This is a genomic window from Herbaspirillum sp. VT-16-41, assembly GCF_001994935.1.
Lineage (GTDB): Bacteria > Pseudomonadota > Gammaproteobacteria > Burkholderiales > Burkholderiaceae_D > Herbaspirillum > Herbaspirillum frisingense.
In genome coordinates, this window is record NZ_MUXB01000099.1 from 57,672 (window position 1) to 114,314 (window position 56,643).

The 56,643-nt window shown below is 63.0% G+C and carries 51 protein-coding genes, 1 tRNA gene and 2 pseudogenes (2 of these 54 running past the window's edge); 32 read left to right on the forward strand and 22 right to left on the reverse strand.

Annotated features, from left to right (window positions below):
* Positions 1-93: the beginning of an AMP nucleosidase gene (locus BTM36_RS08715; protein ID WP_077235958.1), read on the reverse strand. The gene continues 1,410 nt to the left of window position 1, outside the view; the window shows 93 of its 1,503 coding nt (coding positions 1-93); the start codon lies at positions 91-93; its stop codon lies off the left edge, out of view.
* Between the two features lie 586 nt (positions 94-679).
* On the opposite strand from BTM36_RS08715, the gene BTM36_RS08720 reads away from it, so the two are divergent.
* The 4 genes from BTM36_RS08720 to BTM36_RS08735 all read left to right on the forward strand — a co-directional run bounded on the left by BTM36_RS08720 (position 680) and on the right by BTM36_RS08735 (position 4,233).
* On the forward strand, positions 680-1,747 hold the full coding sequence (locus BTM36_RS08720; RefSeq protein ID WP_077235959.1) for a type II asparaginase: 1,068 nt from the start codon (positions 680-682) through the stop codon (positions 1,745-1,747).
* A gap of 140 nt (positions 1,748-1,887) precedes the next feature.
* A complete protein-coding gene (locus BTM36_RS08725; RefSeq protein ID WP_077235960.1) occupies positions 1,888-3,540 on the forward strand; it encodes a glucan biosynthesis protein in 1,653 nt (550 codons plus the stop codon).
* A 70-nt stretch (positions 3,541-3,610) separates the two neighbouring features.
* Positions 3,611-3,687, forward strand: a tRNA-Arg gene (locus tag BTM36_RS08730).
* 234 nt (positions 3,688-3,921) lie between these two features.
* Positions 3,922-4,233, forward strand: a complete 312-nt coding sequence (locus BTM36_RS08735; protein ID WP_077235961.1) for a hypothetical protein — start codon at positions 3,922-3,924, stop codon at positions 4,231-4,233.
* 84 nt (positions 4,234-4,317) lie between these two features.
* Here BTM36_RS08735 and BTM36_RS08740 read toward each other — a convergent pair whose 3' ends face one another.
* Positions 4,318-7,425, reverse strand: coding sequence for a multidrug efflux RND transporter permease subunit (locus BTM36_RS08740; RefSeq protein WP_077235962.1), 3,108 nt, complete (start codon positions 7,423-7,425; stop codon positions 4,318-4,320).
* A gap of 167 nt (positions 7,426-7,592) precedes the next feature.
* Here BTM36_RS08740 and BTM36_RS08745 point away from each other — a divergent pair, with 167 nt between their 5' ends.
* From BTM36_RS08745 to BTM36_RS08755, 3 genes are all read left to right on the forward strand, one after another.
* Positions 7,593-8,348: a response regulator gene (locus BTM36_RS08745; RefSeq protein ID WP_077235963.1), complete on the forward strand. Its 756-nt coding sequence runs from the start codon at positions 7,593-7,595 to the stop codon at positions 8,346-8,348.
* An 18-nt stretch (positions 8,349-8,366) separates the two neighbouring features.
* Positions 8,367-9,455, forward strand: a complete 1,089-nt coding sequence (locus tag BTM36_RS08750; RefSeq protein WP_077235964.1) for an ATP-binding protein — start codon at positions 8,367-8,369, stop codon at positions 9,453-9,455.
* Between the two features lie 79 nt (positions 9,456-9,534).
* Positions 9,535-10,686 (forward strand): branched-chain amino acid ABC transporter substrate-binding protein, encoded by a 1,152-nt coding sequence (locus BTM36_RS08755; RefSeq protein WP_254426965.1) that lies wholly within the window; start codon positions 9,535-9,537, stop codon positions 10,684-10,686.
* Between the two features lie 449 nt (positions 10,687-11,135).
* Here the strand turns inward: BTM36_RS08755 and ssb are convergent, their stop codons facing one another.
* From ssb to BTM36_RS28310, 3 genes are all read right to left on the reverse strand, one after another.
* Positions 11,136-11,666 carry a single-stranded DNA-binding protein gene (gene ssb / locus BTM36_RS08760; protein WP_077235966.1) on the reverse strand — a complete coding sequence of 177 codons (531 nt, stop codon included), beginning with the start codon at positions 11,664-11,666 and terminating at the stop codon, positions 11,136-11,138.
* A gap of 18 nt (positions 11,667-11,684) precedes the next feature.
* The gene (locus BTM36_RS08765) at positions 11,685-12,881 is read right to left on the reverse strand and encodes an MFS transporter (protein ID WP_168189765.1); all 1,197 of its coding nucleotides are present in this window, start codon (positions 12,879-12,881) and stop codon (positions 11,685-11,687) included.
* Positions 12,882-13,296: 415 nt separating this feature from the next.
* Complete coding sequence (locus BTM36_RS28310; protein ID WP_168189766.1) at positions 13,297-13,452, reverse strand: hypothetical protein; 156 nt, start codon at positions 13,450-13,452, stop codon at positions 13,297-13,299.
* Positions 13,453-13,519: 67 nt separating this feature from the next.
* On the opposite strand from BTM36_RS28310, the gene BTM36_RS08770 reads away from it, so the two are divergent.
* The 3 genes from BTM36_RS08770 to BTM36_RS08780 all read left to right on the forward strand — a co-directional run bounded on the left by BTM36_RS08770 (position 13,520) and on the right by BTM36_RS08780 (position 19,309).
* Entirely contained in the window at positions 13,520-15,205 is a 1,686-nt protein-coding gene (locus BTM36_RS08770; RefSeq protein ID WP_254426966.1) for a glycosyltransferase family 39 protein, read from the forward strand.
* Between the two features lie 310 nt (positions 15,206-15,515).
* On the forward strand, positions 15,516-18,374 hold the full coding sequence (uvrA, locus tag BTM36_RS08775; protein WP_077235969.1) for an excinuclease ABC subunit UvrA: 2,859 nt from the start codon (positions 15,516-15,518) through the stop codon (positions 18,372-18,374).
* 167 nt (positions 18,375-18,541) lie between these two features.
* Positions 18,542-19,309 carry a phytanoyl-CoA dioxygenase family protein gene (locus tag BTM36_RS08780; protein ID WP_077235970.1) on the forward strand — a complete coding sequence of 256 codons (768 nt, stop codon included), beginning with the start codon at positions 18,542-18,544 and terminating at the stop codon, positions 19,307-19,309.
* Here the strand turns inward: BTM36_RS08780 and BTM36_RS08785 are convergent.
* Entirely contained in the window at positions 19,237-20,868 is a 1,632-nt protein-coding gene (locus BTM36_RS08785) for a methyl-accepting chemotaxis protein (protein WP_077235971.1), read from the reverse strand. The genes BTM36_RS08780 and BTM36_RS08785 overlap by 73 nt on opposite strands.
* A gap of 162 nt (positions 20,869-21,030) precedes the next feature.
* Positions 21,031-23,022 carry a cation:proton antiporter gene (locus tag BTM36_RS08790; RefSeq protein WP_006461691.1) on the reverse strand — a complete coding sequence of 664 codons (1,992 nt, stop codon included), beginning with the start codon at positions 23,020-23,022 and terminating at the stop codon, positions 21,031-21,033.
* 347 nt (positions 23,023-23,369) lie between these two features.
* Between BTM36_RS08790 and BTM36_RS08795 the strand changes: the two genes are divergently transcribed.
* The 7 genes from BTM36_RS08795 to raiA all read left to right on the forward strand — a co-directional run bounded on the left by BTM36_RS08795 (position 23,370) and on the right by raiA (position 29,054).
* Positions 23,370-24,398, forward strand: a complete 1,029-nt coding sequence (locus BTM36_RS08795) for an SIS domain-containing protein (RefSeq protein ID WP_077235972.1) — start codon at positions 23,370-23,372, stop codon at positions 24,396-24,398.
* On the forward strand, positions 24,398-24,952 hold the full coding sequence (locus tag BTM36_RS08800; protein WP_006461689.1) for an HAD family hydrolase: 555 nt from the start codon (positions 24,398-24,400) through the stop codon (positions 24,950-24,952). The genes BTM36_RS08795 and BTM36_RS08800 overlap by 1 nt, the downstream gene beginning before the upstream one ends.
* Positions 24,949-25,557 carry an LPS export ABC transporter periplasmic protein LptC gene (lptC, locus tag BTM36_RS08805; RefSeq protein WP_006461688.1) on the forward strand — a complete coding sequence of 203 codons (609 nt, stop codon included), beginning with the start codon at positions 24,949-24,951 and terminating at the stop codon, positions 25,555-25,557. The genes BTM36_RS08800 and lptC overlap by 4 nt, the downstream gene beginning before the upstream one ends.
* 51 nt (positions 25,558-25,608) lie before the next feature.
* Complete coding sequence (gene lptA, locus BTM36_RS08810) at positions 25,609-26,232, forward strand: lipopolysaccharide transport periplasmic protein LptA (RefSeq protein ID WP_077235973.1); 624 nt, start codon at positions 25,609-25,611, stop codon at positions 26,230-26,232.
* A 2-nt stretch (positions 26,233-26,234) separates the two neighbouring features.
* The gene (lptB, locus tag BTM36_RS08815; protein ID WP_006461686.1) at positions 26,235-26,975 is read left to right on the forward strand and encodes an LPS export ABC transporter ATP-binding protein; all 741 of its coding nucleotides are present in this window, start codon (positions 26,235-26,237) and stop codon (positions 26,973-26,975) included.
* 67 nt (positions 26,976-27,042) lie between these two features.
* Positions 27,043-28,533 carry an RNA polymerase factor sigma-54 gene (locus BTM36_RS08820; RefSeq protein WP_006461685.1) on the forward strand — a complete coding sequence of 497 codons (1,491 nt, stop codon included), beginning with the start codon at positions 27,043-27,045 and terminating at the stop codon, positions 28,531-28,533.
* A 158-nt stretch (positions 28,534-28,691) separates the two neighbouring features.
* Complete coding sequence (raiA, locus tag BTM36_RS08825) at positions 28,692-29,054, forward strand: ribosome-associated translation inhibitor RaiA (protein WP_077235974.1); 363 nt, start codon at positions 28,692-28,694, stop codon at positions 29,052-29,054.
* 98 nt (positions 29,055-29,152) lie between these two features.
* On the opposite strand, the gene BTM36_RS28315 is transcribed toward raiA, so the two are convergent.
* Positions 29,153-29,320: a hypothetical protein gene (locus BTM36_RS28315; RefSeq protein WP_168189767.1), complete on the reverse strand. Its 168-nt coding sequence runs from the start codon at positions 29,318-29,320 to the stop codon at positions 29,153-29,155.
* Positions 29,321-29,427: 107 nt separating this feature from the next.
* Here BTM36_RS28315 and grxD point away from each other — a divergent pair, with 107 nt between their 5' ends.
* The 3 genes from grxD to BTM36_RS08840 are packed head-to-tail and all read left to right on the forward strand — an operon-like array spanning position 29,428 to position 30,790.
* A complete protein-coding gene (gene grxD / locus BTM36_RS08830) occupies positions 29,428-29,739 on the forward strand; it encodes a Grx4 family monothiol glutaredoxin (protein ID WP_006461683.1) in 312 nt (103 codons plus the stop codon).
* 35 nt (positions 29,740-29,774) lie between these two features.
* A complete protein-coding gene (locus BTM36_RS08835) occupies positions 29,775-30,377 on the forward strand; it encodes a UbiX family flavin prenyltransferase (RefSeq protein ID WP_077235975.1) in 603 nt (200 codons plus the stop codon).
* 14 nt (positions 30,378-30,391) lie between these two features.
* Positions 30,392-30,790, forward strand: a complete 399-nt coding sequence (locus tag BTM36_RS08840; protein ID WP_077235976.1) for a type II toxin-antitoxin system HigA family antitoxin — start codon at positions 30,392-30,394, stop codon at positions 30,788-30,790.
* An 86-nt stretch (positions 30,791-30,876) separates the two neighbouring features.
* Here BTM36_RS08840 and BTM36_RS08845 read toward each other — a convergent pair whose 3' ends face one another.
* Together BTM36_RS08845 and mdeB are read right to left on the reverse strand one after the other, a co-directional pair.
* On the reverse strand, positions 30,877-31,635 hold the full coding sequence (locus BTM36_RS08845; RefSeq protein WP_077235977.1) for an SDR family oxidoreductase: 759 nt from the start codon (positions 31,633-31,635) through the stop codon (positions 30,877-30,879).
* 165 nt (positions 31,636-31,800) lie between these two features.
* Positions 31,801-34,482, reverse strand: a complete 2,682-nt coding sequence (gene mdeB / locus BTM36_RS08850; protein ID WP_077235978.1) for an alpha-ketoglutarate dehydrogenase — start codon at positions 34,480-34,482, stop codon at positions 31,801-31,803.
* Between the two features lie 313 nt (positions 34,483-34,795).
* Between mdeB and BTM36_RS08855 the strand changes: the two genes are divergently transcribed.
* Entirely contained in the window at positions 34,796-35,275 is a 480-nt protein-coding gene (locus BTM36_RS08855; protein WP_006461679.1) for an Lrp/AsnC family transcriptional regulator, read from the forward strand.
* 85 nt (positions 35,276-35,360) lie between these two features.
* Here the strand turns inward: BTM36_RS08855 and BTM36_RS08860 are convergent, their stop codons facing one another.
* Positions 35,361-35,885 carry a response regulator gene (locus tag BTM36_RS08860; protein ID WP_006461678.1) on the reverse strand — a complete coding sequence of 175 codons (525 nt, stop codon included), beginning with the start codon at positions 35,883-35,885 and terminating at the stop codon, positions 35,361-35,363.
* Between the two features lie 206 nt (positions 35,886-36,091).
* Between BTM36_RS08860 and BTM36_RS08865 the strand changes: the two genes are divergently transcribed.
* Positions 36,092-36,523, forward strand: a complete 432-nt coding sequence (locus BTM36_RS08865; protein WP_077235979.1) for a hypothetical protein — start codon at positions 36,092-36,094, stop codon at positions 36,521-36,523.
* Between the two features lie 67 nt (positions 36,524-36,590).
* Here the strand turns inward: BTM36_RS08865 and BTM36_RS08870 are convergent, their stop codons facing one another.
* Complete coding sequence (locus tag BTM36_RS08870; protein WP_077235980.1) at positions 36,591-37,457, reverse strand: GyrI-like domain-containing protein; 867 nt, start codon at positions 37,455-37,457, stop codon at positions 36,591-36,593.
* A 161-nt stretch (positions 37,458-37,618) separates the two neighbouring features.
* On the opposite strand from BTM36_RS08870, the gene BTM36_RS08875 reads away from it, so the two are divergent.
* Positions 37,619-38,539 carry a CPBP family intramembrane glutamic endopeptidase gene (locus tag BTM36_RS08875; protein ID WP_077235981.1) on the forward strand — a complete coding sequence of 307 codons (921 nt, stop codon included), beginning with the start codon at positions 37,619-37,621 and terminating at the stop codon, positions 38,537-38,539.
* Between the two features lie 15 nt (positions 38,540-38,554).
* Here the strand turns inward: BTM36_RS08875 and BTM36_RS08880 are convergent, their stop codons facing one another.
* Positions 38,555-39,121 (reverse strand): pyridoxamine 5'-phosphate oxidase family protein, encoded by a 567-nt coding sequence (locus BTM36_RS08880; protein ID WP_077235982.1) that lies wholly within the window; start codon positions 39,119-39,121, stop codon positions 38,555-38,557.
* A gap of 214 nt (positions 39,122-39,335) precedes the next feature.
* On the opposite strand from BTM36_RS08880, the gene BTM36_RS08885 reads away from it, so the two are divergent.
* Positions 39,336-39,659 carry a hypothetical protein gene (locus tag BTM36_RS08885; RefSeq protein ID WP_077235983.1) on the forward strand — a complete coding sequence of 108 codons (324 nt, stop codon included), beginning with the start codon at positions 39,336-39,338 and terminating at the stop codon, positions 39,657-39,659.
* Positions 39,660-39,708: 49 nt separating this feature from the next.
* Here BTM36_RS08885 and BTM36_RS08890 read toward each other — a convergent pair whose 3' ends face one another.
* A complete protein-coding gene (locus BTM36_RS08890) occupies positions 39,709-40,875 on the reverse strand; it encodes a 4-hydroxybenzoate 3-monooxygenase (protein WP_077235984.1) in 1,167 nt (388 codons plus the stop codon).
* A gap of 157 nt (positions 40,876-41,032) precedes the next feature.
* On the opposite strand from BTM36_RS08890, the gene BTM36_RS08895 reads away from it, so the two are divergent.
* Positions 41,033-41,944, forward strand: a complete 912-nt coding sequence (locus BTM36_RS08895; RefSeq protein WP_077235985.1) for a helix-turn-helix domain-containing protein — start codon at positions 41,033-41,035, stop codon at positions 41,942-41,944.
* Between the two features lie 27 nt (positions 41,945-41,971).
* Here BTM36_RS08895 and BTM36_RS08900 read toward each other — a convergent pair whose 3' ends face one another.
* A complete protein-coding gene (locus BTM36_RS08900; protein ID WP_077235986.1) occupies positions 41,972-42,772 on the reverse strand; it encodes an IclR family transcriptional regulator C-terminal domain-containing protein in 801 nt (266 codons plus the stop codon).
* A gap of 249 nt (positions 42,773-43,021) precedes the next feature.
* Between BTM36_RS08900 and pcaH the strand changes: the two genes are divergently transcribed.
* The 4 genes from pcaH to BTM36_RS08920 all read left to right on the forward strand — a co-directional run bounded on the left by pcaH (position 43,022) and on the right by BTM36_RS08920 (position 47,047).
* Complete coding sequence (gene pcaH, locus BTM36_RS08905) at positions 43,022-43,714, forward strand: protocatechuate 3,4-dioxygenase subunit beta (RefSeq protein ID WP_077235987.1); 693 nt, start codon at positions 43,022-43,024, stop codon at positions 43,712-43,714.
* Between the two features lie 24 nt (positions 43,715-43,738).
* Positions 43,739-44,251: a hypothetical protein gene (locus BTM36_RS08910; protein WP_006461668.1), complete on the forward strand. Its 513-nt coding sequence runs from the start codon at positions 43,739-43,741 to the stop codon at positions 44,249-44,251.
* A gap of 110 nt (positions 44,252-44,361) precedes the next feature.
* Positions 44,362-45,738 carry a 3-carboxy-cis,cis-muconate cycloisomerase gene (gene pcaB / locus BTM36_RS08915; protein WP_077235988.1) on the forward strand — a complete coding sequence of 459 codons (1,377 nt, stop codon included), beginning with the start codon at positions 44,362-44,364 and terminating at the stop codon, positions 45,736-45,738.
* Positions 45,739-45,784: 46 nt separating this feature from the next.
* A complete protein-coding gene (locus tag BTM36_RS08920) occupies positions 45,785-47,047 on the forward strand; it encodes an alpha/beta fold hydrolase (RefSeq protein ID WP_077235989.1) in 1,263 nt (420 codons plus the stop codon).
* 789 nt (positions 47,048-47,836) lie between these two features.
* Here BTM36_RS08920 and BTM36_RS08925 read toward each other — a convergent pair.
* The 3 genes from BTM36_RS08925 to BTM36_RS08935 are packed head-to-tail and all read right to left on the reverse strand — an operon-like array spanning position 47,837 to position 51,060.
* Entirely contained in the window at positions 47,837-49,021 is a 1,185-nt protein-coding gene (locus tag BTM36_RS08925; RefSeq protein ID WP_077235990.1) for an ABC transporter substrate-binding protein, read from the reverse strand.
* Positions 49,022-49,043: 22 nt separating this feature from the next.
* The gene (locus BTM36_RS08930; RefSeq protein WP_077235991.1) at positions 49,044-50,000 is read right to left on the reverse strand and encodes a PDR/VanB family oxidoreductase; all 957 of its coding nucleotides are present in this window, start codon (positions 49,998-50,000) and stop codon (positions 49,044-49,046) included.
* Positions 50,001-50,010: 10 nt separating this feature from the next.
* Positions 50,011-51,060, reverse strand: a complete 1,050-nt coding sequence (locus BTM36_RS08935; protein ID WP_077235992.1) for an aromatic ring-hydroxylating dioxygenase subunit alpha — start codon at positions 51,058-51,060, stop codon at positions 50,011-50,013.
* Between the two features lie 343 nt (positions 51,061-51,403).
* Here BTM36_RS08935 and BTM36_RS08940 point away from each other — a divergent pair, with 343 nt between their 5' ends.
* Positions 51,404-51,913 (forward strand): MarR family winged helix-turn-helix transcriptional regulator, encoded by a 510-nt coding sequence (locus BTM36_RS08940; protein ID WP_077235993.1) that lies wholly within the window; start codon positions 51,404-51,406, stop codon positions 51,911-51,913.
* Here the strand turns inward: BTM36_RS08940 and BTM36_RS08945 are convergent.
* A pseudogene (locus BTM36_RS08945) lies at positions 51,814-52,834 on the reverse strand (LysR family transcriptional regulator). The gene BTM36_RS08940 and the pseudogene BTM36_RS08945 sit on opposite strands and share 100 nt — an antisense overlap.
* Before the next feature lie 169 nt (positions 52,835-53,003).
* Here BTM36_RS08945 and BTM36_RS08950 point away from each other — a divergent pair.
* Together BTM36_RS08950 and BTM36_RS27725 are read left to right on the forward strand one after the other, a co-directional pair.
* A pseudogene (locus tag BTM36_RS08950) lies at positions 53,004-54,008 on the forward strand (HD-GYP domain-containing protein); the annotation flags it as partial.
* Between the two features lie 298 nt (positions 54,009-54,306).
* On the forward strand, positions 54,307-54,468 hold the full coding sequence (locus BTM36_RS27725; RefSeq protein WP_174616828.1) for a hypothetical protein: 162 nt from the start codon (positions 54,307-54,309) through the stop codon (positions 54,466-54,468).
* Positions 54,469-54,484: 16 nt separating this feature from the next.
* On the opposite strand, the gene BTM36_RS08955 is transcribed toward BTM36_RS27725, so the two are convergent.
* The 3 genes in view from BTM36_RS08955 to BTM36_RS08965 are tightly spaced (each overlapping or abutting the next) and all read right to left on the reverse strand, a layout consistent with a single transcriptional unit that may run on beyond the window.
* Positions 54,485-55,186 carry an ABC transporter ATP-binding protein gene (locus tag BTM36_RS08955; protein WP_077235994.1) on the reverse strand — a complete coding sequence of 234 codons (702 nt, stop codon included), beginning with the start codon at positions 55,184-55,186 and terminating at the stop codon, positions 54,485-54,487.
* Positions 55,179-55,952 (reverse strand): ABC transporter ATP-binding protein, encoded by a 774-nt coding sequence (locus BTM36_RS08960; protein ID WP_077235995.1) that lies wholly within the window; start codon positions 55,950-55,952, stop codon positions 55,179-55,181. Before BTM36_RS08960 ends, BTM36_RS08955 begins: the two co-directional genes overlap by 8 nt.
* Positions 55,949-56,643, reverse strand: partial view of a branched-chain amino acid ABC transporter permease gene (locus BTM36_RS08965; protein WP_077235996.1) — the 3' portion only. Its footprint extends 364 nt past the window's final position; only the last 695 of its 1,059 coding nucleotides appear in the window; its start codon lies beyond the right edge, outside the window; its stop codon occupies positions 55,949-55,951. Before BTM36_RS08965 ends, BTM36_RS08960 begins: the two co-directional genes overlap by 4 nt.

The window sequence follows — 56,643 nt, forward strand, 5'->3', positions numbered from 1 at the left end:
GGCATCGCGCAGGATGGCGGTGTTGTGCTCATAGATCTCCAGCACGCGTGCGTAGGCGGCTTCGGGATTGGTGAATTTTTCTGTGGCAAACATCGTGTTCTCCATCATTGCCGCGCGCCGCGCCGGTGTGGGGTCGAACTGCGCTGGAGCGGCGCGGCCGGTCTGGCCGGTCATTCATCGAAACAACTTGTGCGCAGCACCATCTTACCTGAGAGCGGCGCGTTTCATGCAGCACGCAGCAGGCTGCGATGAGGCGGCACAACGGCCGGCTTGTCCGCCTTTCCGACCTGCGCATTCGGTGATATCTTCCAAGCTCTTCGCTGCGGTTTACTTAATTTCCCCCGTCATCCCCCGACCTTTTCCGCAGACCGTCGGCACGTGTGTACAGCGATCCGTCAGCGCGCTGTCAGTTGCGAGTCATTCTGCCCGTCTGACAACGTTCAAAGCAGCCATTTTGCACGAAACTTGCATTCCATCCCCTCACAAAGCCTTTTGCGATGCGGCTTTCTCACCGCGTAAAAAATCCTTTGATCGTCACGCGAGCCGGTGCTATCGTGTCGGCGCTTTTGCCGTGATGACAATACGCAGCCAGCCTGCATCCTTCCCGGTGAAGCAAGCCAATAAAACTAACAAAAATCCGCTCAGAGAAATCCGTACAACCACAGCTACCGAGGTACACATGCTCATCAGAAAATTCTTCCAGCAGATGCTGGTCCTGCTCTGCCTGGCCACAGCCGCCGCTGCACAGGCCCAAACCCTGCCCAACGTGGTCATCCTGGCTACCGGCGGCACCATCGCCGGCACCGGCGCCACCAGCACCACCACGGTTGGCTACACCGCCGCCAAGGTCGGCGTGGATGCGCTCATCGCCGCTGTCCCGGAACTCAAGAAGGTCGCCAACGTGCGCGGCGAGCAGGTCATGCAGATCGCCAGCGAGAACATGAACAACGACGCCTGGCTCAAGCTGGCCAAGCGCGTCAATACCCTGCTGGCACAGAGCGACGTCGACGGTATCGTGATCACCCACGGCACCGACACCATCGAAGAAACCGCCTACTTCCTCGACCTGGTGGTCAAGAGCAAGAAGCCAGTGGTGATCGTGGGCGCCATGCGTCCGTCCACCGCCATCAGCGCCGATGGTCCGATCAACCTGTACAACGCCGTGCTGCTTGCCGGCTCCAAGGAAGCCGTTGGCAAAGGCGTGCTGGTGACCCTGAACGACCAGATCAACGCCGGTCGCGAAGTCACCAAGACCAACACTTCCACGATGGACACCTTCAAGACGCCGGAACTGGGCTTCCTGGGTTACATTCAGGGTAGCAAGCCCTACTTCTACCGCCAGTCCACCCGCAAGAACACGGTCGACACCCCGTTCGACATCATGAACCTGGACAAGCTGCCGCAAGTGGACATCGTCTATGGCTACGCCAACATGAACCCGATCGCGCTCAACGCCTTCGTCGCTGCAGGTGCGCAAGGCATCATCCACGCCGGCGTGGGTGATGGCAGCCTGAACAACACCGTGCTGCCGTCCCTGAGCGAAGCACGCAAGAAGGGCGTGGTCATCGTGCGTTCCAGCCGCGTCGGCCAGGGCATCGTGGCGCGCAATGGCGAAGCTGACGACGACAAGCTGGACTTCGTCGTCTCCGACACCCTGAACCCGCAGAAGGCGCGCATCCTGCTGATGCTGGCCTTGACCAAGACCACCGACAGCAAGGAAATCCAGAAGATGTTCTGGGAATACTGATCCCGCCTGCGGCGTCAGTCTTACGCATTACTGCACTACCCGCCCGCTACCGCCCCGCGCGCAGCGGGCTTTTTCTTGGCCGGAACCAAGCTCGTCAGGCAAGACTCTGTAGAGTTTCCAAAGAGATCGGAGAACCGCCCATGCCCAGCCGCCGACATTTCCTTACCGCCTCCGGCGCAGCCGCCGCGCTGGCCGCCCTGGGCCTGCCACCACAGGCGCTGGCCGCGCAGTCCATGAAGATGGGCCCGGCCCAGACCTTCAGCTTCGACCAGCTCATCGCCCGCGCCCGCAACATGGCCAGGACGCCCTACCAGGCGCCGCCGGCGGTGCCCGCCGCAGTGCTGGACCAGATCGACTACGAAGCCCACGGCAAGATCCATTTCAAGTCCGATTACGCCGTCTTCGCCGACGGTCCTGGCCCGTTCCCGCTGACCTTCTTCCATCTCGGCAAGTTCTTCCGCGTCCCGGTGCGCATGTTCGTGCTGGATGGCCCGGGTAATGCATCCGCCCCAGGCTCCACTCCCACTCCCACTCCCACGCCCACCCGTGCCCGCGAACTGCTGTATCGCGACGACTACTTCGACATGCCGGCCGACAGCCCGGCCCACCGCCTCCCGGCCGGCAGCGGCTTTGCCGGCTTCCGCTTCCAGGAAAGCCGCCTGGCCGACCAGCAGGCCAAGGACTGGCGCAAGAACGACTGGGTGGCCTTCCTCGGCGCCTCCTACTTCCGCGCCATCGGTGACCTCTATCAATATGGCCTGTCGGCACGCGGCATTGCCATCGACGTCGCACAAGCCGACCGCCCCGAGGAATTCCCCGACTTCACGCAATTCTTCTTCGAGCCACCGGCACCGGGCAGCGATACCGTCGTGGTCTATGCCCTGCTGGATGGCCCCAGCATCACCGGCGCCTATCGCTTCACCCTGCAACGCGGCGCCGGCGTGACCATGGAGGTGGACAAGGCGCTGTTCCTGCGCCGCGACGTCGCGCGCCTGGGCCTGGCACCGCTGACCTCGATGTACTGGTTCTCCGAAACCGTGAAGGGTACCGGTGTGGACTGGCGACCTGAGGTGCATGACTCGGACGGCCTGGCGATCTGGACCGGTGCCGGCGAACACCTCTGGCGGCCCCTGAACAATCCGCCCCGCACCAGCGCCTCGGCCTTCGCCGACCAGCAGTTGCGCGGCTTCGGTCTGTTGCAGCGCGACCGCAATGTCGACCATTACCTTGACGGCGTGCATTACGAGCGCCGCCCCAGCCTGTGGGTGGAACCGCAAGGGGACTGGGGCCAGGGCGAGGTACAGCTGATCGAACTGCGCACCGATGACGAAATCCACGACAACATCGTCGCGATGTGGGTGCCGAAAACTCCTGCGCGGGCCGGCGCCAGCTATCGGCTGCGTTACCGCCTCCACTGGCAGCAGGACGAGCCCTTCCCGACGGCGCTGGCGCGCTGCGTGGCGACCCGCCTGGGACGCGGCGGCCAGCCCGGCCAGGCACGCCCGGCGCAGGTCCGCAAGTTCATGGTCGAGTTCAAGGGCAAGCCACTGGAAGGCCTGCCCTTCGGCGTGAAACCGGAAGCCGTCATCACCGCCTCCAGAGGCAGCATTTCCTATGTCTACACCGAGGCCCTGCCCAACGACGTAGCCGGCCACTGGCGCGCCCAGTTCGACCTGACGGCTGCGGGCGAGGAACCGGTCGAACTGCGCCTATTCCTGCGACACGACGGACAGGCACTCAGCGAGACCTGGCTGTTCCAGTACCATCCCTTCACCTCCAGGGAAGTGTATTGAGACAGTTTTTTCCTTTCCTTGAAAAAAGATTTGTACTTTTCAGAAAAGCTCCTTATAATCTCGTTCTTTCGCGGCTGTAGCTCAGCTGGATAGAGTACTTGGCTACGAACCAAGGGGTCGTGGGTTCGATTCCTGCCAGCCGCACCATATGTAGTAAAAAAAGGGTCCATCGCAAGATGGGCCCTTTTTTGTTTCTTTTATTGTTTCTCTTTTTGTTGATCCTTCCCGGGCAGGACCTCACTGCTGCCACCTGCTGCAACCCGTCCCAGCTCAGCCACAATCTCTCCCGCTCACCGACGAGCGTTTGCGCCATCGTCCGACATGCGCGGCCCAGCCGGCTGGAGATAATCAAGGCTCCGTTCATTCTCTGGAGGAGCCGCCGTGAAAAAGACTTCCCTGTTCATGCTCGCTGCAGGTTCGCTGGCCATGCTGGCCTGCGCCAAGCCGGTAAAGCGCCAGTTCGACGAAATCAACCGACGCCGGATGGCCGAAGCCGAAGGAAAAAGCGAGACCGAATCCGGCATGCCCAGCATCATGGGCGAGCAGGACATGCAGCCAGTCGCACAAGAAAGCAGCATGGTGGCGGATGGCACGCAACAGCATGCGCCTACGCCTGTCAGCACCACATCGGTTCAGCCGCTGGAGCAGCCGCCACGCAAGGATGGGGATTTCGCGCCGCCGGTGGGCGCCTGAGCGTTTCTGTTTTTCGCTGCGCACCTCGCCGCCTTCCATGGATGTATCACCATGGAAGAAAGCGGCCGAACATGCTGCACGACTTCAGTGCTCTCCGCGCGCCCGCATCTCTCTCTGAGTCTGCCCCAGCACCAGCACAAAGAACACCGGCACGAACAACACCGCCAGCACCGTGGCAGTGACCATGCCGCCGAATACGCCGGTGCCGATCGCGCGTTGGGTCTCCGCGCTGGCGCCTGAGGCCAGCATCAGCGGTACCACACCCAGTGCAAAAGCCAGCGAGGTCATCAGGATGGGACGCAAACGCAGCACGGCCGCCCGGATCGCGGCTTCCGCCAATCCGGCGCCCTCGGCCCGCAGCTGCCGCGCAAACTCCACGATGAGGATCGCATTCTTGGCAGACAGGCCGATGACGGTGATCAGACCCACCTTGAAGAAGACGTCATTGGGCATCTCGCGCAACATCACCGCCGCCACGGCACCGACCAGACCCAGCGGCACCACCAGCATGACCGACAACGGAATACACCAGCTCTCGTACAGGGCGGCCAGCACCAGGAACACCACCAGCATGGACAAGGCCATCAGCATCGGCGCCTGCGCCGCTGACAGACGTTCCTGCAGGGATTGGCCAGTCCACGCCACGGCGAAACCAGGCGGGAGCTGCTGGGCCAGGCGCTCCATCTCGGCCATGGCCTCGCCACTGGCCACGCCCGCTGCGGCGCTGCCGGCAATGCGTACTGCCGGGAAGCCCTGGTAGCGCTGCAGCTGCGTCGGCTGTTCTTGCCAGGACGCCTTCACGACTTCACCCAACGGCAGCATCCCGCCATTCTGGTTGCGGACGTACAGCTTCATCACGTCCTCGATCTGCATGCGCGCACCAGCCTCGGCCTGCAGGATGACCTGTTGCATGCGGCCGGCATTGGGGAAGTCATTGATGTAGAAGGAGCCCATGGCCGCCGACAGCGTATCGCTGATGCTGGCGAAGGAGACCCCGAATGCGGCCGCCTTGTGACGGTCGATATCGAGCTGCAGGCTGGCTCCCGGCGGCAATCCGTCTGAATAGACGCCGGCCAGCTTGTCGCTCCTGGCCGCCAGCGCCAGCAATTGCGCTTCCGCAGCCTTGAGGGCGGCATAACCCTGATTGGCGCGATCCTGCAGACGCATGGCGAAACCGGAGGAGTTCCCCAGCTCTTCGATGGCCGGTGGCAGCAGGCTCATCACCATGCCATCGACGCTGCGTTCCATGGCGCCCTGGGCGGCGATGGCCTCGGCGGCAGCGGTGGAACCCTTGCGTTGCTTCCAGTCCTTGAGTTCGGTAAAGGCCATGGCCGCGTTCAGCCCGGAGCCGGAAAATCCGAATCCCAGTACCGAAAGGTTGGCGCCGATATCCTCGCGGGTCTGCAGGTAACGCTCGAACTGATCGACGGCACGGGCAGTGCGCTCGCTGGTGGCATCGGCCGGCAACTGGAAGGAGGTCATGAAGTAACCCTGATCCTCTTCCGGCAGGAAAGCCGAGGGCAAGGCCCGCAAACCGAGTACCAGCAGCAGGCACAGCGCCACGTACACCAGCATCATGCGCAGCCCTCGTGCAATCAGGCGCGCCAATGCGGATTCATAGCGTGCGGTGAGACGATGGAAGGCCCGGTTGAACGCGCCAAAGAAGCCGCGCTTTTCATGATGCCCCGGTACCACCGGCTTGAGCAGGGTGGCGCACAAAGCGGGCGTCAGGCTCAGCGCCAGCAAGGCCGAGAACAGGATGGACACGGCCATGGCCAGCGCGAACTGGCGATAGATCACGCCCACCGAGCCCCCTGCCAGCGCCATCGGAATGAAGACTGCGGTCAGTACCAGCGTGATGCCGACGATGGCCCCGGTAATCTCGCGCATGGCCTTGATGGTGGCCTCGCGTGGTGCCAGACCTTCCTGCGCCATGATGCGCTCCACATTTTCCACCACCACGATGGCGTCATCGACAATGATGCCGATGGCCAGCACCATCCCGAACATGGTGAGCACATTGACCGAATAGCCGGCCACCAGCATCACCGCCAGCGTACCCAGCAGCGCAATGGGCGCGACGATGGCGGGGATGACGGTATAGCGCACGTTCTGCAGGAACAGGTACATCACCAGGAACACGAGCACCATGGCCTCGATCAGGGTCTGCACCACCTTCTGGATGGAAACCTTGACGAAGGGTGCGGTGTTATAGGGCAGCGAAAACGCCATGCCCGCCGGCAGGCTGGGGCGCAGTTCTTCCATGCGTGCCTGGATGGCGGCCGCGGTGCGCACCGCATTGGCGCCCGGAGCGAGCTGCACCGCGGCCACGCCGGCAGGCTTGCCGTCTTCGCGATTGGAGAAGGCATAGGATTGCGCCCCCAGTTCCACCCGCGCCACATCCCCCAGCAACACGCGCGAACCATCGGTCTTTGCCTTGAGCACGATGGCGGCAAACTGCGCCGGCGACTGCAATTGCCCCTGTACCGTGAGCGGCACGGCGATCTGCTGGCCCGGCACGGCAGGCGAATCCCCCAGGCGACCGGGTGCGATCTGTGCATTCTGCTGGCTCACTGCAGTACTGATGTCGGTAACGGTCAGGCCGAAGGCATTGAGCTTGAAGGGATCGATCCAGATGCGCATGGCCTGCTCGGCACCGAACAGCTGGACACGTCCGACGCCTTCCACGCGGCGCAATTCCTCCACGATATTGCGTGCCAGATAGTCGCTCAGTCGGACTTCGTCGTAGCGGCCATCGGTCGAGGTCAGGCTCACCATCAGGAGGAAGCCCGAAGCCGCAGATTCCACCGTCACGCCATTCTGGCGCACGGTCTGAGGCAGCCGCGCTTCGATGGCCTTGAGCTTGTTCTGCACATCCACCTGGGCCAGTTCCGGATCGGTACCGGGCTTGAAGGTAACGCTGATCTGGGCGCTGCCCGAGGTATCGGCGGAGGACTCGAAATAGAGCAGGTTCTTGACGCCCGACAGTTCGCGTTCGATCAGGCTGATCACGCCATCGTTCATGGTCTGAGGCGTGGCACCCGGATAGGTGGCGTTGATCGAGACCGTGGGCGGCGCCACCGAGGGATAGCGCGCAATGGGCAACTGGCTCATGGCAATCACGCCAAACAGCACGATGAACAGGGCGACCACCCAGGCGAAGATGGGACGGTCGATAAAGAAGCGGGGCATGCAAGAACTCCATCAGTCTGGCTCGGTAGCTGGCGGCAGGCTTAACGACAACGGCATTTTTGCCGCGCCACGCCAGCCGACAGTACAATCGCGAGCGAAGGCGGAGTCTGGGCGAGGAGCGTGAGGATTACGCGATACAACGATGGAGTTTCGATGGAGAAGGAAAGATGCCGACAGCACCGCATAGCGTGAGCGAACCGGGCCTGGCGCCCGCGGCGCCGGCCACCGGCGCGCTGGTACTGATCGCCGAGGATGCGCCCGAGATCGCTGACATCCTGGCCGCCTACCTGGCCCGCAGCGGCATGCGCAGCGTGCATGCGAGCGACGGCGTACGGGCGCTGGAGCTGCATCTCGCCCTCAAACCGGATCTGGTGCTGCTGGACATCCAGATGCCGCAACTCAATGGCTGGCAGGTGCTGGCGCAGATTCGCCAGCGTGACCAGACTCCGGTCATCATGCTCACTGCCCTGGACCAGGACGTGGACAAGCTCACCGGCCTGCGCATCGGCGCAGACGACTACGTGGTCAAGCCCTTCAATCCGGCCGAGGTGGTGGCCCGGGTCGAGGCGGTCCTGCGCCGCAGCCAGCCCCGTGGTGAGCGCGATGACCGGCGCATCCTGCGGGCCCCGCCCTTCGTGATCGACTTCGAGCAGCACGAGGCCGTGGCCGAGATTGACGGGACTTCGCATGCGCTGGTGCTCACGCTCACCGAATTCAAGCTGCTGGCGCAACTGGCGCGCTCGCCACGACGCGTGTTCAGTCGCGCCGAGCTGCTGGCCTCCTGCCTGCCGGAGGGCGATACGCTGGAGCGCACCGTCGACAGCCATGTCAGCAAACTGCGCAAGAAACTGGAAGACCTGGGCATCGCCGGTATCCCGGTCAGCATTCGCGGGGTTGGTTATCGTTTCCAGCAAGGTAGCTGATACCGTGGAGGCGCACTCGTGAAGCCCGGCGTCGATCTACTGGCACTATGGCGCGGCAAGGGCCTGGCACGGCAGATCATCAGTTCGGTGGCGATCCTGGCGCTGACCATCATGCTGATGGTCTTGCTGGGTTCGTATGCCTTCTATTCGACCATGTTCATCTTCCTGCCCAGCGCCCTGTCGGCGCCGGACAGCTGGTTGCCCTCGCCGGCCGAGTGGGGCTGGATCGCCGGTACCACGCTGCTGGGCCTGGGAATTGCAATCTGGGTGGCCATGCGCCTGGCGCGCCGCATTCTGACACCGCTCAATTCAGTGGCCACCAGCCTGCGCCGCGTGGCACAGGGCGATCTGGCGGCCCGGGCGGGAGCGCAACGACAGCCACTGGATGAAGCCTCGCAGCTGATCAGCGACTTCAACGCCATGGCCGAGCGGCTGGAGCGGGTACAGCAGGAACGCATCTTCTGGAACGCCGCGATCGCCCACGAACTGCGCACGCCGGTGACCATCCTGCGCGGTCGATTGCAGGGTCTTTCCGATGGCGTGTTCCCGCCTGAACCGGCGCTCTTTTCCAGCCTGCTGGTGCAAGTCGAGGGGCTGGCGCGGTTGATCGAGGACTTGCGCATCGTCGGCCTGGCCGAAAGTGGACACCTGCGCATACAGCTGCAGCAGGTGGACCTGCAACAGGAAATCGGCACCGTGCTGACGGCCTGCGAATCGGCGCTACAGGACAAGGGATTCGCCGTCACGCTCGAAATCGCACTGCAGCGCACGTTCTGCGATCCGGTGCGCATCCGCCAGGCACTGCTGGCGCTGCTGGAGAATGTCCTGCAGCACGCCACGCCCGGCCGCTTGCGCATCAGCACCGCGAGCAGCGCGGACCAACATTGCCTGCGCATGGAGGACTGCGGCCCGGGCCTGGCGGCTACCGATGCGGCGATGATCTTCGACGCCTTCCAGCGTGGCCCGCGCAGCGACGACGCCCAGCACCGTGGCAGCGGCCTGGGGCTGGCAGTGGTCAGGGCTATTGCCAGTGCGCATCACGGTACCGCCGACTGCCGGCCCTCGCCACTGGGCGGCACCTGCTTTGAAGTCCGCTGGCCTCATTGAGCATTGATGTGTATATTTTCCCCAGCAGGACGCATGAAGCGAAGTTCACAATAAATTCAGCGGACCACGGGGGGACCCCATGCGCAGACCGGACTCGATGTCGATACTCGCCATCAGCTTGCTGCTTTGCTCGCTGGCGGCATCGGCGTGGTCGGAGACCCTGACGACCATCACGCTGGGCTTCACCGGCGGCCTTTCCGAACCGATTACGCAGAGCGCCCTGCAGGGCGCGCAACTGGCCATCGACGAAGCCAATGCGATGGCCATACGGCGTCGCTCGCCACTGCGCTTGCAACTGCTGCCGCAGGACGACCACGGCAACGAAAATTTCGCCATCAACATCGCCCGTTATTACATCAAGGAAAACGTGGCCGGCGTCGTCGGCCCGTGGAGCAGCGACGCGGCATTGGCCACAGCCGCAATCTACGAAAACGCAGGCATTCCGCAGATCGGATTTACCGCCACCAGCAGCCAATGGACCAGCATGGGCCACCGCATGCCGTTCCGGGTGGTCGGTGGCACGCGGGAACTGTCCTCCGCATTGGCCGAGGTTGCCAGCCGCTCGCTGGCGGGGCAGCGGGTCTTCGTGATCCAGAACGATTCGGCCTACAGCAATGCCTTGGCCGATGCAGTCATGGAAAGGCTGGCCGCGACGGCGCCAGGCATCGCGCTGGGGCGCATCCAGGTCGCGCGTCGGACCACCGACTTCCATGTGGCGATGCAGGCGGCGATGCAGCATGACGCTGATGTGATCGTGTTCCTGGCCCTGTACCCGCAGGCGCGCGCATTCATCGATGCGGCCCGCCGTTCGGGATCAAAAGCACGCATTCTGCTCACGGGAGGTGCCAGCAACCTGGAGCTGGCATCACAGCCCGAACCACGGCTGCATGTGCTGGAATTCGAAATCGCACGGGACTATTGTCCGCAATGGAAAAAGGTCGCCCAAGCCTATCGCAGCAAATTCGATGCCGCGCCGACCACCTACTCCTTCTATGCCTATGATGCGGCCAGCGTACTGGGTGCGGCCATCCTGCAGACCGGCAGCGGCGATGGCCGCAGGATCGCGGTGGCGTTGCACCAGTTGCGTCATCCCGGACTGCATGGACCGATCAGCTTTGCCCCCAACGGAGCAAGGGCCAATCCGCGCTATACCCTGTTCCGGCATGACGGCCGCTGGCAGCCGGTGGAATTCTTCCCGGCTGGCAGCGGCCGTCATGAGCCTTGCGTGTGATGCCTGCCATCACGCACCCAGCAGGCGGGACATGGTGTCAGCGAAAACGACGATGAGTCCGACGAGCATGGTGTTCTCCTTGTAGTAGTGGGCGATCAGCCGCCGAAGAGGCGGGACATGGTGTCAGCGAAAACGACGATGAGTCCGACGAGCATGGTGTTCTCCTTGTAGTAGTGGGCGATCAGCCGCCGAAGAGGCGGGACATGGTGTCAGCGAAGGCGATGATGAGTCCGATAAGCATGGTGTTCTCCTTGATCTGGTGGGTTGGGACCGATGCTGTTTGCTTCGGCTTGTTGTCATCATCGCGTTGACCGGTTACCGCCACATTGCAGGTTTGCCTGCCCAGGTTTCAGTTGAAATCTGGACCCATGAAAAAACCCCTCGCTGCGTAGGCAGACGAGGGGTTCGTCAGAAGAGCAAGGCCGCATTCGCAGCCTGCGGGAAACGGATCAGAAGGGAATATCGTCATCCATGTCCGAGAAGTTCGGCGCCGGGCGCTGGGCCGGCTGCTGGCGCGGGGCGCCACCACCACCGCCCGCATTGCCGCCAGCGCTCTGGCGGGGTGCGCCGCCGCCGTAGCTGCCTGCACCGCCACCACCGCCGCCGTAGCCGCCTTCATCCATGCCACCACCACCGCCCGCGCCCTGGCGACCGCCCAGCATCTGCATGGTATCGGCGATGATTTCCGTGGTGTAGCGCTCCACGCCTTCCTTGTCCTGCCACTTGCGCGTCTGCAGGCGGCCTTCAACGTAGATCTGCGAGCCCTTCTTCAGGTACTGGCCGGCGATTTCAGCCAGCTTGCGATAGAAGGTGATGCGGTGCCACTCGGTGAGCTCCTTCTTTTCGCCGGAATTCTTGTCCTTCCAGCTCTCGGTCGTGGCGACGGCGATGTTGGTGACGGCTTCGCCGTTGGGCATGTAGCGTGTTTCCGGGTCGCGCCCCAGGTTGCCGACGATGATGACTTTATTGACCGATGCCATTGTTTCTCCTGAATACGTTTAGGCTGTTGCACCCGCCGCCGGCGCTGAACGGCGCGGCAGGTTTTTCATGTTAGCCGCGATTATAAGCCAGGTCAGGGTGAGCACAGCAGACAAGAGGAACACCGCGGAATTCCCCACATTTTGTTTAAGCCAGCCACCCAGAGCGCCGCCGCAGGACAAACCCAGCGCCTGCAGGGTGTTGTAGACGCCCAGCGCCGCGCCCTTGGCCGCTGGCGGGGCAATACGGGACACCAGCGAGGGCTGGGCGGCTTCCAGGATGTTGAAGGCGACGAAGAACAGGAACAGCAGGGTCACCAGCATCCAGAGACTTCCCATCGGTTGGGACAACACCAGCCAGAAGCCCACCTGCACCAGCAGCATCAGGCTGATGGCGCCGACGAAGACCGGCTTCATGCGCCCGTACTTCTCGGCCACGATGATCGGCGGCAGCATCAGCACGAAGGAGGCCAGAACCACCGGCAGATAGATCTTCCAGTGTTCGCCCAGTGGCAGGCCGGCCGATTGCACGAGCGCTGCCGGCACCACCAGGAACATGGCAACCTGGGTCAGGTGCAGCGTGAATACGCCCCAGTTCAGACGCAGCAGTTCGGTCTGGCGCAGTACCTCGGCCAGCGACACCCGCCTGGCCTGTACCATCGGCGCCGCCGGTACCACCCATAGCACCACCGCGATGGCCAACAGGGAGAGCACGCCGGTCAGGCCGAAGATGCCACCCATGCCAATCGACTCGTAGAGCAGTGGTGAGGCCACCATCGAGACCGCGAAGGTTACCCCGATGGAGGCGCCCACCATGGCCATAGCCTTGGTGCGATGTTCCTCGCGGGTGGAATCGGCGATGAAGGCGGTGATGGCGGCAGAGATCGCGCCCGAACCCTGCAGCGCTCGTCCCACCAGCAGCCACATCACGCTCTGGGCACCGGCGGCCACGAAGGAGCCCAGCGCAAACAGCAATAGGCCGATGACGATGATGCGCTTGCGGCCATAGCGGTCGGAGGCAATCCCGTAGGGAATCTGTCCACAGGCCTGCGCCAGTCCATAGATGCCCAGGGCGATGCCGACCAGGGTATCGCTGTCACCCCCGGGCAGGCTGTGGGCGTGCACGGCAAACACCGGCAACACCAGGAACAGGCCCAGCATGCGCAGGGAAAAGATCGAGGCCAGGGAAACGCTGGCACGCACCTCGGCGCGCGACATGCCGGTTTTCTCAGGCTGTGCGGATGAACTTGTGTCGTGGGACATACGTGTGACGTGTAGGGGCTGGCGTTGGCGGCTGCCCGGTCTTTCGTGAAACCGGGCTGTAGGGCAAAGGCAGTATGGTAACAGCATAGCCCGGCGCCTCGGGAACCTGCCTGACGAGCTCTGTACCGATCCGACGGGTTTAGCGCGCTCCCATGTGCTGCGTCAATCCAACAATGCGCGGTCAGCAAATGGCGGAATGTAGCAAATCTTCACACCTTTCCTGACAAATACGTCATTTAGTTCAATGCTTATGCCAAAATGTCGACTTGCTCATTTTTTCTGCAGTGTCCTATAACAGCCGCCGACTTCCATTACCGGAAGATTTTCGCCAGGCAATAATCCTCGCCAAGAAAAATAAAGCAAGCACGCATCAAGGGGGAGAAAACCCGATGCAGAGGATGGCGACGAGCACCAGGCACTGCGCCAAGGCGCGCCCAGGATCACGTTTGTTGCCGCTCTGCTCCCAGGTTTTCGGTTTTTGAATTTTTCGCGGGCAGCGCAGGCGGCTCGCATCCGTATTCAGCATGTTCCTATTCGATTCGGTCTCTGAACGCAAGCCAGGGCCATCTCTTTCGACGACATCGGCACCGGTCTTGGGTCAGCACGCCCTGTCCTCGCGCATGGCCTGGCTGCTGCTGGTCCTGGCCGGCGCAGCCTGGCTGCTGCCGGGCATCTTCGGCCATGGGCCGTGGAAGCAGGACGAAACCTATTCCTTCGGCATGATCCATCACATGCTGACTTCGGGTGAGTATCTGGTGCCGACCAATGCCGGCCGGCCGTTCATGGAAAAACCGCCGCTGTACTACTGGACGGCCGTGTTCCTGGCCAAGCTGCTGCATCCGCTGCTGCCGTACCACGAGGGTGCGCGCCTGGCCAGCGTGCTCTACAACCTGGTGACGCTGGTCTTCGTGGCGCGCATCGCCCAGATGGTGTGGAACCAGCGCAGCCTGATGAGCCTGCCGGTACTGGCGACGCTGGCGCTGTTCGCCGGTACCCCCGGCATGGTCAAGCATGCCCATGACATGTTCACTGACGTGGCGCTGGTTACCGGCACCACCATGGCTACCTATGGCCTGCTGGCCATCGCCCTGAACCAGGAACGCCGCACGCCATCGTGGATCGCTGCGTTCTGGTTCGGCCTGGGTGTGGGAATCACCGAGATGAGCAAGGGCCTGTTCGTACCGCTGACCTTCGCGGCCACGGCACTGGTGCTGGGCTTGCTGGTGCAGTCGTGCCGTCACCGCACTTACTGGAAGATGGTGGGTCTGGCGGTGCTGGTGTCACTGCCTTTCTTCGTGATCTGGCCGGCCCTGCTGGCGCAGCACTCGGTGCCACTGTTCATGGAATGGTTCTGGGATAACAACGTCGGCCGCTTCTTCGGCTTTTCGGTGAAGAAACTGGGCTCGGACAATGATCACACCGTGATCCTGCGGGCACTGGCCGGTTTCGCCCTGCCCGGCTCGCTACTGGCCTTGCTGGGCCTGGCCAGCGGCGACTGGCGTCAGGCCCGCAGTTCACGGGTCGCCATGCCGCTGGTCTTCGCTGCGATCAGCCTGGCCGTGCTGCAAAGCTCGGCCACGGCCCGCCAGTTGTATCTGCTGCCGGTGCTGCTGCCGCTGGCGATGCTGGGCGCGCGCGCCATCCCGCGTCTTCCGGACGCATTCAATCTGGGTTGGGACTGGCTGGCGCGTGTGGCCTTCGGCCTGATGGCCGTGGGCATCTGGGCCATCTATGTCATCTCGACCTTGCCGGTCGAACATCATCACTGGATCGGTTTCATGGGCAAGTGGCTGCCGCTGGAATATGTCACTCCGATCCAGCCGCTGGCCTTGCTGGCGGCCGGCGCCATGAGCATCCTGTGGATCGCCTCGCTGGGTCTCTTGCAGCTGGCCGGCCAATGGCGTGGCGCGTTTTCCTGGTTTGGCGGCATCACGCTGATGTGGGGCCTGGCCTTCACGCTGCTGCTGCCGTGGGCCGACTACGGGAAAAGTTATGAGTTCGTCTACGCCGACCTGAATACCCGGCTCGCGCCCGCCTGGCATGCCGACGACTGCATGGCCAGCCAGAACCTGGGCGAGTCGGAAGCACCGATGCTGTACTACTACACGGGCGTCCTGCACCAGCCCATCGACGCTACCGGAAGGACCGAATGCCGCTGGGTGATCCAGCAAACCCCTGGTGTCACCCACCGTCCCAAAGGTCACTGGACGCTGTTCTGGGAAGGGCGCCGCGATGGCGATGACGGACAGCTCTTCAAGGTCTGGCAGCGCGCCGGTTAAACATCGGTCGCTGTCCAGCGAGTCCATCGCCCTGGGAATACGAGCCGGCCACGCGCCGGCTTTTTGCTGGCCGACGCATTCTGCAGAATGCCGGCGCTGACGATTTCCTGCGTCATTTGCGCTCCATCCGGGGCGCTTTTCCTACTGCCGCGCTTTCATTTCCCGGATGTGTTCCCACATGGGTCATCTGGCGCCGCCGGCCTGCCTGCCGGCCGTTCGCAGTCCTGTTATAGTTACATGTTGTCCCACCGCTGCTCCGCGCAAGGCGTCATTCCACGCGGCGGCAGGAAACCCCTAGCTGAAGGCATCCATGGAAGAAATTCGCATTCGCGGCGCGCGCACGCACAACCTCAAGAATATCAACCTAGACCTCCCCCGCAACAAGCTCATCGTCATCACCGGGCTGTCCGGTTCGGGCAAGTCCTCGCTGGCGTTCGATACCTTGTATGCAGAGGGCCAGCGCCGCTACGTGGAGTCCCTGTCGGCCTATGCGCGCCAGTTCCTGCAACTGATGGAAAAGCCGGACGTGGACATGATCGAGGGCCTGTCTCCCGCGATCTCCATCGAGCAGAAGGCTACTTCGCACAACCCGCGCTCCACGGTCGGCACCGTCACCGAGATCCACGACTACCTGCGCCTGCTGTACGCCCGCGTCGGCACGCCCTACTGCCCCGATCACCCCGAACATCCGCTGGAGGCCCAATCGGTCTCGCAGATGGTCGATGCGGTGCTGGCACTGCCGGAAGATACCAAGCTGATGATCATGGCGCCGGTGGTGGCCAACCGCAAGGGCGAGCATGCCGACCTGTTCGAGGAGATGCAGGCCCAGGGCTTCGTGCGCTTTCGCATCCAGAGCGGCACCGGCACGGCCAAGGTCTACGAGGTCGATGACCTGCCGAAGTTGAAGAAGACCGAGAAGCACACCATCGATGTCGTCATCGACCGCGTCAAGGTCAAGGCTGAAATCAAGCAGCGCCTGGCCGAAAGCTTCGAGACCGCGCTGCGTCTGGCCGACGGCCGCGCCATCGCGCTCGAAATGGATGGCGGCAAGGAACACCTGTACTCCAACAAGTTCGCCTGCCCCATCTGCGGCTATTCGCTGCAGGAGCTGGAGCCGCGGCTGTTCTCCTTCAACAACCCGATGGGGGCCTGCCCGGAATGCGATGGCCTGGGCCACATCGAATTCTTCGATCCCAAGCGCATCGTCGCCTTCCCCAACCTGTCTCTGGCTTCGGGCGCGATCAAGGGCTGGGACCGTCGCAACCAGTTCTATTTCCAGATGCTCACCAGCATCGCGGCCTTCTACGACTTCGACCTCGACGTTCCCTTCGAGCAGCTCGACGACAAGGCCCAGCAGGTGGTGCTGTACGGTTCCGGCCGCCAGGCCATCCCCTTCGCCTACGTCAACGAGCGCGGCCGTACCGTGGTCAAGGAGCACACTTTCGAAGGCGTGGTCAACAACCTGCAGCGCCGCTACCGCGAGACCGATTCGATGGCGGTCAAGGAAGAGCTGGCCAAGTTCATCAACGAGAAGCAATGCCCTTCCTGCCACGGCGCGCGCCTGCGGGTGGAAGCACGCTACGTGAAGGTGGGCAGCGGCAAGCAGCAACGCGCCATCTATGAGGTGGCCGCCACGCCCCTGCGAGAGACCCTGTCCTTCTTCGAGACCCTGAAGCTGACCGGCGCCAAGAAGGAAATCGCCGACCGCATCATCAAGGAAATCGTCTCGCGCCTGACCTTCCTCAACAACGTCGGGCTGGACTACCTGTCCCTGGAGCGCAGCGCCGATACGCTTTCCGGCGGCGAAGCCCAGCGCATCCGCCTGGCCTCGCAGATCGGCTCGGGCCTGACCGGCGTGATGTATGTGCTGGACGAACCCTCCATCGGCCTGCACCAGCGCGACAACGACCGTCTCATCGATACCCTGCGCCACCTGCGCGACATCGGCAACACCGTGCTGGTGGTGGAACACGATGAAGACGCCATCCGCACCGCCGACTACATCGTCGACATGGGCATCGGCGCGGGCGTGCACGGCGGTGACGTGATCGCCCATGGCTCGCTGCCGGAGATCCTGAAGAACAAGAAGTCGCTGACCGCCAAGTATCTCAACGGCTCGCTGGAAATCTCGGTCCCCAAGAAGCGTACGCCCTGCGACGAGTCGCGCATGCTGACTATCACCGGCGCCTCCGGCAACAACCTCAAGAACGTTGACCTGGAGTTGCCGGTAGGCCTGCTGACCTGCGTGACCGGCGTCTCCGGTTCGGGCAAGTCGACCCTGGTCAATGACACGCTCTACCTGTCGGCAGCGCGGCACCTGTATGGCTCGCAGACCGAGCCGGCGGAGCACGAAGCCATCGGCGGCCTGGAGCATTTCGACAAGGTGATCGCGGTGGACCAGGCTCCCATCGGCCGTACCCCACGCTCCAACCCGGCCACCTACACGGGCCTGTTCACGCCGATCCGCGACCTGTTCGCCACGGTGCCGATGGCCAAGGAACGTGGTTACAGTGCCGGTCGTTTCTCCTTCAACGTCAAGGGCGGGCGCTGCGAAGCGTGCCAGGGCGATGGCGTGATCAAGGTGGAAATGCACTTCCTGCCGGACGTGTACGTGCCTTGCGACGTCTGCCATGGCAAGCGCTACAACCGCGAAACACTGGAAGTGCAATACAAGGGCAAGAACATCACCGAGATCCTCGACATGACGGTGGAAGATGCCCATGAGTTCTTCAAGCCGGTACCGCTGATCGCCCGCAAGCTGCAGACGCTGCTGGACGTGGGCCTGGGCTACATCAAGCTGGGCCAGAGCGCGACCACCCTCTCGGGTGGCGAGGCGCAACGCGTGAAGCTGTCGCTGGAACTGTCCAAGCGCGATACCGGCCGCACGCTCTACATCCTGGATGAGCCGACCACCGGCCTGCACTTCCATGACATCGACCTGCTGCTCAAGGTGATCCACCGCCTGCGCGACCAGGGCAATACGGTGACCATCATCGAGCACAACCTGGACGTCATCAAGACTGCCGACTGGATCATCGATCTGGGGCCCGAAGGGGGCGCGGGCGGCGGCAAGATCGTCGCGGCCGGCACGCCGGAGGACGTAGCGAAGAACCCGGCCAGCGTCACCGGCAAGTATCTGGCACCCTTGCTGAAGAAGAAAGCGAAGTAAAAAAGAAGTGCGGACTTGCGCGCGCGCAAACGATACAGAATCCGGTCGCATCTGTATCTTGCGCGCCGCCCGCCTTGGCATACAGTCATGCTCTTGGCCGCCATCCGGCGCACAATGAAGGCAGGCATTCCCGCAGGCATGCCGCCGTGCAACCCCGAAAGACCCACATGTCGAACCCGCTGTCACCCGCCCAGATCGCCTTTTTCCGCGAGCAAGGCTATCTGCTGTTGAAGGGCATGGTCCCTGCCGATCTGCGCGAGCGCATGCTCGCCGTCACCCGCGATCACCTGCAACGCGCGGTCGCCCCGCTCGAATATGAAGCCGAGGTCGGTTATGAAGGCGCCCCGGCCTCGCTGGACGCCGAAGGTGGCCGCACGGCGCGGCGCCTGCGCGCAGCCTGGCAGCGCGACCCCGTCTACCGCGAATGGGCCGGGCACAAGCAACTGGTGGCCATGCTGCATCAACTGTTCGAAGAACCGGTCTGCCTGACCCTGGCCCATCACAACTGCGTGATGACCAAGCATCCGGCTTTCGGGACCGCCACCGGCTGGCACCGCGACATCCGCTACTGGTCCTTCCCGCGCAACGAGCTGATTTCGGTGTGGCTGGCGCTGGGCGCTGAGACGCCTGAAAACGGCGCGCTCAAGTTCATTCCCGGCTCGCACAGGTTGACGCTGCAAGCCGAGCAGATGGATGAACTGGATTTCCTGCGCCCGGAAGTGCCGGCCAACCAGGCGCTGTTTGCGCAAGGCATTGCGCTGTCACTGGAGCCGGGCGACGTGGTGCTGTTCCACAGCGGCCTGTTCCACGCGGCTGGCCGCAACGACAGCGACCAGGTCAAGTGTTCGGCCGTGTTCGCCTATCACGGCAAGAGCAATCCCCCCCTGCCTGGCACCCGCTCGGCGGCCTCCGAGGATGTGACGCTGGACGACTGAACCGCCAGCACGGTGCTGCCGCCAACACGGAATACGCTGACCGCTTCCGACAGGCGCGCCGCCTGCTCCTGCATGGCCTGAGCGGCTGCAGCGGCCTGCTCCACCAGCGCGGCATTCTGCTGGGTGGTCTCATCCATCTGCGTGATGGCGCGGTTGACTTCTTCGATGCCCTGGCTCTGTTCCTGCCCGGCTGCACTAATCTCGCTGACCACTTCGCTGACGCGCTGCACGCTCTTGACGACCTCGTCGATGGTGGCACCGGCCTGGGCCACCAGCGTGCTGCCGCTGCCTACCCGGGTGACAGAATCATCGATGAGCACCTTGATTTCCTTGGCCGCCGCCGCCGAGCGCTGGGCCAGCGAACGCACTTCCGACGCCACGACCGCGAAGCCGCGTCCCTGCTCGCCGGCACGGGCCGCTTCCACTGCGGCATTCAAGGCCAGGATGTTGGTCTGGAAGGCGATGCCGTCGATCACGCTGATGATGTCCACGATCTTGCTGGAGGACTGGTTGATGGAACTCATGGTATCGACCACCTGACGCACCACTTCGCCCCCTCGTACCGCCACTTCGGAAGCCGAATGCGCCAGTTGCCGCGCCTGCTGCGCATTGTCCGCGTTGGTGCGCACGGTCGAGGTCAGCTCTTCCATGGCCGAGGCGGTCTCTTCCAAGGCACCGGCCTGCTGTTCTGTACGAGAGGAAAGATCCAGGTTGCCATGAGCGATTTCGCTGGAAGCCGTGGCGATGGTATCGGTACTCAGGCGGACCTGGCCGACGATACCCTGCAGGTTGTCGTTCATCTGCTTGAGCGCCTGCATCAGCTGGCCGGTCTCGTCCTGGCTGTGCACCTCGATACGCTGGGTCAGATCACCCGCGGCCACGGCTTGCGCCAGCGCGACGGCATGTCGCAGCGGTGCCGAGATGGCTTTCACCAGCAACACCCCCATCAGGAGCGCCACTGCCAGGCCGGCGGCCATGGCCACGCTCATCACGACGAGCAGGGTCTGGTAGCGCTGCTGCGCCTGTTCATACAGGTCGCGGCCGACATTGCGCTGCAGGTCCATCAATTGCCCCAGGGTGGCATGCACATCGGCATAGAGCTTGAGCATGAGGCCACCGTAGACTTCGATGGCGCCCTGGAAGTCGCGATTGTGCAGCGCCTCGACCGCGGGCTTGATGCCATCGGTGATGAATTTCTGGCGTTGCGGCAGCAGTTTGTCCAGCAGCGCCTTTTCTTCGGTGGTCAGCACGGTTTCCTGATACTGCTTGACGACGGCATCGTTGGCCTTGAGGGCCTTTTCCAGCTTGTCCATGTTGGTGTCGATATCGCCGGAGTCGCCCACGATGGAGGTGGAAATGCCGTTGCGCGCAGCATCCAGCGCTGCTGACATGCGTTCGAGCTGGGACAGCGCCACCAGCCTGTCCTCGTAGAGCGAGCGCATCTGCGCATTGGTCGAGCGCAGGCTGACCAGACCGAGAACGCCCGATGCCACCAGCAGCAGGGCCAGAAAACCAATGACGAAGATCAGGCGAGCCCTGATCGTGAGTGTGCTGAACATGTTCCTCCCGGACTTGCTATTGTTTTTTCAACAAGGGACTCGTTGTGCGAAGCCCTTGTCCTGACACGGTCGACGCAGGCGAATAAGCCGCGCCGCTACCATCCAGCAACACTAGCATTTCCCGTACCAGGGGAACAAGACCTCATTGTGCGGGGTTGGTCCTCATTTGCTGAGGAGGCGTTTTTCGGCGCGCAGGATGCTCTCCGAACTGCCGCGCAAGACCACGATGTCACCGGCCATGAGCACCGCCTGATCAGGCGCATCGAGACGCTGCTTGCCACGGCGCAGCATGGCGACCTCGGCGCCGCAATACGTGGGCAGGTCGATCTCGGCGAGGGTGTGACCAACTGCACTGGCGCCCCCGATCAGGGTGACCGACTGCAGGCGCACATTCATGCCCACGCCATCGGCCTCGGCGTCGGACATGCCATGGAAATAGCCGCGCAGCGAGGCATAGCGCTCATCGCGCGCATCCTGCACGCGGTGCACCACGCGGCGCAATGGTACGCCCAGCATCACCAGCGCATGCGAGGCCAGCATCAGGCTGCCTTCCAGCGCTTCGGGCACAACCTCGGTAGCCCCGGCGGCGAGCAGTTTTTCGAGGTCGGCGTCGTCATGGCTGCGCACGATCACGGGCAGCTCCGGCTCCAGTTCGGCGGCGTGATGCAAGACCTTCAGCGCCGAGGGCGTACTGGCATAGGTGACCACCAGGGCGGCGGCCCGGTGGATGCCGGCGGCCACCAGGCTTTCGCGCCGGGCGGCATCGCCGTAGGAGACATTGGCGCCCCCATTGCGGGCATCCTGCACCAGTTCCGGGTCCATCTCCAGCGCGTGGTAGGCGATCCCCTCCTCTTCCAGCAGGCGCGCCAGGCTCTGACCGCTGCGGCCGAAACCGGCGATGATGACGTGCTTCTGCACGCCCATGGTGCGGGTGGCCAGTTGCGTGAGGGCCAGGGATTGCAGCATCCACTCGTTGGCAGAGAATCGCATGACGATGGCGTCGGACTTGGCCAGGATCAAAGGCGTAGCCAGCATCGACAGCACCATCGCTGCCAGGATCACCTGGATCAGCAAGGGATCGACCAGCTTGAGTCCGCCGGCCTGGCTCAGCAGCACGAAGCCGAATTCCCCGGCCTGCGCCAGGCCCAGGCCAACCCGCAGCGCCACGCCGGTGGACGATCCGAACAGTCTCGCCAGCCCGGCAATGAGGGCAAACTTGAGCAGCACCGGCCCGGTCAGGAGGAGCAGCACCAGGAACCAGTGATCGACCACCGTGCGCACATTGAGCAGCATTCCGATGGTGATGAAGAACAGGCCCAGCAGGACATCGCGGAAGGACTTGATATCTTCTTCCACCTGGTGCTTGAACTCGGTCTCGGAAATGAGCATGCCGGCGATGAAGGCGCCCAGGGCCAGGGACAAGCCGGCCTTTTCGGTGATCCAGGCCGCGCCCAGGGTGATCAGCAGCAGGTTCAGCATGAACAGTTCCTGAGAGCGCCGCTTGACCACGATGCGGAACCAGCCACGCATGAGCTTGCTGCCGAAGAACAGCAGCAGCGCCAGCACCACCATCGCCTTGCCCACGGCCCAACCCAGCGTGACCATGATGTTGCCGGAATTGTTGGCCAGCGCCGGCACCACGATCAACAGTGGCACCAGGGCCAGATCCTGGAACAGCAGCACGCCCATGATGCGGCGGCCATGCTCGGTTTCCAGTTCCAGCCGTTCGGTGAGCAGCTTGGAGACGATGGCGGTGGATGACATGGTCAGGGCGCCGCCGAGCGCGAAGGCCGCCTGCCAGCTCACGTTGATGAACTGCGGCAGCACCATGGCCGAGCCCCAGGCCATCACCATGGTGGCAGCGATGGTGGTGGCCACCTGCGCCACGCCCAGCCCGAAGACGATATGGCGCATGGCCGACAGCTTGGCCAGAGAAAACTCCAGGCCGATGGAAAACATCAGGAACACCACCCCGAACTCGGCCAGGGCGTGGGTGGTTTCATTGTCTTCGGCGAAGGCCAGCCCGTGCGGGCCGATGATGATGCCCACCACCAGATAGCCCAGCATGGGCGGCAACTGCATCATGCGGAAGGCGACCACGCCCAGCACCGCCGCAGCCAGAAGGAAGAGTGTCAGTTCCAGTCCGGAAAACATGGCTTGTTTGGTTTCTTATGACAATGCAATGCAGTGAATATGAGCAATTTGACAACGCACCAGAGCAAGGCAGCGCGGGAGGGTGTTTACCGCAGCTCACCGCGGCGGGTGGCGGAGGCGGGCCGCAACGGTGCATGCTAGTTGGCGTAGCCGGGCTCCTGGTTGATGCCGGTCTGATGCCGGCGCGCCCTGCGCCCCGCCTTCTTCAGTGCTGCCGGAACCGGCAGTGATTCCCCCCTGGCGAGCATGTTGCAGTGCGTCGCAATCCTGCACCTTATATCAAGCTCAACAGCATTCCCTTACATCTGGCAAGTTTTTTGCTTTGCTAATTCGTTTATACTTCGGTTATGAGTGTAACCGATGACAAAACCACATCTGCATCTTTTTCCGCCGAGGCTGCCCGCCGTGCCGTCGAGCTGGCGCGCCAGACCCTGCAGATCGAAGCCGATGCCATCCTGGCGCTGAAGAGCCGCCTGCGCGACGATAGCGCCGAGCCCTTGGCACAAGCCGTGCAGGCCGTGCTGCAATGCCAGGGCCGCACCGTGGTGTCGGGCATCGGCAAATCAGGCCACATCGGCCGCAAGATCGCCGCCACGCTCGCCTCCACTGGCAGCCCCTCGCTGTTCATGCATCCGGCCGAAGCATCCCATGGCGACCTGGGCATGGTGACCCCCAAGGACGTCTTCATCGCCATTTCCAACTCTGGCGAAACCGCCGAGCTGCTGGCGATCGTCCCCATCATCAAGCGCATGGGCGCCGTGATCATCGCCATGACCGGCCATGACGATTCCAGCCTGGCCCGGATGGCGGCGGTGCACCTCAACGTCGGAGTGGCCAAGGAAGCCTGCACCCTGAACCTGGCGCCCACCGCCAGCACCACGGCCACGCTTGCCATGGGCGATGCGCTGGCGGTGTCGCTGCTGGACGCCCGCGGCTTCCTCGAAGAAGATTTCGCGCGCTCCCACCCCGGTGGCGCACTGGGCCGCCGCCTGCTGACCCACGTGCGTGACGTGATGCGCAGTGGCGAGGCCATCCCGGCGGTGCGTCCGGATGTCTCGCTGTCGGCCGCGCTGATGGAAATCACGCGCAAGGGCATGGCCATGACGGCCGTGGTGGATGAGCAGTTCCGGCCGATCGGCGTATTCACTGACGGCGACCTGCGCCGCCTGCTGGAGCGGGGCCAGGATTTCACCAGCTTCAGCATCGCCGAAGTGATGCACGCCCAGCCGCAAAGCATCAACCAGGATCGGCTGGCGGTGGACGCCGTGCAGCTGATGGAACAATTCCGTATCAACCAGTTGCTGGTCACCGATGCCGAGGGCGTCCTCACGGGCGCGCTGCACATCCATGACCTGACCCGCGCCAAGGTAATCTGATGACCGCGTCCGCCTTCACCAGCTCCCTGCCGCCGGACGCCCTCGCCAAGGCAGCCGGCGTTCGCCTGATGATCTTCGATGTCGATGGCGTCCTGACCGACGGCGGCCTGTTCTACGGCGAAGAGGGTGAGGCCTTCAAGCGCTTCAACGCCCTCGATGGCCACGGCATCAAGATGATGCAACAGTTCGGCACGGCCGCCGCCATCATTACCGCACGCCAGTCGCCCTATGTACTGCGGCGGGCGCGCGACCTCGGCATCGCCCACGTGTTCCAGGGCGTACACGACAAACGCCAGGCCTTCGAACAACTGCTGCAGCACACCCAGCTCACGGCGGCCGCATGTGGCTACCTGGGCGACGACATCATCGACCTGCCGGTCCTGACCCGCGTCGCCTTCAAGGCGTGCGTGGCCAACGGTCACCGCGAGGTCAAGGCGCGCTGCGATTACGTGACCCAGGCCACTGGCGGCAACGGCGCGGTGCGCGAAGTCTGCGACCTGGTCCTGGCCGCGCAGGGCAACTACGAGGCGGCGCTGGCGCCGTACCTGGCATGAGCGGGCGCAGCGGAGAACGCGCCGCCGAGCGCATCCGGCTGGCAGTGATCGTGGTGATCCTGATCGGCGCAGCCCTGGGCAGCTTCTGGGTGCTGCAGGCCCTGCGTGCCTCCAGCGACCAGCACGCAGTGCAGCGCCCGCGTGGCAAACCCGATTACTACCTGGAAAACTTCAGCTACGTGAAACTCGGTCCCACGGGACTTCCGCGCTATGACGTTTCCGGGACCAAGATGGTCCACTTCCCGCTGGACGACTCCTTCGAAATTACCAAGCCCGTGGTGCACAGCCTGGACAAGGACAAGCCTCCGATGGAACTGTATTCCGACACTGCGCGCGTGACCGACGACCAGACCCAGATCCACATGTATGGCAATGCCAACGCCATCCGTGGCGCCGCCAACGGCCGTGCGCCGATGCATCTGGTCTCGGAATACCTGCTGCTGCTACCCGATGACGAGATCGTCAAGACCGACAAACCGGTTGCAATGACGATGGGCACCACCAGATTGAATGGAGTGGGCATGCTGGCCAACAACGCCACCCAGGTTGTGCAGTTGTTCGGCAATGTGCGCGGTTATTACGAGCCCACGCCGAAGAAACGCTAACCCGGTTGTCTCCACGATAAAAACGCCAAGAACCGATCAGACAGGAAATCCATGAAACGCTCACTCTTACTGCCGATGCTGATGCTGGCTGCCGTGTGCGGCGTGGCCCACGCCGAAAAGGCGGACTCCACCAAGCCCACCAACATCGAGGCGGACCAGATGGTCTACGACGACGTGCGCCAGGTGAAGACCTTCACCGGCAACGTCGTCATGACCCGCGGCACCCTGATCATCAAGGCAGGCCGCGTGGTGCTCACGACCGACCAGTACGGCTATGAAAATGCGGTGCTGTACGCGGCCCCTGGTGCACTGGCGAACTTCCGCCAGAAGCGCGATGGCGGCCCCAACCTGTGGATCGAGGGCCAGGCCGAACGCATCGAGTATTCCGAGCAGACCGAAATCTCCAAGTTGTTCCAGCGGGCGCACATTCAGCGCATGGATGGCAACCGCATCACTGACGAAGTCAATGGCGAATTCATCTCTTATGACAGCCGCGCCGAGTTCTACTCCGTCAACAACACCGCCAGCGGCGAAAGCAAGCCGGGGGCAGGACGCATCACTGCCGTGATCCAGCCCAAGAACCCACCGCCGGCGGATGCCACCCAGCCTTCCACGCCCGCCCAGCCCGCTACGCCGGCACCGGCCCAGCGCCGTCAGAACGGAAAGGACCAGTAACGATGGCAAGCTCACTGGTCGTTCGCGGCCTGAAGAAAAGCTACGGTGCGCGCCAGGTGGTGCGTGACGTCTCCATGGAAGTGCGCAGTGGCGAAGTGGTCGGCCTGCTTGGCCCCAACGGTGCCGGCAAGACCACCTCGTTCTACATGATCGTCGGCCTGGTCCCCTCGGACGGTGGCGAAATCGATCTGGACGGTTCGCCCATCTCGCGCCTGCCGATCCACAAGCGCGCCACGCTGGGGCTGTCCTACCTGCCGCAGGAAGCCTCGGTGTTCCGCAAGCTGACGGTGGAAGACAACATCCGCGCCGTGCTGGAGCTGCGCCAGGAAGACGGCAAGCCGCTCTCGCGCGATGAAATCGAGGGCCGCCTGAACAACCTGCTGCATGAACTGCAGATCGAAAAGCTGCGCGAGAGCCAGGCACTGTCGCTCTCCGGTGGCGAACGCCGCCGCGTGGAAATCGCCCGCGCACTGGCCACCGATCCGCGCTTCGTGCTGCTGGACGAACCGTTTGCCGGTATCGACCCGATTGCAGTGATCGAAATCCAGCGCATCGTGCGCTTCCTCAAGGAACGCGGCATCGGCGTGCTCATCACCGACCACAACGTGCGGGAAACCCTGGGTATCTGCGACCGCGCCTACATCATCAACCAGGGCACGGTGCTGGCCAGCGGTAACCCGGAAGAGATCATCGCCAACGAATCGGTGCGCCGCGTATACCTAGGCGAACACTTCCGCATGTAGCACCCGCCGTCCATCGGCCACACAACGGTATTGCAACCAGCGGGCCACGCCGCTCCCAGAAAGACAGATGAAACAGTCGCTCCAGTTACGTACCTCGCAGCACCTCGCATTGACGCCGCAACTGCAGCAGTCGATCAGGCTGTTGCAACTGTCGACGCTGGAACTGCACCAGGAACTGGAACAGATCCTGTCCGACAATCCCCTGCTCGAACGCCTGGACGACGCTCTCGACAATTCGGTGCGCCTGTTGGCCGATGGCGCGGTCTCTTCCGCGCCCTCCACCGGAGTGGCCGAGCCCGCTGGCGACAGCGGCAACGAAGCAGCCCCCTCCGCTACTGATGGCGAAGCCAGTTTCGACTATCAAGACAACAGCCCCGAGAGCGGTGTCAGTGGCGAATCCGACTGGAGCTTCGACGACGTGGCGCGCAGTGGCAAATCGCCCGACGACGACGATGCCCGCCCGCAACTGGAAGCGCATGAGCTGACCCTGCGCGAACACCTGCTGGAACAGATCCGGGTCACCGCCCGCACGCACCGCGACCGTGCGCTGCTGGAACTGCTCACCGATGCGCTGGACGAAAGCGGTTACCTGGAGGAACCGCTGGAAGACATCCTGGCGCGCCTGCCGGAAGAGCTGGGCGTTGATCTGGAAGAACTGTCGATCTCGCTGAAGCTGCTGCAGAGCCTGGACCCGGCCGGAGTGGGTGCGCGCAGTGCCGGTGAATGTCTGGCACTGCAGATCCGCCGCCTGCCCAAGGTGCCCTTCGTCACCCGCAAGCTGGCCTTGAGGATTGTCGAGGATTACCTGCCGCTGTTCGCACAGCGCGATTTCAACAAGATCAAGAAGGCTCTCGATTGCGATGACGAGGACCTGCGCGAAGCACAGGCGGTGATCCGTCAGTGCCGTCCGCATCCGGGTGCCGAATTCGCGCGCGATGCTTCGGACTACGTGGTGCCAGACGTGATTGTCAAACAGACAAAGAACGGCTGGCAGGTCATGCTCAACCATGAGGTCATGCCCAAGCTGCGCGTCAATGCAATGTATGCGAGTGCGCTCAAGCAGGCCAAGGGCGAAGGATCGCTGTCGTCGCAGTTGCAGGAAGCCAAGTGGCTCATCAAGAACATGCGGCAACGTTTCGATACAATTTTGCGAGTCGCGCAGGCTATTGTCGAACGTCAAAGAAACTTCTTTTCACATGGCGCAGTGGCCATGCGGCCCCTTGTGCTGCGTGAAATTGCTGATACACTGGGTCTACACGAGAGCACAATCTCTCGTGTGACAACTCAAAAATACATGCTCACGCCGCACGGCATGTTCGAGTTGAAGTACTTCTTCGGTAGCCACGTCGCGACTGAAACCGGAGGCGAAGCCTCCTCCACCGCGATACGGGCGCTGATCAAACAGTTGATAGGAGCCGAAAACCCGCAGACCCCATTATCCGATAGCAAGATTGCGGATATGCTGGCAGAACAAGGCATGGTGGTCGCGCGACGCACAGTCGCCAAATACCGCGAAGTGTTGAAGATTCCGCCAGTCAATCTCCGCAAGTCCCTCTGAGCTTTCCTCAGTTTTTCTGTAGCAGTACCGTTGCTGTGTTCAGGCAAGCATCCCTACCTGGTGCCCATGCCATCCGACACGAAGACCGTGCCCGTGGTACAGCAGCTGTAGACGATGCATCGCACGAACCTCCAGTGACCTCACGATAGGAGTCTTGTATGAATCTGACCATCAGTGGACACCACCTCGAACTGACCCCCGCCATCCGGGAATACGTGCAAAGCAAGCTGGCCCGTATCAAGCGCCATTTCGACAACGTGATCGACGTCAGCGTGATCCTGAGCGTAGATAAACTCACAGAAAAGGAAAAGCGCCAAAAAGCGGAAATCAACGTCCACATCAAGGGGAAGGATCTACATGCGGAAAGCATTGCGCACGACCTCTATGCCGCCATCGATGCCCTGATCGACAAGCTCGACCGCCAGGTCATCAAGCACAAGGACCGCTTGCAGGAGCATCACTCCATGGCCAAGCGTCTGCCCGACGATACCCCCGCTGATGCAGTGGCTGGCGCGGCATAAGACAAGGATCCAGGACCATTCCTGCCGGCGGGTGCGCAACGACAGCGTGACGCATAAGGTGGGAATCTCATGAGGAAGGGGCGCGCAAGCGCCCTTTTTCATTTTGCGGCGCCGGGGCCGGTTTCATTTCCTGTGGCAAACAGTGATCCCGCGTCCATCATCGCCGCTGTTCTCCCGAAGCGGCTCGCAATGAGACTTGAAGGGGCTCCTCCCGCCCTCATCTTGGTGACAAGTTCCAAAGCGGAAATCGTATAAATGATTTCCATCAAGCAATTTCGGACAACACCCCAACCACGCCGCAACCCTGCCGACTTCAACGCGAGCGGCGGCTTTTCCCTATAATGTCGGCAATCCCATTTTTAAAGGCATAGCCATGAGCGACGTCCAATCCTGGATCAAAGAAACCGTGACCCAAAACCCTGTCGTGCTGTTCATGAAGGGAACCGCCCAGTTCCCGCAATGCGGCTTCTCCGGCAAGGCCATCCAGCTGCTCAAGGCCAGCGGCGCCGAGAACATCGTCACCGTCAATGTGCTGGAAAGCGCCGATGTGCGTCAGGGCATCAAGGAATATTCGAACTGGCCAACCATTCCCCAGCTGTACGTGAAGGGTGAATTCGTCGGCGGCTCGGACATCATGAGCGAAATGTACGCCTCGGGCGAACTGCAGACCCTGATCAAGGGCTAAACCCGGCGCATCGCTGCCCCGCTCCGGTTTCTCTCGTGAGTTCCACTTCCAGTCCGCCACGCCAGCGCCTGATCGTCGCCATCACCGGTGCGACCGGCGCGATCTATGGCGTGCGCCTGCTGCAGCACCTGCGCAAGCATGGTCAGGTGGAAACCCATCTGATGATTTCCGAAGCCGGCGTGCTCAATCTGCACCAGGAACTGGACATGCGGCGCAAGGACGTCGAAGCCCTGGCCGACGTGGTGCATCATGTGCGCGACGTCGGTGCCTGCATCGCCAGCGGCTCCTTCGCCTCCACCGGCATGGTAGTGGCGCCCTGTTCGATGAAAACCCTGGCCGCCGTGGCGCATGGTCTCTCCGACAACCTCATCACCCGTGCCGCCGACGTGGTCCTGAAAGAACGTCGTCGCCTGGTACTGATGGTGCGCGAAACGCCCTTCAACCTGGCCCACCTGCGCAACATGACCGCCGTCACCGAGATGGGCGGCGTGATCTTCCCGCCGCTGCCCGGTTTCTACCAGCGCCCGGCCTCGATGGAAGAAATGGTCGATCACACCCTCGGGCGCGTGCTGGACATGTTCGGGATTTCCATGCAGCTCACTCCCGAATGGCAAGGCATGAAGGGTGGAGCTGACTGATGGAAAAAAGTGCGATGGACAAGATCACCTCGCACTTTGCGGCCTTGTCGTCTCTCATCCCGCTGCGGCCGATTCGTTCTGATGATGACTATGACCGCGCAGTCACCACCCTGAATCAATTGCTCGACGCCGGTGCCGGCAATGAAAAGCACCCTCTGGCCGATCTGGTCGATACACTCGGCAGCCTCATTGCCGAATACGACGACAAGCACTTCCCGTTGCAGCAGGTATCTCCTGTGGATGTCCTGCAATTCCTAATGGAGCAACATCAGCTCACACAATCCGACCTGCCCGAGATCGGCTCACAAGGCGTGGTCTCCGAAATCCTGCGCGGCAAGCGCGAATTGAATCTGCGTCAGGTCAAGGCACTGGCCCAGCGCTTCGGCGTCGGTGCATCGGTCTTTATCGGCTAGACGCGGCTTGTCCGAACAACACCAATGAAAATGGCCGCAGTACACAACTGCGGCCACTTCTTCACTTCCGATCCCGCCGGGAAGAATCAACCCCGCCCGATATAGGGCATCTTGGTCGCCATCACCGTCATGAACTGCACATTGGCATCCAGCGGCAGGCTGTCCATGTAGAGGATGGCCTTGGCCACGTGCTCGGCGTCCATGGTCGGTTCGACCTTGGTGGAGCCGTCGGCCTGCAAGGTGCCTTTCTTCATCAGCGTGGTCATGTCGGTGGAGGCATTGCCGATGTCGATCTGGCCGCAGGCGATGTCATAGGCGCGACCATCCAGCGAAGTGGCCTTGGTCAGGCCCGTGATGGCATGCTTGGTGGCCGTGTAGGAGGCCGAGAACGGACGCGGCGCATGGGCCGAGATGGAGCCGTTGTTGATGATGCGGCCACCACGCGGAGATTGCTCCTTCATGACGCGAAAGGCTTCCTGGGTACACAGGAAGACACCGGTCAGGTTGATGTCCACCGCTGCCTTCCACTGCTCCACGCTCAACTCCTCCAGCGATACCGGCGGTGCGAAGATGCCGGCATTGTTGAACAGCATGTCGAGCCGGCCAAAGCGTTGCCGGGTCTGTGCGAACAGCTGCTTGACCGAGGCCGGATCGGTCACATCGGTTGCCACCACCAGCGCATTGGCACCGTGTTCGCCGGCCAGTTTGACGGTCTCTTCCAGCGCATCCTGGCGACGTCCGGCCAGGGCCACGCCATAGCCTTCGCGCAGCAGCGCCAGGGTAATCTGCCGGCCGATGCCGGAGCCTGCGCCGGTCACCAGCGCGATACGTTTGGGTGCAGCCATCGTGTTGACTCCTCAATGATCTTATGGACGGAACGTGCATCGTCGGCGGATAAAAAAACCGCCCGTGATGCACGGGCGGTTTCCACTATAACAAACACCAGACGCGGCCAGATGAAGGATTTTCAATCCCTGGGCCTGCCTTTCATGTGTCCCGGTACTTGCTCATCAGACCGTGCTCGACAGCGGCTTGGCGGTATCGATACCCAGCGTACGCGCCGCATCCTGCAGCCGCGCACGATCCTCTCCCCAGACCTCGCACAACGCCGTATAGGCGATCCAACGTGCATCGATCTCGAAGAAGTCGCGCAGGTTCACCCGCGTATCGCTGCGGCCAAAACCATCCGTTCCCAGGGTCACATACTGCGCCGGCACGAAGGCACGGATACTCTCCGGCAAGGTACGGATGTAGTCGCTCACGGCGATGACCGGCGCAGCGCTGCCCTGCAATTGCTGCGTCACATACGGCAGCGGGTGCGCGCCCGACAGCCGCTGGCTGCGCTGCGCCGCCACGCCATCACGCGCCAGTTCGGTATAGCTGGTCACGCTCCATACCTCGGCCTCGATCTGCCAGTGCTGCTGCAGCAACGCGGCGGCCACCACTGCTTCCTTCAGGATGGGACCTGCACCCAACAGGCGCGCCTGCGCGTTCTCCTTGCGACCCAGGCAGTACAGGCCACGCAGGATGCCTTCCTGTACGCCCGGCGGCAGGCTCGGCTGGGCCTCGTTTTCGTTGGTGACGGTGATGTAGTAAAACACGTCCTCGCCGCGCTCCATCATGCGGCGCATGCCGTCGTCGAGGATCACCGCCAGCTCGTAGGCATAGGCCGGGTCATAGGAAACGCAGTTGGGAATCGAAGCGGCCGTCACCAGGCTATTGCCATCCTGATGCTGCAAGCCCTCGCCGCCCAGGGTGGTACGCCCCGACGTGGCGCCGATCAGGAAGCCACGTGCGCGCTGGTCCGCCGCTGCCCAGATCAGGTCGCCGATGCGCTGGAAACCAAACATCGAGTAGTAGATGTAGAACGGCAGCATCGGTGTGCCATGCACCGAGTAGGCGGTCGCGGCGGCCGTCCAGGAAGAGATCGCGCCGGCTTCGGTGATGCCCTCTTCCAGTATCTGGCCATCCTTGGCCTCGCGATAGTAGAGGATGGACCCGATGTCCTCCGGCTCATACAACTGGCCCTGCGAGGAATAGATGCCGACCTGGCGGAATAGGTTGGCCATGCCGAAGGTACGCGCCTCGTCGGCCACGATGGGCACCACGTAGCGACCGAACTCCGGGTCCTTCAACAGGTTGCCGAGCTGACGCACCAGCGCCATGGTGGACGAAATTTCCTTGCCATCGGCTTCCAGCGCGAACTTGCTGTGCGCTTCCAGAGCCGGCACCGCGCGGCGCGCCTGGCCGGCATCGCGGCGCGGCAGGTAGCCGCCCAGCGCAGCGCGGCGGGCATGCAGGTGCTTCATCTCGGCGCTGTCGGGCGCGGGCTTGTAGAAGGCCAGTTCGCGGCACTGTTGATCCGACAGCGGCAACTTGAAGCGATCACGGAATTGCAGCAGGCTTTCCTCATCCAGCTTCTTCTGCTGGTGGGTGGTCATCTTGCCTTCACCGGCCGCGCCCATGCCGTAGCCCTTCTTGGTCTGGGCCAGGATGACCGTCGGCTGGCCGCGATGCTGGGCCGCCGCCTGGTAGGCCGAAAAGATCTTCTTCATGTCGTGCCCGCCCCGACGCAGGCGGTTGATTTCCTCATCGGTGAGCGTGGCCCCAATAGCGCGGGTGCCCGGTGTCTGGCCGAAGAAATGCTGGCGATTGAAGGCGCCATCGTTGGCGGCGAAGGTCTGCAATTGACCGTCCACCGTGCGGTTCAGGGCATCCACCAACTCACCGTCGCGGTCGCGGGCGAACAGGCCATCCCAGTCCGAGCCCCACAGCAGCTTGATGACGTTCCAGCCGGCACCGGCAAACAGGGTCTCCAGCTCATCGACGATGTGACCGTTGCCGCGCACCGGACCATCCAGGCGCTGCAGGTTGCAGTTGACCACGAAGATCAGGTTGTCCAGCTTCTCGCGCGAGGCCAGCGAGAGCGCCGCCAGCGATTCGGGCTCGTCCATCTCGCCATCGCCGAACACCCCCCACACCTTGCGGCCCTGATCCTGCAACAGGCCGCGATGTTCCATGTAACGCAGGAAGCGCGCCTGGTAGATCGCATTGATGGGACCGATGCCCATGGAGCCGGTCGGGAATTGCCAGAACTGTGGCATCAGCCAGGGATGCGGGTAGGACGACAATCCCTGGCGTCCGACGCGCTTGGCCTCGATCTCCCGGCGGTAATAGGCCAGGTCCTCTTCGCTCAAGGCGCCTTCCAGGAAAGCGCGGGCATAGATGCCGGGCGCCGAGTGCGGCTGGAAATAGACCACGTCACCGGCGAACTTGTCATCGCGGGCACGGAAGAAATGATTGAAGCCGACCTCGAACAGGTCCGCCGCCGAGGCAAAGCTGGCAATATGCCCGCCCAGCTCGCCGTAGGCACGATTGGCGCGCACCACCATGGCCAGCGCATTCCAGCGCATGATGCTGGCGATACGTTCCTCGATGGCCTGGGCGTCCGAACCACCGGGGAAAGGCGGCTCCTGCTCGGGGCGGATGGTATTCACGTAAGGGGTATTGCGCGCATCGCGCCAGTTCACGCCCCACTGCTGGGCCGCCGCCGACAGGCGCGAGAGCAGGAAGCGCGCACGCTCCGGGCCGGCCTCGGCCAGCACGCTTTGCAGCGCCTGCAGCCACTCCTGGGTTTCCTGGGCATCGAGGTCGATATCACGGGCGATATCGCTGTCACTGGGGCGGGACATGTCCACTTCCTGATCTCCTGTCTGGTCGCACGCCGAGGCTGGCGCAGCGCGGGTCGGCATAAAACCTGCTGCCGCTGCAATCGCTGCTATGCAAAGAGACGAAAAGCCGGTAAAACACAGGCCGCGCCATCGGTCTCCCCGCGCCCGACGCCTTTTCGGTCTTGTCTTGGTGGTAAGGGCTAGCTTGCGAGATGAACTACCGGACTACGATACGCCGGATGGCCCGGCATGAGTCACTTAAAACAGGAAGTTGCCGTACAATATTCAGCATCCAGTGCTGCAAAACTGAAACCGACAGAATTTAATTTCGATAATGGAACTAGATACCACCGATTTGCGCATCCTGAACATCCTTCAGGAGAACAGTTCGATCAGCAATCTGGAGCTCGCCAGCCGTATCAACCTCTCGCCATCGCCGACCCTGGCCCGTGTGAAGCGGCTGGAAACCGAAGGCATCATCTCGCGCTACGTGGCGCTTGCCGATCCGCACCTGCTGGGCCTGAAGGTCAACGTCTTCGTCAAGGTGATCCTGGAGCGCCAGGGCGCCGAAGCACTGGCCCAGTTCGAGACGGCCGTGAGTGCCTTCGATGAGGTCATGGAAGTGTACCTGATGACCGGCGACGAGGATTACCTGCTGCGCATCGTGGTGCCCGACCTGCTGACGCTGGAACATTTCATCGTCGATCACCTGACCAAGATTCCCGGCATCAAGAACATCCGTTCCAGCTTTGCCCTCAAGCAGATCAAGTACAAGACGGCGTTGCCCACGCCCAAGATCAAGACCCGCCGCTGAACCGCCTGCGGGGCCGGCGTAGCAATGAAAAAAGGGCCGCCCGGCCCTTTCGTTCTTTCCAGCGTCGGCAGCGATCTGCCGGCACTCAATGCGAGGTCTCATCCTCCGGTCTGGCCGGATCATCACGCCGCCGTGCCGGGTGCGCCTCGGCACCTCCCAGGACCGATGCCATCACCTTGGCCGGTACCGGTTCCCTCGCCGCCAGGGCATCACACCAGCGCTCCACCATCTCCACCACGCAACGCGCATAGTGCTCGCCGTCGACCGGCTTGGGCTGGTATTGACTGGCACCGGCCGCCAGTGCCGCCTGCTCGCCCTCCATGTCCCGCGAGGGAAACACCACCACCGGCGCCTGCGCCAGATGCTTGCTGGCGCGCAACTCGCGCAGCAGCTCCAGACCGTCGTAGCACCCCATGTCGGACTCCAGCAGGATCAGACAAGGCGCCACGCCATCGCCGCTACGCCGTCCCTGCAGCAGGCAACGCCGGGCGCTGGCCGCATCGGGGCAACTGCGGAAGGCGCAATGCAGACCCGAGCGCCACAGCGCGAAACGGGCCAGCTCGACGGCTTCCTGGCTGGGATCGATCATCACGATACTGGGGAAATTCATTCTTGGGACATCCTGTGAAACAACTGAAGCAAGGGCAGACTGCCAGCTACCGTTGTACAGGAGCACGGCCGTCGCCGGCATCGGGAAATTCCTGACGTCCCGGCCGAAGCTGACAGCAAGCTGTCAGGATTTCCCCTATCGGCGAATCACGATGGACTGGCTAGACTGGCAACAGTTGATCCTCCACTCCAAGGAAGCCCCTGTCCATGATGCCCTTTACCAAAGTCCGTGTCCCCGTTCCCGCCGCCCTGCTAGGCATGGTCGAGTTGTACGTCAGCGGCGGCGCCCGCCTCGTCACGGCGCGCGGCGGCGCCACCCATGACTGGGCCAGCCTCAACGCCAGCCCGTGCAAGGTACTGGATTGGTTTGCCACGGCCGGCTTCGCCGCCAGCGGGGAACGTGCTGCCCTGTCCAGCTTCCGGCCCTGCGCACAGCGCCTGGCCAGCCTGGACCAGCTCAAGAACACGGTGCGCCCGCCGCTGGCAGTGCCACGCTTCTGGCAGCTCGACGGCAGCAACTACGGGTTCGATGCCAGCCCGCACCTGCCCTATTGGCTGGCCATGAACGACGCCTCCTTCATCCCTCTGCTGGTGCCGGCGCACCAGGTCGCGCATTTCTCGCAGGCCCTGGTGGCCTGAAGCTCCCTGCCCTTCTTTCAGCGTTAATTCAACGTTACGTCAACGTTACTTCAGCATTCCTCCAGCACTACTTCAGCGGCAGATAGATATCGGTCAGCAGCTCGCCCGGCGGCGTATCCGGCAGCAGATTGAGGTAGTGGAAGTACAGCGGGAAATCACGCAATTCCTCCCCACTGCCGGGCAGCCACTGACGATAGAGCGGATAGATGCTCTCGGCCAGGCGTTCGTGCGCGCCCGCATGCCGCACCCGGGCGCAGCGCCCACCCGGAATCAGCTTCTCCACCAGGCCTTGCGGATTGTCCGGCAGGGCGCTCTCGATTTCTCCGCAGATATCGAAACGGAATTGCTCCGGCGGCGTGGTATCCGGATTGTCCCAGGCCAGACCAAAGGTGCGGCAGCGCTCCACTGGCGACAGGCCTGATGACTTGCGCCATTCGATGAAACGCGCCACCGTGGCGTTGAGATTGGGCACCGGACCGCGATGCTCCAGCACGGCGATGCGAACGGGTTCTACCATGACGATATCGACTTGCATGTCCACTTTCCTTTCAGGGATACGGAACACATAACGCTCGTTCCAGGCCGGCCAGTCAGGCGCACGCCGGAACTGCGAAGGCGATTGTCCGAAGGCGCTCCTGAAAGCGCGGGTAAAGGATTCCGGATTTTCAAAACCGGCCTGCAGGGCGATCTCGATGATCCTGCTCTCGTGCCGGAACGCCAGTTGCAGGCTGGCCCGTTTCAGACGCATGAGCAGGATGTAGCGAGCCACCCCGACACCGACGAAGTCGGCAAATTGCCGCTGGAAATGGAACCGCGAAAAATGGGCGACGCCGGCCAGGCGGTCGACATCGAGCGCATCGTCGAGATGACGTTCGATATGGTCGAGTACCCGTTCGAAACGGGCTACATAGGATTTTCTGCGGGCGTCACTCATCTTGTCCTCGGTTCACGGGACGTACTGTGCAAGAATCGGCAGGCGAAATCCTGACCGAAATTGCGCAATGTTTTCATGAAATGATGCGCCTGCGCCACTTCAAGGTCGCCCATCGTGGTAAAACACCGCTCCCATCAATCCGACATCTGTCGTAGCCGCCAATGTCCGCCTTCTCGTTGCTTTCGTTGCCCTCGCAGCCATCGCTACCATCTCTCACCGCCACCCTGCTGCTGATGCTGGCCATCTGCACCGTCTGGCTTCCTGCGCTGCCCCTGCGTGGCCCGATGCGGCTGCCGCCCTGGCTGCTCTTGCTGGTGCTGGCCGTGGTCGCGGCCCTGCTCAACGGGCAGGTCAACATGGTCGGCGTGCTCGGCTTGCTGCTGCTGGGCGTGAGCGCGTGGCGAGCCGCCCATGCATGCCATGCACAACGCGCATGGCCGGCCGGCATGTGGCTGATCCCGATCATCGTGCTGAGCCTGCTGCTGGCCATGCATCGCTGGCCGGGCTTTCTCAATCCGCTGATCCTGCCGCGCCAGGCCATCACGCCGGACGCGCTGCCCTTCATGCTGTATGCGAATCTCGACAAGGGTGCTGCCGGGCTATTGCTGCTGGCGCTGCTGGCGCCGCGTTGCCATGCATGCAAGCAATGGCAGGCCGCACTGCGCCGCGCACTGCTGCCGGGCCTGCTTACCATCGTAGTGGTCATGCTGTCGGGCTGGCTGCTCGGCATGGTGCGGCCCGAAGCCAAGTGGCCGCCCTTTGCCGCCACCTTCCTCGCCATCAACCTGTTGTTGACGGTGGTGGCGGAAGAAGCCTTCTTCCGTGGGCTGATCCAGCAGCGCCTGCAACTGGCGCTGCACACGCTGCGCGGCGGGCAATTGCTGGCCGTCGTGGTGTCGGCCGTGCTGTTCGGCGCGGCCCATCTGGGGGGAGGGATGGTCTATGCCGCACTGGCGAGTGTGGCCGGTCTCGGCTATGCCATCGTCTTCCAGCGCAGTGGTCGCATCGAAGCCGCCATCGCGGTGCACTTCGCGCTCAATGCCGTGCACTTCCTCGGCTTTACCTATCCCGCGCTGGCCTGATCCGGCGTCACCCGTTCAGGGCGCGATCCATTGTCCGCGCCACGCGCCGTCGTCGCGGCGGAACACGGCGCGGCAATGCTGACCCGGCGTCAGGTCGAGGTATTCGATGGCATCCAGCACCACCTCGACCAGGGTGAAATTGTCGAAGCCGCTGTGCGCGGGCTCTGGCGGAACATGGCCATCCTCCGGCTGGGCGATGAACGTCCCCGGTGCATATGGCGTCTGGTAGAGGATCAGCGTATGCGGCCGCGCCCCGTCCCACATGCGTCGCACGCGCGCACCGTCCTGCACCGGGCGCGCCCTGCCGTTCAGGCGCAGTTGTACATGGCGATCCAGGTCCAGCGACAGCATGGCCACCCGGTCATCGGCATCGATGTCGGCCAGCTTGGGAGAGCGCCGGTCAGTGTGGAAGGCGAGCGTGCCGGTCGACTCGTCAGCCTCGCGCAAGACGATGGAGCGCAATTGGGGCGCACCGTCCAGCCCCAGGGTCGCAAGCTGCCAGATGGTAAAAGCTGATCGGGTGGGACTGGCGCCGAGGCGCAGGGCATCCCACAGATGGGTATGGAGTTCGGGCAAGTTCATGGCGGCATTGTAGAGCCTGGTTCGACGTGCTGCTTCGATCCGCCTCTGCTGGAAAATCACCCGCCCGAAAAAAACGACATCGTTATGTCAGTTCAGCGTCAGTGCATTGTCAGAGCGCTGTGCCAACATGGATGCTCAAGCATGTCCCCCATCGAAGTCCAGATTGCAGCACGTCCCTCTCCCCGCGCCACGGCGGGAAAACACGGAGCCTGGCATGAAAATCTACTGGTCGCTCAAACAGATACCCGAACTTTCCTGCCTTGACCGCCGGCAACGCCTTGCGCGCTGGCGAGGCGTCTCGCTGCGTTTGTTTCATCACTGGCAGACCTGGCTGGGCCTGTTGGCCTGCGCCTTGCTGGCGGGGCTGGGACGCAGTATCGGCATGGGCTATCCCGGCAGCATCGCCGGAGCACTTGTCGGTGCACAGTGCTATTGGCACGCCTGTGTCTACGTTGCCCGACGCCACTATCGCCGTTTGCTTGCGCACGGTGACGAGGACGGCGCCGACACCTTGCCAGCGCGCGACCCGCACCAATGAAAACGCCCGCTTGCGCGGGCGTCATCGTCAATGGAAGTCTTGCCCAGGTTCAGAAGGCGCCGACATAGTTTTCCGCCAACGCCGTCGACAGCGCCCGCGAATTGACCACGTTCTCCAGTTCGGCACGCTGTATCTGCCGCTGGAAGGGCGAGGCGTCCTCGAAGGTATGCAGCATGCTGGTCATCCACCATGAGAAGTACTCGGCGCGCCAGATGCGCTTGAGCGCCAATTCGGTATAGGAAGCCAGGCCTTCCTCGCTGGATGTGCGATAGAAATCCTCGATCCCCTCGGCCAGGCGCTTGACATCTCCTACTGCCAGGTTCAACCCTTTGGCCCCGGTCGGTGGCACGATGTGGGCCGCATCGCCGGCCAGGAACAGGCGCCCGTGCTGCATCGGCGTGGACACGAAACTGCGCATGCCGATGATGCCTTTCTGGAAGATCTTGCCCTCCTTCAGACGCCAGCCGTCGCCATTTTCCAGGCGGCAGTGGAATTCGTTCCAGATGCGGTCATCGCTCCAGTTGTCTACGCTGTCCTTGGGGTCGCACTGGAAGTAGAGCCGCTGCACGGTAGGCGAGCGCGTGCTCACCAGCACGAAACCGCGGTCATGCTGCGCATAGATCAGCTCGTCCGAGGACGGCGGCGCTTCCACCAGCACGCCGAACCAGCCGAAGGGATAGACCCGCTGATAGTCCTGGCGCTTGCTGTCCGGAATGGCCGGGCGGGAGACGCCATGGAAGCCGTCGCAGCCGGCAATGAAATCGGCCTCCAGCGTATGCTGTTCACCCGCGTGCATGAAGCGCACGCGGGGCTTGTCGGTGTCGACACCTTCGATCGTGGTACCGCTGACCTCGAACAGCAGTTGCCCCTGTGCCGCCAGGCGCGCAGCCACCAGGTCCTTGATCACTTCATGCTGGGCATAGACGGTAATGGCCTTGCCGGTCAACTCAGTCAGGTCGATCCGGTGACGCTGCCCGCCGAAGGCCAGTTCGATGCCATGGTGCAAGGCACCTTCGCGCTTCATGCGTTCCCCCACGCCGGTATCGGTGAGGATGTCCATGGTGCCCTGTTCCAGCACGCCGGCGCGGATGGTGGACTCGATTTCTTCGCGGCTGCGGGTTTCCAGCACGACCGATTCGATGCCTTTGAGATGCAACAGATGGGATAACAATAAACCGGCCGGGCCGGCGCCGATGATGGCGACTTGGGTACGCATGGGGGTCTCCGTAATGAAGGTTGTTTTTTGTTCTGGTATGGAGCGAATCTTAGTCGCCAGGCGGCCATATAAAAATGGATGATCCCGGCAAAAACTTGTACTATTTTTACAGAACAGAACGACAAACCCTACCCAAAGCGCGACGGACGGAGACCCCATGCCCCTGGCACGCAACAAACCCCGCACCAGCGAGGTCCCCCAGTTTTCCTTGTACGGCGAGGCTGTGCGGCCGGATGATGCCGAATCGGTCCATATCGAACTGATCGAGACGCGCAGCCGCATCCATGACTGGCATATTGCACCGCACACACATGCCGGACTTTTTCAGGTACTTTTTTTAATGTCCGGCCATGTCAGCGCGCTGATGGAGGACGAGGTATGGGACTATGACGGCCCGGTCGTCATCACCATTCATCCATCACTGGTGCATGGCTTTGACTTTTCGGAACAGGCAGTAGGTTTCGTGCTGACGGTGGACCCGCACATCGTTTTTTCCGGTGGTGGCGGCGAGGCCCATGGCGAACTTTTTTCTCCGCTGTTCCTGCGACCGATGGCCATCGAACTGGCTCGGGTGCCGGAGCTGCATGCCCGCATGGAGACCCTGCTGCGCCTGCTGATCGCCGAATCAGCCGCGCCCCGCACCGGTCACGCATTGATGCTGGAATGGCTGGCACGCAGCGTCATGTTGCTGCTGGTGCGACTGGAGGCCGACCATCGCTCGGCTGAGCTCACCGGACGTGGAGATTTCGAACTGTTCAGTCGCTTCCGCACACTGGTGGAGCAACATTTCCGGGAACAATGGCAAGTCGCGGTGTATGCCGACAAGCTGCGCGTCACGCCCAGCCGCCTGAACCGCCTTTGCCTGAAACTGGCGGGCCATTCCGCATTCGACCTGGCGCAGCAGCGGCTGATCCTGGAAGCCTGCCGCAAGCTGACCTATGTGCCATCCGGGGTGGCGACCATCGCCTATGAGCTGGGCTTCCAGGACCCCGCCTACTTCAGCCGTCTCTTCAAACGACACATGGGCGTGACGCCCAAGCAGTACCGGCGCACGCATGTGGAGGAATGAGCCGACGGTACCGACCCCGTCCTGGCCCTAGAGCAGCGCACCCAGTTCCACCTGTATCTTGAGCATGGCCGGCAGACAGCGTTCGACCATGTCCTCCAGCTTCATCCGCCCCGCATGCACGCTGATGTTCATGGCCGCCACCACCTCGCCGCGGAAGTTGCGCACCGGCACGGCCATGGTGCGCAGGCCCAGTTCCAGTTCTTGATCCACCAGCGCATAACCCTGGGCGCGGGCGCGCGCAATCTCCAGGGCCAGACGTTCGGGATCGGTGATGGTGTTGACGGTAATGGCCTCCGGCTGGGCACGGGACAGGATGATATCGAGCTGCGCCTGAGGCAGATTGGCCAGCAGGATGCGGCCATTGGCGGTGCAATAGGCTGGTACGCGCGTGCCTGGCTGCAGGGTGGTCGAGACCAGTTGCCCCGCGCTCACCGCCGCTACGCACACCAGTTGATCGTGGTCCAGCACCCCGCACGAGGCCGCCTCGCCCAGCGAATAGGCCAGCCGGTACAGCAAGGGCTGCACGATGCGCGGCAGGCGTGCCGAGTGCAGGTAGGACTGGCCCAGCCGCAGCACCGTCGGCGTCAACGAAAAGGTCTTGTTGTCGTGGCGCATGTAACCCAGATGGGTCAGCGTGATGAGATACCGCCGGGCGGCGGCGCGGGTCAGCCCGGTCAATTGCGCCACCTCGGCGATGGTCAGGCGCGAGCGCTCCTGGTCGAAGGCTTCGATCACCTGCAGGCCCTTTTCCAGGCCCGCCACCAGGTCGCGCTTCAGTGGCGCCGCCTCGTCCTCGGCCATGTCCTCGTCGATTCGCTCTTGCTGCATGCGTCCCCGCCCTGTGGATAAGACAAGTTGATACCGGTCACCGCAGGCTTGCTGCAGAAAATCGGCCATTTGTGCGATTCTCGCACAAAGCGGGCGAATGGCGAATATGCTGCGCTGCGTTGGCCTTGAGGCAGTCCGGGGGCTTGCCTACTATCTCCCCATACCCAAGCACGGCGCGCAAATCGCACATTCCAGCTAGCACGGCAATGTGTGCAGGCGTAGCCGCCCCTAACGATCTGAGGAGACCTCATGCAATTCGATGCCATCGAACCCGGTGTCTATCCGGAACTGATCTACCCCCCCTACAAATCCACCGCCAAGCGCGGTCCCACCCAGGCGCCCCTGCGCGTGCGCGACGAGACCGCCACCGGCACCAACCTGTTTGCCTCGCCCAAGCTGATCCTGCCGCACGATATGGACCTGACCAAGCAGGGCAAGGGCGAACCTCTGGGCGAGAAGATCGTCGTCACCGGCCGCGTGCTGGACGAAGACGGCAAGCCGGTACGCAATTCCCTGCTGGAAGTCTGGCAATGCAATGCCGCCGGCCGCTACTTCCACAAGAAGGACCAGCACGATGCGCCGCTGGACCCCAATTTCACCGACTTTGGCAAGATGCTCACCGACGACGACGGTCGCTATCGCTTCGTCAGCATCAAGCCCGGCCCCTATCCCTGGGGCAACCACCACAAGGCCTGGCGTCCGGCGCACATCCACTTCTCGCTGTTCGGCAACGTCTATGCGCAGCGCCTGGTCACGCAGATGTACTTCCCCAATGACCCGCTGTTCGACTATGACCCGATCTTCCAGAGCATCCCCGACAAGGCCGCCCGGCAGCGCCTGATCTCGCGCTTTTCGCTGGAAGAGACGGTGGACGACAAGATGCTCGGCTACGAATTCGACATCGTCCTGCGCGGCCGCAACGGCACGCCCATGGGTATCTGACACACAGACTGAGCAGGAGCAGACATGAGCAATATCACCACCTCCCAAACCATCGGCCCCTTCCCTCACGAAGCCTGGGCCTGGGCCGTGGAACTGACCGCCCGCGTGGACAGCAGCGCCGCACAGATCAAGATTCGCGGTGCCATCTTCGACGGCGACGGCCAACCCATCAACGACGCCTGGGCCGAGGCCTGGCTGCCCGGCAGCGCTCCGGCCGAGAGCGCCCATGCCATCCCCGGCTATCGTCGCGTACCGACTGCCGAAGATGGCGGCTTCGCCTTCTCCATCTCGCAACCGCAGGCAGCGGCCGGCAAGCCGGTGGCCTATGTCACCGTGTTCGCTCGTGGCCTGGTCAAGCACCAGTTCAGCGCGGTGTTCCTGGAAGACGACCCGGCCCTGGCACAATCGGCACTGCTGGAACAGGTACCACCGAACCGCCGCGACACCCTCATCGCCCGCAAGCAGGCCGATGGCAGCTACCTGTGGAATATCCACATGCAGGGCGAGCACGAGACGGTATTCTTCGACTACATCTGATCTGAACTGACCGCCACCCACGGCGCCAGCAACAGGGGATCCGCAGGCCCAGGCCTGCCGGATCCCGTTTGCGTTACGGCACCATGGCGGCGGATCAACCTGGAGATTTCATGAGCGTTTCCATATTCGACAGCTTCCTCACCACGTCCGAGATGATCGCCGTCTTCGACGACCAGGCCGTGGTGCAAGCCATGCTGCGCTTCGAACAGGCGCTGGCCGAGGCCGAAGCCGCCGAAGGCGTGATTCCCGAGACTGCTGCCCGCGCCATCGCCAGCGTCTGCCGGGCGCCGCTGTACGACATTCCGGCACTGATCGTGGCCGGCCGCCGTGCCGGCGCACTGGCCATCCCCCTGGTCAAGGAATTGCAGCGCACGGTTGCGCTCTACAGTGAAGAAGCCGCGACCCATGTGCATTGGGGCAGCACCAGCCAGGATGTACTGGACACGGCCATGGTGCTGGTCACGCGTAACGCACTCGACCTGATCGACGCCGAACTGGCGACCCTGACGCAACGACTGCTGGAACTGGCACGCAGCCATCTGGAAACACCGGTACTGGCGCGCACCCTGATGCAGCCGGCCCAGGTCACCAGCCTGGGCTTCAAATTCTGTGGCTGGACCGCGCCGCTACAGCGCTCGCGGGCGCAGTTGCAGACCTTGTCCAGTCATGCCCTGCAACTGCAACTGGGCGGTGCAGTCGGCACGCTTGCGGTACTGGGTGACAAAGGAGCGGCGGTCGCCGCCCGCATGGCGGCGGCACTGGAACTGGCCACGCCCGAAGCCGCGTGGCATACCCAGCGCGACCAATGGATCAGGCTGGGTACCGAGATGGCCGTACTGGCCGGCAGCCTGGGCAAGATCGCCACCGACCTGTCGCTGATGGCGCAAGGCGAGATCGCCGAACTGGCCGAACCCTCCGGCAACGGCCGTGGCGGTTCCTCGGCCATGCCGCACAAGCGCAACCCGGTCTCCTCCATGATCGCGCTGGCGGCGGCCGCCCGCGCCCCACAGCAAGCCGCTGCACTGTTGGCCGCCATGGGACAGCAGCAAGAACGTGGCCTGGGCAACTGGCAAGCCGAACTGGCCGAGTGGCCGGCCCTGTTCCTCGGTGTGCATGGTGCCCTGCGTGCGCTCAATGAAGCCTTCGCCGGTCTGCAGATCGACCAGGAGCGCATGCTGCGCAACATCGATGCCCTGCAGGGCCTGGTATTTGCCGAGTCGGCCTCCATCGCACTGGCCACCGTGATCGGCCGCCCGCGAGCACATGCCCTGCTGGAACAACTGACGCGCAAGACCGTGGCCGAGGGCGGGCAGCTGGTGGACCTGCTGGTCGCGGCGGTGGAGTCTGACGAATCGCTGCACAAGAGTTTGGACAGCGCGCATCTGCGCGCCCTGTTCGACCCCGTCATCGCGACCCGCCCGGCACGCCGCCTGGCCGAACAGCAGCTTGAAAGAATGCAGGCTGCCCAAGGCAAGCCACCCGCCTGAGTGCAGCGTCCGCAACAAGAACACACCAAGACAGAGAGAGAACACCATGAGCTACGATCCGCTGGACCATGACTTCGAGCGCGGCATGCGCAACCGCCGCAGTGTGCTGGGCGATCAGTGGGTGGACCGGTCGGTGGCCAATGCCACCAACTTCAATGCCGACTTCCAGAATCTCATCACCCGCTTCGCCTGGAACGAAATCTGGGGCCGCCCCGGTCTGGACCACAAGACCCGCCGCATCATCGTGCTGGCCATCACCATCGCCCTGGGCCGCTGGGAAGAATTCGAACTGCACGTCCGCGCCGGCCTTACCGCCGATCCCGCGACCCGGCTCACGCCGGACGAAATGAAGGAAGTCATGATCCAGGCAGCAGTCTATGCGGGCGTCCCGGCGGGCAATACCGCCTTCACCCACGCGCAGAAAATCCTGCGTGAAGTGGGTGAGCAGATCGGCTATGTGGTTGCACCGCAGGCGCCTGCCAACAGCGTGCATCCCGGCATCGGCCGCGCAGGTCGGACCTCCTCTTCCCCGGCGCTGCATTACACCTTGCGCGAGCCCCGCAACGGCAAGGCAGCTCGCCATACGGTGGTGCTGTCACATGCGCTGGGTGCCGACCTGATGATGTGGGATGGGCTGGCCAACAGGCTGTCGGAGGATTGCCGCGTGATTGCCTATGACCATCGCGGGCATGGCAGTTCGGAGAAGCTGGATGGCCTCTACAGCATGGCCGACCTGGCCGACGATGCGGCGCGCCTGCTGCGTGAGCTCGATACCGGGCCGGTGGTATGGGTGGGTCTGTCCATGGGTGGCATGGTGGGGCAGGAGCTGGCGTTGCGGCATCCGGGGCTGGTTCGGGCGCTGGTGCTGGCCAATACCACCTCGGCCTACCCGGAGGCGGCACAGGCGGCCTGGCAGCAGCGTATTGCTACCGTGCGGGCGGACGGAATCGAGGCGATTGCCGATGCCGTGATGGGGCGCTATTTCCATGAGGGCTTCCGGGCGGCGCACGGGGCGACGGTGGCGCGCTATCGTCATCGGCTGGTCACGACCGATGCAGTGGGCTATGTCGGATGCTGTCATGCAGTCGGGACGGTGGATACCACTGCACGGCTTGGTGCCATCAAGGTGCCTACGCTGGTAATTGCCGGGGAGCTGGATCAGGGGACGCCTGTGGCCATGGCACAGGTCCTGGTGGATGCGATTGCTGCTGCCCGGCTGGAGGTGATTGCCGGGGCTTCTCATATCAGTGCGGTGGAGGAGCCTGTGGTGTTTGATGGGCTGGTTGCCGGGTTTATTGAAGGGTTGTGAATTTTTTGCTGGACTTGAGTAGTCTGCACGGAAATCTTTCCTGCGCCCTGGCTTAATGTCTATCTTTCTCCGGACGGAACGGAGCGCCGGGGGCGGCCCGGCAGCCGCTCACTTTTCTTGCTTCGCCAAGAAAAGTAAGCAAAAGAAGGCGACCGCTACTGCCCCGCCCTCCTTCGGAGGGTCCCCACGTTGGCACCCACGAGAACGGGAAAAATAGAGTCGCTTCGCTCCCACTATTTTTCTGATCCGTTCTCGTGGGTGCCAACGCGGCGGGTCAGAAGCGGACAGCCGATCCGGCTCGCCTTCGGCTTCGCGGTGGGCTCGCTGGCGCTTCGGCTCTCTTCGATCCAACAAACTCCTTGGACCAGCCATTCCAACTTCAGATTCACCGACATCACATCACCCCCCTCCGACAAAGCCGAAGGCGAGTCGGCCCATGGCGAGGCCGAAGGCGAGCCCGTATGGCTATTCCCCTTAGAGCCAGCCACCGCAGCGGAGCGAAAAGTGGACAAGAAAAATAGTGGGAGCGAAGCGACTCTATTTTTCCCACTTTTTGCTCTGCTGCGGTGGGGCCCCTCCGCAGGAGGGCTGGCTCTCAGGGGTCGCCTTCTTTTGCTTACTTTTCTTGGCGAAGCAAGAAAAGTGAGCGGCTGCCGGGCCGCCCCCGGCGCTCCCCTCCGCCCGGAGAAAGATAGAAATTAAGCCAGGGCGCAGGAAGAACTTCCGTGCAGACTACCCAACCCAACCAAACCAAACCCAACCACCAATGAATCAAACCGCTCAAACTACTCAAACCCCAGGATCCCGCACCTTCTCCACCTTATCGAATTCAACGTTGTAAAACTCATTCCCCCTAGCCTCAGCCTTGCGCATATACACGGTCTGCACAATATCCCGCGTCCCCGCATCAATGCTCACCGACCCCCGCACACTCTCCCAGCTCATCCCCTTCATCGCCGCCAGCAACTTCTCACCATCGGCATCCCCCCCCGTCTTCTTCAGCGATTCATACAGAAGATGCATACCGTCATAAGCCCCCACAGAATGGAAGTTGGCCCGCATCCCCTTATTGGCCTGCGCGATCCCCTCCACATACTCCTTGTTGGCCGCAGAAGCATGCGCCGCCGAATAATGATGACTGCTCACCACATCCTTGGCCGCCGCACCAATCCCGGCCATCAGATCATCATCCAGCACATCTCCGGTACAGATCAGCCGTATCCCCGCCGCGCCCAGCCCACGCTCGGTGAACTGCTTGAGCACCGCCGCCCCCTCACCCGAGGGCACGAAGACGAACAACGCCTCCGGCCGCGCATCCTTCACCCGCTGCAGGAAGGGCGCATAGTCAGGATTGCGCAACGGCACCCGCACACTCTCTACCACCTTGCCGCCTGCCTCGCCGAAGGTCTTCACGAACACCTTCTCCGCATCCAGCCCCGGCCCATAATCCGACACGAAGGTCACCACGCTCTTGATCCCATTCTTCGCTGCCCATGACGCCAGCGGCGACGTCACCTGCGCCAGCGTGAAACCAGTACGCACGATATAGGGCGAACGCTGCACGATGATGGAGGTAGCCGCAGCCGTCACGATCATCGGCACCTTGGCCTGGGTCGCGATGGGAGCTGCCGCCAGCGCCAGCGGCGTCAGGCCGAAGCCCATCAGGACTTGTGCCTTGTCACGCGCCACCAGCTCCTGCGCCAGTCGCTTCGTGACGTCAGGTGAAACACCACCATCATCCTTGAGCAGGATGTCCACCTTGCGCCCGGCCACGCTGTCGCCGTTCTTCTGCTGGTACAGCTTCACCGCCGCCTCGATCTGCCGGCCCGTCGAGGCAAACGGCCCCGACATCGGCACGATCAGGCCGACCTTCAGCGGGTCGGCGGCGCGTGCCAGCAGGGGCAGGCCAGTCGCGGTCAGTGCTGCGCCAGCCAGCATCAATTGGCGACGCCTTGCATCGATCATTTCGCTCATCGTGTCTCCTCTCTTTAGTTATTCAAAGATCCAGCACCAGCAATGCGCTCTTTGCGCGGGAACAACAAGGGGTGAACTGATCATTGGCGGCGCGCTCCTCATCGGTCAGGTACTGATCGCGATGATCGGGCTCACCCTCCAGCACGCGGGTGAGGCAAGTGCCACAGATGCCCTGCTCACACGACACCGGCACATCCACGCCATGCTCGGACAGCACCTGGATCACCGTGCGCCCGGGCGGGATGGCATAGACCTGGCCGCTGCTGGCCAGCTTCACGTCGAAGGCGGCGTTGCCATCGGCCTGCACCGGTGCTGCACCGAAATACTCGAAGTGCAACTGTGACTCCGGCCAGCCACGCCTGCGGGCCGTCTCCAGCACGTGTGCAATGAAGCCGGTGGGGCCGCAGACATAGAGACGGGTAGCGGGATCGGTCCTGGACAGCAAGGCGTCGAGATCGAGTTTCTGATCGGCATCGCCATCGTCGTAGTGATGCACGACACGTTCGGCGAAGGTCGAAGCGGCAATGCGCTCGCGAAATGCCTGGCGCATTGGCGAGCGCGCACAGTAGTGCAGCTCGAACGAATCCCCGGCGGTGGCCAATGCCTCTGCCATGCAGAGGATGGGGGTGACCCCGATGCCGCCGGCCAGCAGCAGGCTGTGCGGCGCCGGCTGCAATGCGAACTGGTTGCGCGGCGCGCTGATGGTGATGAGGTCGCCCACCTTCAGCGCATCATGCACGGCCAGCGAGCCGCCACGCGACTGCGGATCGCGCAGGACCCCGATCTGGTAGCGATGCCGTTCATGGGGCGCATTGCACAACGAGTACTGACGCAGCAAGCCGCCCGGCAGATGCACATCGATATGCGCCCCGGCTGCAAACTCCGGCAACGGCCCACCATCGACGGCCACCAGCTCCAGGCCGATGATGCCCTCGGCCTCTTCGCGACGTGCGGCGACCTTGACCTGCAATGTCGTCATGCTGCCCCCCTTATGCCGCTGCGGCCTTGCCGGCCTCGGCGTCGCGGGCCAGCCACTTGTCGAGGATCTTGCGCGACTGCACGCCGCCGGCATCGATGTTCAGTGCCAGCAGGCGCCGCTCGGGATACTTCAGCAGGTTGGCCTGCTGAAGTTCCAGCATTTCACGGTCCTCGCCGAAGATCTTGCCCTGGCCGTCACGAATGGTGGCCGTCAGCTCCTGATCCTCGGGACGGAAATGACGTGCCATGCCCCAGAAGTACCAGTGCGAGGTCTCGGTCTCGGGCGTGATGAAGTCGACCACAATGCTGGATGCCTTGTGCTGCGCCGGCGCCTCGTAGCCGCCATGGCCGGCATGGGCCACGCCGACTTCGATCATGACGTGGCTGGGTGGGGTGAAGCGACAGACCTGCCAGCGATCCACCGGGACATCATCGGCCAGGCCATTGCCGCGCAAGGCCATGCGCCAGAACGGCGGCGCCATGATGTTTTCCATGTAGCGACTGGTGATGACCTGCTCACCTTCGACGCGGGTGTTCACGGGAGCCTCGTCGATTTCCTTCTGGCCGATGCTGGAGGCATGCACATAGGTCTCGTGCGTGAGGTCCATCAGGTTGTCGATCATCAGCCGGTAATCGCAGTTGATGTGATAGAGACCGCCACCGTAGGCCCACTCCGGGTTGTCTGCCCATTCGAGATGATGGATCAGGGCCGGGTCGGCCAGCTCCTTCTCGCCCGGCCAGACCCAGATGAAGCCATAGCGTTCCACCACCGCAAAACTGCGGATGCACGGGAAGCCGCGCACCCGCTGGCCAGGCATGCTGACGGGCTTGCCATCGCATCCCATCTCCAGACCGTGATAGCCACACACCAGCTGGCCGTCGCGCACGAAACCCAGTGACAGCGGCGCACCGCGATGCGGGCAGAAATCCTCCACCGCCGCGACCTGGCCTTCGGCGCCACGATAGAACACGATCTTCTCACCGCAGATCTGGCGGCCCAGCGGCTTGCTGGCAATTTCGTCGGGGGTACAGGCAACGTACCAGGCATTCTTGGGGAACATGACGGTCTCCTCTCGGGTGAATTCCTCAATCGGCGCGCAGCACGGACGGCCGGCGCCATGATCAGTCTTGGGTCTCTTGCTTGTTTGTTGATCCGCAGGTCTGTTGATTCTGTTGATCCAGATCCTGTCGGGTCTCCTGCTTTTTTGTTTTAATATTCAGTACACTGAATGTATGAGAAAAGTATCCGCCAATCCGCTGCGCAAGTAAACTCGCTGGCGGAGTTTTTTCGTTGCGCGTTGCATCAATTGATTGAGGGAAAGCGCGGGCCTGCCCTACACTGCCGCTCACCTCGTCGCCCTGCCGATCCGAACTGCGAGCCACGGCTCATCGACTGACCACACCATGTCCACCACACCGCACCCCGACCAAGAAAGCCAGCTGATCGACCTGTACGAACATCCCGGTCACCTGTTGCGGCGCGCCCAGCAGATTTCGGTCTCGATCTTCCATGACGAGACCGGCGGCGTGGTCACGCCGGTGCAATACGCCATCCTGCGCATGCTCTCCAACCACCCCGGCATCGATCAGGTGACGCTGTCCGGGCTGGTGGCCATCGACACGTCCACCGGTGCCACCGTTTGTGCGCGGCTGGAAGAAAAAGGTCTGCTGGTGCGCGAAGTGATTCCGCACAACCGCCGCCAGCGCGCCCTGCGCATCACGCCGGCCGGCGAGGCCCTGTTGCAGGAACTGATTCCCGGATTGCAGCGGCTGCGCAAGCGCATCCTGGCACCGCTGGATGACGCCGAAAAGGCTCAATTCATGCTGCTGCTGGACAAGCTGGTGCACGAAAACAACCCGCATAGCCGCGCCCCGCTGGCCAGGTTGCGCAACGAAAGCTGCGACGAGGACTGAGGCCGGTCCCTCTTGCTACATACCCGTCGGAAACAGGGCCGTCGTCAGGCTGCGCAGCCAGGCATTGCCGCCATCCTTGTGATACTTGCGATGCCAGTGCTGCTTGAGGTCCAGGGATGGCATCTCGAAACCAGGCTCCACCAGCCGGATGCTGGCAAAGCGTGCCACGAACTCGCCGAAGGCACGCGGGACAGTAGCGATCAGGTCAGAGGTGGCGATCAACAGCGGAATGGACATGAAATGGGAAGTCGACAGGACTACCCGACGCCTGATCTTGCGTCGTAGCAGGAAACGCTCGCACATGGGTTCGTCACGGCCTTCGGCATTGATGACGATATGCCCCATGGCAAGGAACTGATCCAGACTGATCTCCTGCGCCAGCAGCGGATGTTCGGCGCGCAGCAGGCAGACGAAATCATGTGAGAACAGCCGTTGCTGGAAGAAGTTACGGTTCCTCAAGTCGGGAAAATAGCCGATGGCCAGGTCCACCTCACCGCTTTCCAGCGCCACGACCAATTCATCGGGCGGCATCGTCACCGTCTCCACGGACGCATGCGGAGCCTCGTCGCGAACGCGCTGCAGCAACCTCGGCAGCAACATCAGCTCACCGATATCCGACAGCGCCAGCACGAAACGCCTGGTGGTCGTGGCTGGCGTGAATTGTTCGCTGGCCAGCACTTCGGCATGGACCCGCTGCAGGATTTCGCGGGTGGGGTCGATCAGGGTGCAGGCGCGCGGTGTCGGCTGCATGCCGCGCCCGGTCTTCACGAATAGCGGATCACCCAGTGCGTTGCGCAGTTTGTTGAGCGCCATGCTCACCGCAGGCTGGCTCATATCGAGCTTCCTTGCGGCCGCGCTGACACTGCGCTCCTCGAAGATTGCCAAGGCGATCGGCAATAGATTCAGATCGAAATTGGCCATTCTCCCCTCCCATTTCCCACATGAAAGATGCCGAACATACAGCGCCTGAAAATAGTTACCAATTCCAATGTCGAATAAACGTTATTCGTAATTAATGGATTCTCAAATAAAGTCAGAACGGTATGATTACGCGACGATAGTTTCCGCACGGACATACCCCGTCCACAACATGCTCAAGAAGATCAATGTCGCGGAGCTGGTCCTCGGGATGTACTTTTGCGGCTTCGACGCCGGCTGGCTCAATCATCCGTTCTGGAAGACCCGCTTCCTGCTCAAGCACGAGAACGACCTGGAACAGGCACGCGCCAGCGGCATCGCCTATTGCTGGATCGATATTTCGCGTGGTCGGGATGTGACGGCGGTAGTCGAAGATGATCGAATCTCGGTGCCGCCAGGGGACACCCGGGACGACACTGATGAAGATGCCGCCCTTGCTGTCGGGGCCATCGTAGCCAGGACGGCCGATGACCCGGCCCAGGAACAGGCCATCGCCCTGCGCGAACATGCACGGGAGCTCACCCGCAGCATGTTCACCGCGGCCCGCATGGGCAAGGTGGTGGCACTACCGCAATGCGTGGACCTGGTGGAAGAGATCGCCTGCTCGGTGCTGCGCGATCCGACCGGCTTGCTGAGCGTACTGCGCCTCAAGCTCAATGACGAATATACCTACCTGCACTCGGTAGCGGTATGCGCGCTGATGGTGGCCCTGGGCAGGACGCTGGGATTGAGCGAGTCGGCCTGTCGCGAGGCAGGGCTGTGCGGTTATCTGCATGATGTGGGCAAGGCCTTCATCGACGACGACATCCTCAACAAGCCCGGCAGGCTCAGCGACGAGGAATTCGCCCTGATCAAGCGGCATCCGGAACTGGGGTACCAATACCTGATCCAGAACCCGGACATGCCCGCCTATGCCTGCGAGGTCTGCCTGCATCACCATGAAAGGCTGGACGGGGGCGGCTATCCCGATGCCCTGGCAGCCGACGCAATCACCCAGTACACCCGGATGACGGCGATCTGCGACGTCTATGACGCGCTGACCTCGGAGCGTCCCTACAAACAGGGTTGGGACCCGGCCGATGCGCTCTACCAGATGGCCAGCTGGGAAGGGCATTTCGATCGCCGCCTGCTGCTGGCTTTCGTCAAGACCCTGGGCATCTATCCGGTAGGTTCGTTAGGGCCTGTTCACATTTAATCTGCGAGATGCGTTGGCGCCAGAAGGCGTGGTGGCAAGGCGCGCGTCAGGGTTGGTGGTGGTGCCACCAGCCCTGACGTGCAACGCCGCCAGCGCGCCTTCTGGCGCCAACCCTCCGGGAGAGGCCGCCAAGCGTCGCCTGCCGTTGTTGCAGCTCCTTGCCGTAGCACCACTACGGCGCGTCGCTGCGCCTAGGCAGTCAACGCTTGGCGACCTCTCGCACTCGTAGATTAAATGTGAACAGGCCCTAGTCCGACTTGAGTCGGGACTGGCGGGGCGGGTGATCCGCCAGAACCCTGCCGACCTGACTCGCCCGGTCGTGCAGGTCTTGCATGCCCGGGACGAACACGACATCGGCAGCAACGGCGTGCTCGACCTGATGGCCTGGCCACGGACGGACGGCATCGTGCAACGCGGCCAGGATGCGAACCCTGCCAGCTGATATCCGCGGACTCAGTTCAGGCCACTGCCACCAGGCGGTCCAGTTTCTCGCCATCGTCGAGCAGGCTCTGGCTGTCGGAGGCATGCACGATACGCCCACGATCCAGCACGATGGCACGCTGCGTGAGCGAGAGTGCCATGCGGGCGTGCTGCTCCACCACAATCACCGACATGCCCTCCTCGCTGACCAGGCGACGGATCACCTTGAGCAGTTCCTGCACGATGATCGGGGCCAGGCCTTCCATCGGTTCATCCAGCAACAGGATGCTGGGGCTGACCATGAGAGCGCGGGCGATGGCCAGCATCTGCTGCTCGCCACCGGAGAGCTGGTTGCCCATGTTGTTGCGGCGTTCATGCAGGCGCGGGAATATCTGGTAGATCTTTCTCAGGTCCCACTGGCCGCCGCGTTCGACCACGGTGAGATGCTCTTCCACCGACAGCGAGGGGAACATGAAACGTTCCTGCGGCACCCACCCCAGGCCCGCATGGGCGCGCCTGTGCGTCGGCACGCGCACGATGTCGCCACCGCGCCAGCGGATGCTGCCGCCATGCATGCGGGTCAAGCCCATCAGGGTGATCAGCAGGCTGGTCTTGCCCACGCCGTTGCGGCCCAGCAGGGCCAGGCTCTCGCCTTCGTTCATCGCGAAGGACACGTCTTCCAGTACGATGGATTCACCATACCCGGCGGTCACTTTCTCCAGCGTCAGCAGTTCACGCATGTTCGGCCTCCCCCAGATAGACTTCCCTGACCCGCTGGTCGGCGGCGATCTCGGCCGGCGTTCCCTCCACCAGCACCTTGCCGCCCACCAGCACGGTGATGCGCTCGGCGAAGCGGAACACCAGTCCCATGTCATGCTCGATGAAGACGATGGTGACCTCGCGCGGCAATTGCGCGATGACTTCGAAGAGTTCACGACTCTCGGCCGAGGGGATGCCTGCCGCCGGCTCATCCAGCAGCAATACCTTGGGCCGGGTGGCTAGGGCCAGCGCAATCTCGACCAGCCGCTGCCTGCCGTAGGCCAGACTGCGGGTCAGGGTGTTGGCGTCCTGTTCCAGCTTGAGGGAAGTCAGCAGGGACATGGCTTCCTCCACCACCTCGGTCTGGCTGGCTACGGTCTGGTACCACTTGTATTGCATGCCGCGCCGTTCCTGGATCGCCAGTACCACCGACTCCAGCACGGTCAGGCCGGCGAAGAGGGTATTGATCTGGAAGGTTCGGGTCATGCCGCGCTTGACGCGTTCATGCTGCGGCAGGGCCGTGATGTCTTCGCCGCCGAACCAGACCTTGCCGCTGCTGGGGGCAAAGCCGCCGCTAAGAAGGTTGATGAAAGTGGTCTTGCCGGCGCCGTTGGGGCCGATCAGGGCATGGCGCGCCCCGGGAGCGAAACTGAGCGAGACATCGCTGTTGGCAACGAAACTGCCCCAGCGCTTGGTCAGGCCTTCGGTGCGCAGCGTGGTGTCACCGATGGATGGATGCGGGCTCATGCGCGGCCTCCCTTGAAGAGTTTGTCACGCAGCACGGCCAAGCCTCCCAGCAAACCCCCACGGGCAAACAGCACGATCACGATCAGCAGCAGGCCGATCCAGAATTGCCAGTAGGCCGGATTGAGCCCGGACAGATAATCCTGCGCCAGCATGTAGACCAGCGCACCGACCAGGCCGCCATACAGGCGACCGGTACCGCCCAGCACCAGGATGATCAGCAACTCGGCCGAGCGCGGAAAACCCAGCACGTCCAGGCCCACGAACTGCGTGGTCTGCGCCAGCAAGGCACCGGCTACGCCAGCCACCGCAGCGGCGACGGTGAAGATCACCACCAGCCGGCGGCTGACGTCGGCGCCGATGGCGGGCATGCGGCGACCACCTTCGCGGATGCCTCTAAGGCCGAGGCCGAACGGTGAATTGACCAGCCGCCGCAGCACCACGAACAGGACCAGCAGCACCGCGAAGCTGTACACATAGGCCACGCGCCCGTTGAGGTCAAACTCGAAGACACCGAAGATCTTGCTCATCACCATGCCCGAGAGCCCATCGACACCGCCGGTGATGAAGGCCGCCTTGTTGGCAGCTTCGAACAGCATCAGGCCGATGCCCAGCGTCACCATCAGGCGGGTCAGGTCGGCACCGCGCACCACCAGGAAGCTCACCAGGAAACCAGCGATGGCGGCTACCACTG

Coding starts and splice junctions, on each gene's coding strand:
- BTM36_RS08860 (WP_006461678.1), bottom strand. CDS start 35,885: ATGAATTTCCCCAGTATCGTGATGATCGATCCCAGCCAGGAAGCCGTC.
- lptB (WP_006461686.1), top strand. CDS start 26,235: ATGGCAAGCTCACTGGTCGTTCGCGGCCTGAAGAAAAGCTACGGTGCG.
- BTM36_RS08870 (WP_077235980.1), bottom strand. CDS start 37,457: ATGAGTGACGCCCGCAGAAAATCCTATGTAGCCCGTTTCGAACGGGTA.
- BTM36_RS08795 (WP_077235972.1), top strand. CDS start 23,370: ATGAGTGTAACCGATGACAAAACCACATCTGCATCTTTTTCCGCCGAG.
- BTM36_RS08790 (WP_006461691.1), bottom strand. CDS start 23,022: ATGTTTTCCGGACTGGAACTGACACTCTTCCTTCTGGCTGCGGCGGTG.
- BTM36_RS08785 (WP_077235971.1), bottom strand. CDS start 20,868: ATGTTCAGCACACTCACGATCAGGGCTCGCCTGATCTTCGTCATTGGT.
- BTM36_RS08930 (WP_077235991.1), bottom strand. CDS start 50,000: ATGACGACATTGCAGGTCAAGGTCGCCGCACGTCGCGAAGAGGCCGAG.
- mdeB (WP_077235978.1), bottom strand. CDS start 34,482: ATGTCCCGCCCCAGTGACAGCGATATCGCCCGTGATATCGACCTCGAT.
- BTM36_RS08925 (WP_077235990.1), bottom strand. CDS start 49,021: ATGAGCGAAATGATCGATGCAAGGCGTCGCCAATTGATGCTGGCTGGC.
- grxD (WP_006461683.1), top strand. CDS start 29,428: ATGAGCGACGTCCAATCCTGGATCAAAGAAACCGTGACCCAAAACCCT.
- BTM36_RS08720 (WP_077235959.1), top strand. CDS start 680: ATGCTCATCAGAAAATTCTTCCAGCAGATGCTGGTCCTGCTCTGCCTG.
- lptC (WP_006461688.1), top strand. CDS start 24,949: ATGAGCGGGCGCAGCGGAGAACGCGCCGCCGAGCGCATCCGGCTGGCA.
- BTM36_RS08940 (WP_077235993.1), top strand. CDS start 51,404: ATGTCCACCACACCGCACCCCGACCAAGAAAGCCAGCTGATCGACCTG.
- pcaB (WP_077235988.1), top strand. CDS start 44,362: ATGAGCGTTTCCATATTCGACAGCTTCCTCACCACGTCCGAGATGATC.
- BTM36_RS08895 (WP_077235985.1), top strand. CDS start 41,033: ATGCCCCTGGCACGCAACAAACCCCGCACCAGCGAGGTCCCCCAGTTT.
- BTM36_RS08955 (WP_077235994.1), bottom strand. CDS start 55,186: ATGCGTGAACTGCTGACGCTGGAGAAAGTGACCGCCGGGTATGGTGAA.
- BTM36_RS08900 (WP_077235986.1), bottom strand. CDS start 42,772: ATGCAGCAAGAGCGAATCGACGAGGACATGGCCGAGGACGAGGCGGCG.
- BTM36_RS08840 (WP_077235976.1), top strand. CDS start 30,392: ATGGACAAGATCACCTCGCACTTTGCGGCCTTGTCGTCTCTCATCCCG.
- BTM36_RS08920 (WP_077235989.1), top strand. CDS start 45,785: ATGAGCTACGATCCGCTGGACCATGACTTCGAGCGCGGCATGCGCAAC.
- lptA (WP_077235973.1), top strand. CDS start 25,609: ATGAAACGCTCACTCTTACTGCCGATGCTGATGCTGGCTGCCGTGTGC.
- BTM36_RS28310 (WP_168189766.1), bottom strand. CDS start 13,452: ATGCTGAATACGGATGCGAGCCGCCTGCGCTGCCCGCGAAAAATTCAA.
- BTM36_RS28315 (WP_168189767.1), bottom strand. CDS start 29,320: ATGGAAATCATTTATACGATTTCCGCTTTGGAACTTGTCACCAAGATG.
- BTM36_RS08845 (WP_077235977.1), bottom strand. CDS start 31,635: ATGGCTGCACCCAAACGTATCGCGCTGGTGACCGGCGCAGGCTCCGGC.
- BTM36_RS08780 (WP_077235970.1), top strand. CDS start 18,542: ATGTCGAACCCGCTGTCACCCGCCCAGATCGCCTTTTTCCGCGAGCAA.
- BTM36_RS08725 (WP_077235960.1), top strand. CDS start 1,888: ATGCCCAGCCGCCGACATTTCCTTACCGCCTCCGGCGCAGCCGCCGCG.
- BTM36_RS08800 (WP_006461689.1), top strand. CDS start 24,398: ATGACCGCGTCCGCCTTCACCAGCTCCCTGCCGCCGGACGCCCTCGCC.
- BTM36_RS08935 (WP_077235992.1), bottom strand. CDS start 51,060: ATGTTCCCCAAGAATGCCTGGTACGTTGCCTGTACCCCCGACGAAATT.
- BTM36_RS08765 (WP_168189765.1), bottom strand. CDS start 12,881: ATGTCGCGCGCCGAGGTGCGTGCCAGCGTTTCCCTGGCCTCGATCTTT.
- BTM36_RS08960 (WP_077235995.1), bottom strand. CDS start 55,952: ATGAGCCCGCATCCATCCATCGGTGACACCACGCTGCGCACCGAAGGC.
- pcaH (WP_077235987.1), top strand. CDS start 43,022: ATGCAATTCGATGCCATCGAACCCGGTGTCTATCCGGAACTGATCTAC.
- BTM36_RS08855 (WP_006461679.1), top strand. CDS start 34,796: ATGGAACTAGATACCACCGATTTGCGCATCCTGAACATCCTTCAGGAG.
- BTM36_RS08740 (WP_077235962.1), bottom strand. CDS start 7,425: ATGCCCCGCTTCTTTATCGACCGTCCCATCTTCGCCTGGGTGGTCGCC.
- raiA (WP_077235974.1), top strand. CDS start 28,692: ATGAATCTGACCATCAGTGGACACCACCTCGAACTGACCCCCGCCATC.
- BTM36_RS08880 (WP_077235982.1), bottom strand. CDS start 39,121: ATGAACTTGCCCGAACTCCATACCCATCTGTGGGATGCCCTGCGCCTC.
- BTM36_RS08885 (WP_077235983.1), top strand. CDS start 39,336: ATGAAAATCTACTGGTCGCTCAAACAGATACCCGAACTTTCCTGCCTT.
- BTM36_RS08890 (WP_077235984.1), bottom strand. CDS start 40,875: ATGCGTACCCAAGTCGCCATCATCGGCGCCGGCCCGGCCGGTTTATTG.
- BTM36_RS08910 (WP_006461668.1), top strand. CDS start 43,739: ATGAGCAATATCACCACCTCCCAAACCATCGGCCCCTTCCCTCACGAA.
- BTM36_RS08745 (WP_077235963.1), top strand. CDS start 7,593: ATGCCGACAGCACCGCATAGCGTGAGCGAACCGGGCCTGGCGCCCGCG.
- BTM36_RS08755 (WP_254426965.1), top strand. CDS start 9,535: ATGCGCAGACCGGACTCGATGTCGATACTCGCCATCAGCTTGCTGCTT.
- BTM36_RS08875 (WP_077235981.1), top strand. CDS start 37,619: ATGTCCGCCTTCTCGTTGCTTTCGTTGCCCTCGCAGCCATCGCTACCA.
- BTM36_RS08820 (WP_006461685.1), top strand. CDS start 27,043: ATGAAACAGTCGCTCCAGTTACGTACCTCGCAGCACCTCGCATTGACG.
- uvrA (WP_077235969.1), top strand. CDS start 15,516: ATGGAAGAAATTCGCATTCGCGGCGCGCGCACGCACAACCTCAAGAAT.
- BTM36_RS08865 (WP_077235979.1), top strand. CDS start 36,092: ATGATGCCCTTTACCAAAGTCCGTGTCCCCGTTCCCGCCGCCCTGCTA.
- ssb (WP_077235966.1), bottom strand. CDS start 11,666: ATGGCATCGGTCAATAAAGTCATCATCGTCGGCAACCTGGGGCGCGAC.